Source organism: Stieleria sedimenti (genome assembly GCF_025060895.1).
Taxonomy (GTDB): Bacteria; Planctomycetota; Planctomycetia; order Pirellulales; family Pirellulaceae; genus Stieleria; species Stieleria sedimenti.
Window position 1 is genome coordinate 1 of record NZ_JANZKV010000057.1, and the last position, 57,671, is coordinate 57,671.

The following is a 57,671-nucleotide window of genomic DNA, read 5'->3' on the forward strand; positions in this document are numbered from 1 at the left end:
CGCAAGGGCGGACGCTGGAAATGATCACCGATCAAATGGGAACCAAGATTGGTACGGAGAAGCTTCGCAAAGTCGTCGGCACGATCGCTGACGGCATGGAACCGCATCGTGAGAAAGCTCAAGTTGAGGAACTGATGAAACTGATTGGCAAGGCTCGTGACAAGAAACAAACGCCGGTATTGTCGGTCAGTCGTGACGGCGTCGCACTGGGTCTTGCGCCATGGAGCTTTTTCGAGATGGCCAGTGTCGCGTGCGTGAGCGTGTTGGCCGCCGGCAAGAAACTCGGCACGGTGTACTTGGGCTGCGTTCCCGAGACCAATCAGGCCACTCTTTCGAATCAACTTACCAATCTGCTCAAAGCAACCATCCGTGGCTGCGGCGATCGCGTCCCTGAGATTGTGTACGTCAGCGACGCGGGCAAGATCGAAACGGCTTACTGGAAAAACACGTTGCGGGCATTCTTCGTCGATGGGCGGCGGATCAAGATTACTCGTGTGGTCGACTACTACCATGCCGCTGAACGTCTGACTGTGATCGCCGACGCATTGAAGTTTGGCGGGGACTCTGCAAAACGGGCCAAGTGGCTTGAACATGCGAGGTGGTTGCTCCTACAGCCCGGTGGCCACGGACGCATGCTGCGCAGTATCGCGAAGATGCGTCAGCTCTATCGCTACACGGCATCAGCAACCGAGGAGGCGGAGAAGGCCGAACGGTACCTTCGTCGTTATCATCGTTTCATGGACTACGCGTCCATGAAATCACGAGGTTGCCCAATTGGCAGCGGCGTGGTGGAATCAGCTTGCAAGCAGATCGTCAGTGAACGGATGAAACTGTCGGGAATGCGTTGGAGCAAGGAAGGCGGTCAGCGAACGATGACGCTACGCTGCATCTTGCTGAGCGGAATCTGGGACACCGTGTATAAGAAATGGCTTGTAGGAAAACCGACCGTCAGGGACCTTATCAAAACCGAAGACGCGTGATTGGCGAATCGAGCCGCGCATCACGCGGATCGCACCCGTGTGATGTGAATTAGAGTGAATCGTTTGGTATTATCCGAGCGCGGCGCTGTTTCGTTCGTTAGATTCAAGTGCCAAACGAAGATTATTTACAAGTTCGAGATTGCTTCGGGGATCGGATTTCAGGCAATTCTTGAGTGTACGTCCTGCATCCACAAGCGGAATCGGTGTAGGGCTCTGGTAATGTTGACGTTCGGGCTCACGAATCCACAGAATTCCAGTTTCATCGTGTTGTCCCGTCTTCACTGACAAGAGCGTGAAGAGTTCAAAGAAAGGAACTTCAACGCCGCGTCCGTTGTCGATCACTTTTCCCAACTCTACCGTCGTGTGTATACCGCACTTGACGAGCATTGATGTTCCCGAAGAAGTTGTTTGGAAGAGCATTGCTGTACCAACATGGCACTCGTCAAGTTCAGCCTGACACTCAAGCAAGGCTTCCTGGCTTTCGAACTCAAAGCGAAACTGCTCTGCCATTAGCTTATTGAGGCGAAGCGGAACCGGAATTTTTAGAACACGAATCACTTCATCGATTGATTTCGGAACATACGCAACCTTCGCATTCAGATGGGGGACCTGACCTAACGCCGACACCAAGACGATCGTTGCGTCCGGCATGCGGCGTTCGAGTTCGCTGATTTCCCCATCGAGTTCAAGGTATCCAGTCAAGATCGCTGGCGGCGCAGAGCGCCGCTTCGTCAATGAATTGTCGAACAGCTCAGGTTGCAGGAAATGCCAGTATCGGTGTTGCAGATAAGCGATTGTATTCGAAAAGTAGACGCCTAACTGAACGTCATGCGATGAACACATCGCAGAGAAAACTCGCCATGACATTTTCTCGAACAGACATACTCGATTCCACACGACGGGGCGAACTCTCTCCAGCAAGACTTGTCGGAGCGCAAGTGCAAAAAATTTGGGGCCCAACGAGCATGATGTCAGAAACGGCAGAATTGACAGTCCTTGCGAAAGGGTCTTCCATTTTGAATCAGTCGGTTGACTATGAACTGCGCTTCGTGAGAATTCGTAGAATCGCTTAAGCTTTTCCGGGAAGACAATCGGCGATTCCGACCAAAGATCGGAGACAAACACTTCGACATGCTTGGAGTATCGGCCATTCATTGGAAATTGAACAACACTTGTGCGGCCTTTGCCTCCGATGTCCCAAAAGGGGGTTCCTTCCACAGTGCTGTCGTCGCCGAGGAATTTTGCGCAATGTTGCGTAGCGGAAATCCCATGGTTAAATGACACCCACTGAACCCATGGGTTGAGAGCACCTGTGGAATCGGTGGTTGTGCTGAAGATTCCCGATTCGCGTTTCATTCGTTCAAGTGCTGGAAGCTTACCTTCAGCCATAAATCGATCCATGATAGGACCCGCGATTTCGTTGACTTCCAGGATGATGATCTGATTGTTCATTGTTTTTCATCCACGACTTGCAAGTTCGTTGGCAATATTACTTGCTTTCAACGCGGTGTCGGACGAAGAGATGTAGTCGAATTCACCTTGACGTCCGACGAGTCGAATACCGTTTTCTTCAACGAAAAGTTTTTGTTTTTGGATCTCGTCAAAAGTCGTTCGCCTGTATATTGGATACGCATTTCTTGTAAGGGCGGAGCCTTCGAAAGATAGGTTGTTTGTGATTCCGAGTTCGTCAAGGTGCTTTTCGAATCTCGCCCGGTAGGCGCCAACGTCGATGTCTTGATTGCTGTCAACCGTAATTTCACAGCCAAAGTAATCACTGCCTTCGTGTGGCCCGTAATAGGCTGAAAAGACCGTGATTCGTTTCCAGTCGCCGGTTTGCGAAAAGTTATGGACTACGGTTGCGTCGCGGGAAAGCGACAAACGCGTTTTGTAAAACAGGCTTAGCAAACTTCTTGATTCGAAGGCTGTCGGTTGCTCCAGCCCCAGAAGCTCGTATAGAGCTGTGATAGGGATTGTCGAGAGCACGGCGTCGTAATGTTCGCTGCCAAGATTGCTCTCGATTTCGAATCGATCTTCTTGCTTCTGTATGGATTTGAGCTGCGTTCCCAGGAAGACCTTCGCACCGTCTTTAGTAATTGCTTCCTGCAAAGCTGCGTACATTGGCGTGAAGCCATCTTTAGGACGCACAAAATCTGTTTTGCCCAAATACGGCGCACCTGTTAGCGGAGACGGTTTGCGTTTGGCAAGCCTGTGCAAGTTCTTTCGAATCGATCCCCAGCGGCTTATCAATTCCAGTCGCTTTCTGGCGAACTCGAGGTCGATCTCTTCATCCGGAATGTCATACAAACGCTCAATGTATTTTCGCAGGCCGCTCCTTTTGTAAATGTCTGAACCGATGTAGTACTTTATAAAGCTGGGGACGTTCGATTTGCGGAAGTGCAACGCCTTGCTCACGAGCACATTGCTCAGGGCATACGAAAAGTTCATAAATCCGTTGTCGCTCACATATCCTCGTAACGATAGTGGGTACGCATCGATCGATCCCTTGTTGGTAAGTGAGACGAATTGGCTCGGCACCGGAACGAGCACTGATTCCAATTCAGGAAACAGACGAATGAGTTGATGTCGTTTCTGGAACACAAACGTACCAATGTCATATGCCACTCCGTTGAATGTTGGGCTGTGATGCAGCCCGCCGAGACGGTCATTGCGTTCCAGAATATGGGCTTCAATTCCATTTCGAGCGAGAACTCTGGCGGCAACAACGCCGGCAACGCCTCCTCCAAGAATTGCAATTTTCATTTCACTTTCCTATAAGCTTCATGGAACAGAAGCCCGCAGTGGGTCAGTTGACTTTGCTGCTTAAGGCCATATCAACTTTATTGCGAGTTGCGGGTTGCGGGTTGCGGGTTGCGGGTTGCGGGTTGCGGGTTGCGGGATCGAGTGACGAAGCGCGATGACAAAAGCTCAGACGTTATTCTCTTCACATTGCATCGCTGTGCGCGCCACACGCATCTCGCTCGATGCGCACGAAGAAGAAGGCATTGGAAATACTCTTCATCGTCAAGCAGAGTTTCTTAAGCCTGAACAGTCGAATTGACTCGCCCCAGGTACCGAAGTACTGATAGTGAGAAGTCTCTAACCCTGCTTCCCTCACGGTCCGCTGCCACTGATACTTCCCAAGGAAACAGACGCCGATTCCACCTGTGTTCGCCCCAGCCGACCTAACGAAGCTTGCCAGCAACCGAGAGGAAGTGATTCTGTTGATAAGGAAAGAACAAAGTGTGTCAGAAATCATACCCTGCGGCATACATTCAAGAAAAACAATGTGCCCATCTGGCTTCAATCGAGATGCGGCTTTACGAAGGATATCGATTTGCCTGCGACGCGTCTCGAGATAACCTCCAACGACAAAGTGGTGTAGCACAAAATTAAAGAAAATGAGGTCAAATGAATGATCAAGGCCATCCACGAATTCCGCGGATCGGAGCTCAAGAGCCTTACGTGCATGTGGTTTATTTCGTTGTAAAAGCAACTCTGAATTGTCGAGTACGGTCCCCGTTGCTTCTGGATACGCAGCAAGCATTTTGTCGGCGAACACTCCGTTCCCACCTCCTACGTCAAGAAAGTCGAAGGAGTTTTTCAGGGACTTCTGATGCTGGATCCATTCGCATAGAGCATTGAACATTCGCGGATTCATGTACTCGCGGTCGAAGTCACCCAACTGTTCGTCGGTCAGTTTGCGAATTGAATCCGATTTGGCTGTGTCAGTGACCATTTGATTTTGTTTCTTTAGCAAACAGGAACTATTGGCAAATATGTTTCCTTACTCACCCATCCTCTGACTTCACAATTCGGAATGTATTATGGGGCTGAGCCCGTCGACCGCAGGCCAGTCGGGAAGGAAGCCCATCATACTCAAAAGGCACCTTGAGGGTTCAGAATTGACGAAGAGCAAGCATCTCAGATTTACAGGTGTTTGTCGTCTTTCCACGCGGAAACTGGCAGAAATGAAACTGTGAGTGGAGTCCGATCTCATTCTCCCAGAGTTTCCAGCATCTGCACGACACGTTCGGCGTTCCGATTCCAGTTAAGTTCGGTTAGCACCCTGCGACGCCCAGCCGCACCCAGAGAATCGCGAAGGGCTTTGTTCAGAATCATACGTGAGAGCGCAGATAGGAACGCCTGATCGTCTTCGTGGCGAAACAAAAATGCTTCTTGGTTGTGCCTCGCCAGGTCACGGATGTTAGGCATGTCGGGCGCGACGACGGGAATTCCCATCCCCATGTATTCTAAAATCTTCATGGGACTTGCGTAGAAGGTTGCGCGCGGGCTGACCGCGATGTCCATAGCCGCAACGTAATCCCGAACGAGCTTATGTGCGACACGCCCCGTCAGTGTCACGCGATCAGTGATGCCAAGCTGGCCAATTTGCTTGCGGATTGCTGATTCGCTCGGACCGTCTCCGACGAGCAATAGATGGAGCGACGGGTGCTGTGGTGACAGACGATGAAACGCCGAGCACAATGATTCGACACCATGCCAGGGGCGTAAGATTCCGGTGAACCCAATCACCGTCGAATCAGCCGGTATACCGAGGCTCTTCCGGAATAGATCTCGATCCTTTGCTGACCTTCCAACCGAAAAAGTCATCGGATTCGCTCCATTGGGTAAGACCGACACCCGCTCATCCAGCAACTGATGCTCCGAGATTAAGAACTCTCGCAGCGGCGTCGAGACCGCGAAGACGTGGTCAGCCAGTCGGCAAATTGAAGATTCGTATTGCCTCGCCAGTCGTGGAAAGAACAGCCCGCGATCGTGGGCAACCCGCTCGTAGGCGAGGGGCGAGTTAACTTCCAGAAACACAGGAATACCCGCGGAGCGCCCTGCATTCACTGCCGCGTTGCAGAACGTGTTGTACCGATCGTAAATCAGATCCGGCTGAAACTCCTTGATCACTTGACCTAGGCGGTGCTTACCGACGAAGTTGTAGCCGAGTTCTGCAAATTCATAGGCGACGCGCGGCAGCCATCGTTTCATGTGATGCACCAAGCCCGATGGCGCCGCTGATGATACGGACGGAAATTCCGCTTGTTCGTCCACCAGCGAGACAACCCGAACTTGATGACCGAGTCCACGAAACGCCGATACCATTTCGCGAATATGAATGCCTTCGGCGCCGTCGGCGAGGGTTCGATGGTGATATAGAATTCGCATTGAGATTGCCCGAGCGACAGAGCCTATCGCTCGGGGCCTATTCAAGCGGAATTAGACCGCATATCCAAATCGAAGACATCGCCCATGCCAGTGGGACACGCAAGCGACCGGTTTGGAGACAGGGCAAAGACGGCCACTAGATTGCGTTACTACGCTGTGAATCAGCTAGAATCGTTGGTCGCTCTGCGATCACTACGTCCCGCAACGGATAATTGCGGAGCAATCAACGACTGATATTTTCAACATAAGTTGGTCGTAATACTGCGTAACGTTTCGACCAGCACCTGAACGTCTGCCATCGTATTGTAAACTCCGAAACTCGCGCGAACGGTCGGACGCCAACCTTGTGACTCGTGTGCCAACTGAGCGCAGTGAAATCCACTACGAACGCATAGGTTCGCTCGATTCGATAACATCCGCGCCGCGCTGTGGGCCTCCAATCCGTCAATATGGAATGCAACGATGCTGCCACGTCCCTCAGCATTTTTGGGTCCAACCACCGAAATACGCGGAATCGTCGCAAGTTGATTAACGAGTTCGGTAGTCAGAGCGTGCTCGTGTTCACCAATCGCGTCGAGTCCGAGGTGCTCCAGATAATCGCAAGCCGCGGCCAGCCCGATGGCGGCTTCATACGCGGGCGTACCCGCTTCGAGTCGCATCGGAGTGTCCGCGAGTTCGTATCCTGTTTCGCTTACTGAATTGACCATCCCACCGCCCCAAAGATTTGGGCTGAGGTCTCGAAGCAGGTCTCCCTTGGCGTACAGCACACCGATCCCAGTCGGGCCACCCAACTTATGCCCCGAAAAACAGAGGTAGTCACAGTTTAGACTTCGCACATCAATTTTTTGATGAGCGATTGATTGATTCGCGTCCAGCATGACCAAGCTACCAGCCGCATGAGCGGTTTCTATCAGTGCTTCGACCGGGTGAATGGTGCCGTACGCATTGGCGATCGTGCTGAAAGTCGTCAAAACGGGGCGTTTCTCGGTCAACAATCGCTCGAACTCATCATCATTGAGATGTCCATTTGCGGTGAGGGAGACACCGTGAAACTTTAGGCGATCTCGCCAAGGAAGCAGATTGCTGTGATGTTCACCCACCGAACCGAGAACGGTGGTGTTGGAATCTAAGCTGGAAGCCACTAGGTTGATTGCCTCGGTCGCGTTGCGGACGAATACAATTTCGTCAGCGTCCGCATTGATGAAGCTACCGATTGTTTCGCGAGCGTCTTCATATTTTGCTGAAGCTTCCTCGGCCAAAAAATGGACACCACGACCGATTGTACCAGCCATGTTCCTATAGCAGTCGCTCACCGCGTCAATAACACAATACGGTTTAAGATACGTGGCAGCAGAATCAAGATAGATGACCGGACGTCCCGCAACTTCTCGAAGCAAAGCAGGGAATTGGTCACGAATAGTGGCATGATCGATCATCAAACTGGTTGCATCGCGGAATCAATTAAGTTTGAGGACTGGCTCTTGCAGTGGCGAAACTTCCCAGATTCTTCGGGCCGAATCAGATAAGCTGTGCGCACCGAAAGATGTCGATGCTCTCCTGCCCATGCAAGAAAACGGTCTGCGAGCGACGATTCATCGATAGACCTATTCGCTTGAGGAACAACACGTAGCGTCCACTTGCCGCTTTGGCTTTCCGTCAACTGAAAATCGTTGACCTCTGGTTCATTCGCAAAAAAGTTCGCAACCGCCTCTGCAGTAAGCACCTGTCCGGATTTCGTGACAAACGCATCGTCAACACGACCTTCCAGATAGATCCTCGGAGAATTACGCCCACATCGGCAAGGGGCATCATCTAGTCGCGCGAGGTCGCCGATGTCGTATCGAATAATTGGCATTGCCAAGTTATTCAGATCGGTCACCAAAACCCTTCCGACCTGACCCGGCAAGACTGGTTCTCCGTTCCGAACGACTTCAATAAGATGTTGGCTGGTCAGTAGATGCATTCCGTTCGTGAACCGGCAATCAAACGCCATCGGCCCCATCTCGCGACTGCCATAGTGCTCCCGCAGCGTGCCACGAAAGGCAGTCTCGATTTCTTCTTTCCAAGTCGTCGGAAAGTTTGCTCCCATCGGGCGAATGACGGGAATCGGTTGCGGCTGATCACCAGTGCGATGGATATATTGCGCGAGAGCTCGAAGATACTCCGGTAGCGCCGTTAACTGCAGGGGCCTTTGTTTGCGAAGTGTTTCAACGCAATGATGCAGCGCCGCTTCGTCACCGTCCAGTGGTAAAGGAGGCAAGGTCGTTCTTGCGCAGATCCACGTGTCCATGACTAATCCGCGGAGATCACTTACGGCCTCCTTGTTCCACTTAACTCTACGCGACGCCATCGCAAATAACTGGCCGGAAACGGAGTCCTCGCGATCGCTCTCGATGCCACAATGCACGCTGCACGCGTCAGGCGGGATTGACACCTCGCGTGTTCCGTAGCGATATGGGCTGTCCTCGGTCAGCGCAACCATGATTGCGGCCCGACCGATATCACGCCGCTCAAAATCGTGAATCACCATGACGCGGCGAGTGGTTCCACGGGTACCGATATATTGCCAATCTGGATTTCGGCGGGACTGTACAGAGAGTCCGTCGGGGAAATTCGTCTCCAGATCAGCCTTTGTCGTGATGGGGAATCGTTGGATATCCTCCAATGTCTTAAGACTGTCCGCGCTGATTCCGTGTTCTGACCATCGCTCGCGGTAAAAGGATGATTCTTCCTGCGCCAACAACACCAACTGCCGCAGTTGTTCGAACTGCTGCTGGCGAACTTTTTTGAGCGGCCACCGCTGCTGCCGTCGAATCTCGCGGGCGAGTGGCGTAGCACGGCTACGTGTTGGCGCGAGGAGCGCAGGGAGGGCGACCGCCTGAAAGACTTGGCCATAAATCCACGAAAAACGCATATTGAGCTTTTTGCTTCTGCAGGTTGCTTATTCTAACCGACTGCGTCAGTCACAAAGTTTCGTCAAAACACAGTCCACGACGCTGGTCAAGAATTCCCGCGTCACGTGACAGTGAAGTCTTCTTAATGCCCGTATCGGACGTGTGACCATGTGTTCAATTTCAAGCGAACTCTGTTTGGCGATTTCCTCAAATTTGGCAATAGTCATTTGATTCAGGCCACCATCAACTTCGCAAAATCGCATTGCCCCATCGTCACGGAAGTCACGTCGCCACCGACAAAGCGCGGATTCGGAGAACATCAGGTGGGCCCAGGGGAAAGGCGAAAAAAGATGGCCGCCCCGAGGATGATACCACGTCGGCCCGAAGGACAGAATTGCTGCTCCACCGGGGACCAATAAGTCTGACATAGATTTGAGGACCAATCTAGGATCCTTAAAATGTTCGAACGCATCGATTGAAACGACTACATCGGCTGACGCCCTGGATAGCGTGCTAACGAATCGGCATCGGTTTGCAACGCCTGCCTCGACGGCACGTAGGCGGGCGTGTTCGAGTACACTTTCGCGAATATCAATGCCAATCACGGAAACGGCGCCGTCGAGCGCAAGCTCAATGCTCCCCTCACCATGGCCACATCCGAAGTCAACAATCGTCTTCGTCTTCAGTAACTCCCAATGTTGGTTTCCAACAACATCAACCAATCTCGCTTTGTAATTCAACAGGTGCGATGACCGCGCATCTGATTGGCCGATTTCACCCGGGAACCAACGACGCAGAATATGGTATCCCAAATTTCCTCCGATCCTAATCATCACGATCCCGTACTGTCATTGCTTAATCGCTGGACCTTTTCCCATTGTGGCGGCTGACGATTCAAAAGTCCTCGTAGTATCCCGATCGCAATGGCGATTTGACTCATGCCAAAGTAAAAGAGTATGCTACCGAGCGACGTTCGACGTAGCAGGGGGATCAATAGTGTCAGAAGAATTGCAAGGTAGAACGCGACTTGAATCCACATCGCGATGGTAATGATTCCGCCCTGCGAAGCCAGTGTGACACTACTGACAAGGCATGCAACCAGAAGGATCGGGGAAAACCAACGCAGTAGCTTGTGGGAGATGAATTGAAGCCAAATACATGGCTCGTTCCATCGCGGGACATTTCCACGCCTGATTAACTGGATGGCTCCCGCAGCGATTCGCGTCCGACGATTAAACTCTTGTCGCGCTGAAAGTGTTCCGGTCTCACTGGCCCTAGCTAGTGATTCGTAAACGACGCGGTGTCCCGACCTAATCACGTTCATTGAAATCAAAAAGTCATCGAGGATCGTATCGATCGGAAGCGTTTTGAAAAGTGAACGGCGGATGACATACATTCCGCCGTCCACACCCATCACGCTTCCCACTCGAGATTCTGCACGTTGGATTCGTCGTTCCAGCTGATAATAGAGGGATTCACCGGATTGAAACTCACGATCGCTGCCGATCAACCGTACCTCGCCGGTGACCGCGCCGACATCATTGTCAGCGAAGTGATGTACCATTTGCATAACTGCGTCACGATGAAGTGAGACGTTCGCATCCGTAAACAGAAGCAAAGGATGCGAAGCGTTGTCCACCAATCGATTGACCGCTGCGGCCTTCCCCATTCGCGGACTTTCCGCGTAAACATGAATCCGTTCACTGCTTCGCGAGTTGGCCACGTCAGAAGTGTTGTCAGTGCTTCCGTCGTCAAAGATCACGAGTTCGAGTTTCTCGGCCGGATAGTCTAGAGCATGGAAGTTGTCAATCTTGGTGTCAATGACGTCCGCTTCGTTATGCGCAGGAACCAGTATGCTAACGGACGGCATGTCATTCATCGGTTCCGTAACGCAACCACGTCGAATGAGCACTGAAAGGAGCGGGTAAAGGGCATATGTGTGGGTAAGCAAGATTAACGCCGCCCAGAAAATCAGTTCGGTCATCGTTCCGGTTTCCATACCCCGATGGCGCGTCCCGAGATCAACAACCCCAGTCCCATCGCAGAAGCTATGTTGACCATTAGAAAGTAATAAGCAACGTAAACAAGACGGATGCGACGAAACAACGGAATGAAATGAAGCAACGCAATCACGTACCCGACTAATTGAAGTGAGAGAAGTACGGTATAGGTATTTCCTGTTGCTATGCCGGTTTGCTCACAAATACAAAGGACAGTCGAAGTGACCAGCATGGTCACCAAGAAGATTGGGCAAAGCCAACGCAGAACCTTGTGTGCAAAAAGCTGCAACGCAAACCAGCCGACGCGGAAAGGATTTAGGGTCGCAGGAACTTTTATGACGGCGCGAAAACTGCGATTGACGATCCGGCGTTTGCGTCGGAACTCGCCTTGAAAATCCGGTGCCGCGTCCTCAAAGCAGACGGCCTCTGGATCAAACACGCCGCGGTGTCCAGCGGCAACGACTTTTAATGGAAGCAGAAAGTCATTGATGTCCTCCGCTTCCAGCGATTCAAAAAACTCTTTGCGAAGAGCGTAGATCGCTCCGTCCGCACCGACGACGCTGCTGAGTCGGCTCTCCCAGGCCTTTAGCATCAACTCGATCGACCAATAGATGTTTTCCGAATCAGACGAGGTGGATTGGTCTGTATTCGCGTAGCTTTGACGACCAACCGAGTATCCGATGTCGGGATCATCAAAGTGCCGTAGCAACTTGTTCAGTGCATCGGCTTGGAAGATTGAATTCGCGTCGGTAAAAACGAGGACGTCGCCGTTCGCTTCGGGGCAAAAACGCGACAATCCGGCAGACTTCCCACCGCGAGGTTGCAGACGACACAATCGAATGCGTGGATCACCGTAACCCGCAACGATTTCGTCAGTTCGGTCGTCCGATCCATCGGAGATCACCATGATCTCAAATTGGCCGGAAGGGTACTCCAAAGCAAGCGCATTCTGTAGTTTCTCGCCAATGACGCCCTCCTCATTGAAAGCGCTGATCACCAGCGTTGCAGTCGGAACCGCGTTGCCGACCGCGAGTTTTGGCCGCAATCTTGAGAGGAGATACAAGCCAACGGGGTACAGCAAAAACGGAGTCGCAAATCCCAGGCACGCGACCCAAAAAAGAATTTGAATCACAGTCACGTCGCAAATCGAAGATTTTGGCGGCCGGATAAATCAATCATTGGGATTGGCCTGAATCACCACACGGACTTTGTATTCCGATCGATACTCAATTGGCGTGTAGCCAATATTCTCAGCGACACGTTTTGGGCCACCTTTGGTTTCATGCCAATCAAGTGGCAAGGTGTAGCCATCGTGCTTCCATTCTTTCCGCCGCTTGACTTGCAATTGTGTTCCATCCAGCCCTTCAATGTGGACGACGATTTCATCTGTTCCGTCACCAAAACGAAATCCGCGCTTTTCAAGTTCGACCATATGCGTTGGTGAAAAGTGCCAGCCGACATAGATGCCTTGATCTGCACGAATCGTATCAACGATTTCTATTTTGCGTTCTTGTGGCAAAATTTGATAAGACGTCCGAGCGTGCGATACCTTGCCAAAAATCGGCGAGTCCAAAACACGCGTCATCATTCGGCTGTAATCGCAATCCCACGTCCAATCTCCCTGGTTTTTAGTGGGACCGTCGTCGCCGACCGAAAATGCGGGATTGTTCAATACCGACGAGTCGTCAACCGCACGATCTGGGGACCAATAAGGATGGTGTGACGCGAAGGATGCCCAGAAGTTCGTGTCGGCCACAACTGGCTCGCCTTGAGTAGTCATGCCTGAAATGTGAATGCCATTGGCTAGTGATCCGATAACTGCGGTACGATTGGCGTGACCATCGACAAGACCCACATTTCCAATACAGAACGACATGCATCGTTCATCGGGGCCGTAGCGGAAATTTTCGAGGTCACGATTGACGATCCACATGCGGAAGCATTTGTCGGGTGAACGCGGATCGTCTCGATAGTGCCAGCGTGACCCAATACGCTCAATCAATGGTTCGCGTGAGGGAGGCTCGGGTGAAGGAGCGGGCCCTGCGAGTGCCTGAAACTCTTGAAAGCTAGTAAGTGTCGGTGACTGTCCTAAGCACCACTGATATCTCCCGCCTATTTCAGGTTCTTCACGAAAGAAACGCGACAAGATACTTAAACAGGAATCAGCAGCGGGCGAATTCTTCGTCTTCGCAACCGTTCGATCGATCTCAGTTATCAAGCCGAGTTGACGAGTTTTGAAGTAAAGATTTCGTTCTCTCAAGTTCCATTTGCGATTGGTTGCAGTGTCCAACGCCTCAATCTGAATGACGCCGCTCGCCAGGAAGCATTGTTCGTATCCTCCTACTCCGGGGCCTCCCTCCTGCTGCCCATACTCGCGTCCGCCGCCACGACGTGAAAGCAGCGAGAGGACATTGCAAAATCGAAATGTTGAGTACAGAGGTTTGTCATTGTCCAATGAGTCGATTTGAGCAATCCTCAGTCGCGCCCACCTGTTAGATTCAGCGTCGTCTGTGATGCCACAAACACAGTACGCAAGCAACTGCTCTAAGTAGTATGCTGATTCAACCGTATTCGTTGCATTCCAATACCCTGTCTTTCGAAAGTGCTTCCCCCGAGAAGTGCTTGCCTCTACCTCGGTCAATATCGAAGATTTGACAATTTTGTATGCACGCCCGAATTCTTCATGGTTACTCCACTCGATCCAATCGAGGGCCAATAAGTCAGCCAATAAACGCCGCGTCCTGAAGGAACAATAGACGCGTCTGTCCCGGTCTTGGTCCCAGAACCACGTTTTCGCTTCAGTCATCAGTTCCCTTGCACGATCATGATCACCATGGGAATTGTGAAAATGCGAACACATCGCCAATTGATGCGGTCCGGTAGGACGCTTTTCGATCATCGATACAAGCAATTTGTCAACGCCTTCCCATTCATCATCCCGCGGTAGCCATAGTCGGCCAACGCACAATCCTCCTGTAGATTTTAGTGGATCCACCAAAGAATCGATTAAATCGCTTGGCGACGGTTGATCGATCCACCAGTCTCGGAGATCAGGAATCGGGTGTCCGTTGCGACGCATTACCTCGACGTTACTTGTACCATCAGTTCGGACATTACTGTCGTCACCGAAAGACAAGAAAAATATACACGAGGCTAACGCTATGGTGAACATCGCTATGCCGATTAAGAAGCGGATCACTTGTCGGATCCATCAGTATCGAGGGTCGAAACGAAGTCCCGGAATTTCCTTCCACTGGAACGTATGTCAGCGCCGTCGACGATCGTAACCTCGAGATTATCAGCAAAGTACTTTTTAAGTTCAGCCGTCAGTAATGGGAGTGTCGATTCATTCAAGGACTGTTCGATTCTAAGAACTACCTCCCCGACAGATTCTTGGCGAGCTGCATAGTTGAGCACGATTGACTTTTCAGCCAGGTTCTTAAACACGTAGTAGAGTGTAAGACTTGGGAAATCTTGCTTATGCCCCCGAATCACCTTGCCAATCCGCCCAGTTATTTCGCGGATCACTGGGTGCTTCATCCCACACGCGCAAGATACTTCTGGGCCAAGTGTTATCGCATCGCCAAGGCGGTAACGGATGATCGGGAATGAATCGGACACCAAATTTGTGACCAAAATTTCGCCGTTTTCGATCTCAACGATACATGATTCCAAGGTGATGTGCATTGAGCCGAATGCGCATTCAAATGCAATGATGCCAGACTCTGCCGCTCCGTATTCACTGATGATTTTTTTGCCGAATGCCTTCGTTGCCTCAACTTGATATGCAGGAAAGATCTTTTCAGATGTGCCCTTTACCATCTTTAAGTTGTTGAGTGGCTCAAGATTTGGATTTGCGTTGATCGCTTTGGCAACTCGATACAACATTGATGAATATCCACCAACATAGGTTGCGTGCCTCAGTCGACTCGCAAATTGCTCAATTTCCTTGTCATCATAGGAGAACATCCGAAAGCGATTTTGTAATCGATCCAAAAACGCCGTTTTTATTCTTTTTTGACGGCTCAAGTTGAATCCCCACAGGTACCCGTTTCGCTCCCACGGTTCAACTCCGTGCCATGAGTAGCCCCTCAAGACTGCAGCATTGTGCCAAGCGTCCCACTGAAGGCTGCGGTAGAATACCAGCGGTGTTCCAGTGCTACCAGAAGTTTCGGAATAGACGAGTTTTCCAAAACCTTGCCGAATTTGAATCTCGTCTCGACAGGCAAGCAAATCTGGCTTATCCAACGTTGGAATCTTTGCTAAGTCATCGAGATGGCGAATCGAATCTGGCGACACTCCAGCTTCATCGAATATTCGGCGATAGTAGGAACTATGGTGAAACGAGTGGTCAACAAGCGTACGCAGTGATTTTAGTTGATGCTCGCGCAGACGCTCCACGCTCCAATGCTGGCTCTTCATCAAGAAATCGAGATTCGGAAGAATCTGTCGATTTCGTACTCGAACTCCTGCCTTGTAAATGTTCTTCCATAAGACGTTCATCGAACGCCCTCCTGACCACGATCTTGTTCAATTTGAATGAATAGATCGACAATGTCCTGAGCATTTTTATTCCAAGTCCTCGTTTTCAATACGAATTTACGTGCATCTTCGCCGATCTGATCACGAAGAATATCGTCATTGCACAACTCAATAATTGCTTGGACAAACGAAGACTCGCTTCTTCTATCGAATAGTTTTCCCGTTACTCCATCTTCGATGATCTCCTCGATCGGACCGAGACGCGGACCAACGGGTACGCATCCCATCGCCATGTACTCGAGTATTTTCATTGGGGATCCAAATTCGTTGGAATCGGGCATCACGCCAATGTCCATCGCGGCGACCCATGGATACACATCACTATGCGGGATGGCGCCCAAAAAGTGAACTTTGTCTTCGATTCCCGCTTCCATCACCTGCCTTCGGAGTTCTGGCTCGTGTTCCCCCCGGCCAACAAAGATGAATCTGGCGCGATCAAATTGCGCTGCGATCTTTGCCATTGCACCCGCAAAGAAATCGATCCCATGCCATTTTCGCAGGGATCCAACAAACCCGATCACCACAGCATCTTCAATTGCAAGCTTCCTTCGCTTCTGATCCCTAACCTTGTCGCGATTGATTTCCGCGACGCGATTTGAATTGATGGCGTTTGGTGAAACAGTCACCCTATTGCAATCGACTTTTGCATTGCAAACACATGACTCTAGAGCTTTTGAAACAACGACCAGTCCATTTGCGTTCTCCAGTACAAACCGCTCAGATTTGTGGAGCAGATTGGGGAAACATACGGGGAACCGACTGCCAAACTTCCCTGCGAATGTTGCATTGACCTCTACAATAATCGGGACGGCAAGCCGGTTGGCGGCTAGGACACCCGCGAAGTTGTACGAAGAGTATCGCTCATAGACAAAATCAGGTTGATACTCGGAAATTCCGCGTTGGACTCGAAAATATGAAACAACGTTGTACACAACTTCTGCGGATTGCTTCAGGAAACTTTGCAATTTGCGCGGCTTCCTAGCGACATTTGGATCTTTGGAATCCAAACCAGGCGATCGCTTTGCGCTCTTAGGGCAAACTATTTGAACTTCATGTCCCAAGTCGCGTAACGCCGCGACTATCTCAGCGATATGTACGCCTTCAGCGCCGTCGCCACGCGTACGATGGTGGTAGAGTATTTTCATTGAGTAACTAAGAGAAATTTTTCAGCCGATCCTCAGTGCGGTCGGAACCGCTCTTGATTCAAATGTGCGGACCACACTTTCCGCCACTCTGGACCAACTACAGTCTCTAACCGATTCGGTGATAGAACAAAGATCAAAATTGGATTCCAGGCATTCATCCACTGCAACGCCCATTGCCTTCCAATCCTCAACTGGTACGACTCGTCCGCAGCACGGGGTTTTAACAAAAAACGCATTGTCGCCAGCATCAGTTGCGACAACCTGCACACCTGTGGCAAGCGCTTCCAGCACCGCGTTGCAACATCCCTCTCGACGACTCGCCAATGCAAAAAGATCTGCGGCGCGTAGCCAATCGGCAACCACAGCGGGGGATTGGGGGCCGATGAATTGGACACGATTACCGATCCCTAGTGAATCAGCCTGCTTTCTCAATTCAATGCCCCACGGCGACGTAACCCCGCCCCCAATGCATACGAGTTGTACTCTAGTTCGATTCTCTAATGAGGCAAAGGCACGAATCAGCGTGTCGTGCCCTTTCACCGGCTTCAAATTTCCGACTGAGACGATCAGTTTGTTTGTATTCCGATAACCCACCGCGGTGCGAGCAGACTCCTTGTTTCCAGGGTGAAAGCAAGCGGTGTCAACACCGTTGGGAATGACTGATATTTTCCCCTTGGGAACACCCGCAAGGATTGCTGCATTTCGCAATGAATGACTGACGGCAATGACGCCGGTTGCTTCACTGAGTGCTTTGACTAATTGCCGCCCACGTGATCGCGTGCTAAAGAGCTCAACTTCCAATCCGCGGATCGTGATGAAGACTGGTATCCCACGTCGTTTTGCAACGCGCCAGCACCCCACACCTTCAGGATATCCAAAATGGGCGTCGAGAACGGCATCATCCAATATGGACTGTTCAAGCCCACAAAGCCACGTCTCGACGCATCGCTCCATCCATAGACTATCATAGGATTTCGCAATGCCTGGCAGATAGAACATGTTAGCTAAGTCCATGTTCAACGTCCTGTCCGGAAGTACCGAGTCTTTCACTCGCGGACGAACTAGTGGGAACCACGGTTGTGGAACGAGGGCGCGGACGGAGGTCAACTCAGACATCTTTTCCAGGCGGCGTCGCACGAATAGTCCCAGCAACGGATTCCGCTCTGTTGGCAGATTCGTGCAGACACTTAGCACATTCACTACTGGATTATCCTTGTACTAGGAATTGGCTGTGTAGAAGTCGATAGGTAACCGCTGGTGTTACTTTCAGATTTTGGCCGCGCAGACTCATATGCCCTTCGCTGGTCTCGGATCTGTTCCAACCAGGAAGGCATAGTTTCTGGCGAGACGACTTTTCCTATCGACCGTTTTTTTTGCGTGCTATCGAAGAGTGTTTCAAGCAACTCATCGCCTAAAGTCGATCGGTAGTGACCAGATTCCCAGTACCACCGCATCACTGTTTCCCTGTCGCTTGGTACAGGCACCGCTTCGGTCGTCGAATCGTTATACCACGAGAAATCCCACAGCCGTGTATCGTAATCTTGGCACAGCTGAGATACTTTCAACTTCCAGTTTTCAAACTCCACCCAACGATCGGTCGCATTTAAGATTCTAAGAATGTCAGCGTGGTAGGGATGCGTATACACTTCGATGCGTATTTCTCTCCGTTTGCACAGCCGCAGTAACGACTCGATTGCGCGAATTTCTTGCGACTCTTCGAGAGGTGGAAAGATTCTCTCTCGGCATTTGTCGTCGTATTCCGCGTTTTTTTGCTCAAACAACGATGCCTGTCCTTCCGATCGGATCAAGTTTCGAAACGCCTCTCCAGAATTGAAACCGGCGTCAGTCATGTTCGCCACGTACGGATTGCTTTGCAACAATACGGTTAGAATTGAATCGGAAAGTGCAGACAGTGACAGTGTGGAGGCAGTCGCGTCAGTTAGACGCTGCGGAAATCCAGGTGCGAACTTTTTCGTTTCATCGAGCGAGCGTAATCTCGCCCACATAGGCGATTCGTCAGTCGATTTGATTGCGACAGTTCCAGATCGCTGACCGGAATCCCCGGGTTTGCGAAGTACGTTCAGGAAGTCGACCCCGAGCACGACGGTTGACGGTTTGTGGTGAACAATTACATGTTCCAAATACGCTAGTGCGATTTCCGTGCCGCCACCTGGTTGCCCCAGGTTGTAGGCTGGTTTGAAGGCGTCGGGTAATCCTTCGCTGTCGGGATCCAGCCCGATGTCGACGCGAGAATTCCCCAAAAAGATTGTTTTGTATTCGTTTCGAACAACGCCGTAAGCCTTTGCCATCCGAACTTGGCGGATGGCCTTGGGCTTGAAGAAACTAAAACCAGTGTATCTGGGGATACCGAATCGCAGGTAGGGATCAATTGCAACGTTGAACCCCGCAACAAGCAGGGAGAGCAGCGTTAGCATCATGGCAACGCGATATAGATATCCCCGGCAGTCTGAGTCGCTGATCGAAAATTCAATTCTGCGAGCCATCGCCTCTTCTAAATCGGCATCCTTTTTAAGTTCCCCGTAAGCAGTCATTGTGCCGTTCAAAACTGAAAATACAGGAATTCGGATACTTCAGCCAAACTCAAAATCCCGACTAATGCAACCAAACTTATCAACAAAGACCAAGCCAAAGACGGCGTCCAAGTTAACGGAATCACTGGACCAAAACCTGCATCGGGCAAACGACTTATGGTGGACTGACTGGTGTATTCCCATGCGGGCTGAAACCGGCGCATGAACGATTGGGTTGTCGGCAATAGCCAAACAATGAGCGACAATCCCCCAATCCAGCCCAAAGCCATCACAAAGTTTGTTCCACTTGCAGAATCGCCATTTATCCCAAAAATCGCAAGTTGTCTGCTGATGCCGCCAAGCCGGTTGAGCAGAGCGTGGGGAAGCGAGATCCCGTTGCTACCGATCATCCCACCCACAATCTGATTCGCCGTCTCCAACGATGTTGCGCGAAAATAGACCCAAGCAAATTGTACCGCTATAAATGTGGTGGCGCAAGCGAACAATCGGTAGACCCACGTCTGCTTGACTCGCGAAAGCTGTTTGGTTTGGTGGCTCCATCCATGCTGAATGACCAAGTATCCGCCGTGCAATGCGCCCCATAAAACGAATGTCCATCCCGCGCCGTGCCACAGTCCGCCCAGCAGCATCGTGATCATCAGATTACGATACCTCCGCGCGTTTCCGCGTCGATTTCCGCCCAAGGGAATGTAGAGGTAATCACGCAAGAACCTGGAGAGAGTCATGTGCCAGCGTCGCCAAAACTCACTGATCGACTCAGACCGATAAGGCGCGAAGAAATTCAACGGTAACTTGATTCCAAACATTCGCGCCGCTCCGATTGCCATGTCTGAGTAACCGGAGAAGTCGAAATAGATTTGAAATCCATAAGCGAGTACTCCGATCCAAGCATGTACGAGGGTCGCCGATTGGCACGCTTGTGGATCATCAAATAGACCATTCGCATAAGGGGCAATACCGTCGGCAAGGACCGCTTTCTTGAACAGCCCCAATGCAAAAATCGTCAGACCGACTGACTTGTCGACTGCTGTCGACCGTCGAATCGATTTGATCTGCGGCATCATTTCGGCATGATGCACGATCGGCCCGGCGATCAACTGCGGAAAAAAACTAACAAAAAGCCCGTATTCCGTCGGCCTGTAGCGTTGGGGAAGGCCCGAGTAGCAATCGGCCAGATATGCAATCTGTTGAAAGGTGAAAAATGAAATCGCCAGTGGCAGCGCGATGTCGCCAAAGTGAGTCTCCGATCCCGTCAAACTTGCAATGTTATCTGCGATGAATCCTGCGTACTTGAAGTATCCAATTAGTGCGAGATTCGTCGCGACACCAGCGACAAGAACCAGCTTTGTCGGTTTCGCTCGCAAGTGAGCACCGACGAAATAATTGAACGCGATCGTCGAAAGCAATAGTGGCAGGTAGACGGGGTTCCACCACGCATAGAAGAACAATGAGCACGAGAGTAGCCAAACAATACGAGCCGAATAATTTTCTGAGAGAATCCGATTGCCGATCAGGGCAATTGGAAGCAGTAAGAAAATAAACTCGTATGAATTAAACAGCATGATCGCAATAATTGCGTCGCGTCAGAAACGACGTCAAGAAGTGCCCAGTTGTGGGATAGACCACAAGCCTGTCAGTACCGGAGAATCACAGGCTGGCAGCCTATTCCACTGCACCGTGTCCACTGCACCGTGGCTCAAATGAAGGAGAGCTGTGACTAAAACATCACGTAGACGGATTCAGAGATCTCTGCCGATTGCTCTTGATCAATCGGATGCTTCAACGCGACGCGTAGAATCTTATTGAGCATTGGTTCGAGGAGCTTTGCGCTTTGCTGGTCGCGCCAACGGGAGGCGATCGCCGACGCGATTTCGCCCGCCGGTGTGTCGTCGTTGCTAAACGCGGATGCGAATTCAAATTCCGCCGGCGAAGCGTTGCTGCCGGAGACATCTTCCCAAGTGCTGTCTCGCTGTTGAGCATTGGTCGGATCAATCAGTCCAAGCCCCTTTTTTCTTGCCTCCACAACACTCGGCCAAAACGCGGAATCGAATAGCTTTCGAATTTGTTGATGGTACTCGTCGTCAGGCTCCGCCTGTTTGACCGCATAGACATCCTCGTTCTCTAGGCCCTCGCCCTTGCCTTCAGGCCATTCTGGCTGCTCCATTTTGACAAGAATGCAATTGCCAAGTGCAAGAACATCCATTTCCGTTCGCATGAAGCAGCGATAGGCATCATACGGCGTGCAGACGATCGGCTCGCCACGAACGTTGAATGAAGTGTTCACCAAAACGCCGTAACCCGTGTCTTGATCGAATTGTTTGATTAAGTCGTAGAACTGGGCGTGATGTTCCCTTCGAACAGTTTGTATCCGAGCGGAATAGTCAACGTGGGTGACCGCAGGGATATCGGACCGCAACTGGCGGACGATTGGCAACAAGTCTTCTTCGTCCACTTCTTGGTCGCCCTGTGGAGCGATTCGTCGTTCTTCTTTCACCGGTGCGACGAGCAACATGTAGGGGCTTTCGCCTTCGATATCAAAATAGTCCGAAACACGCTCCCGTAGTACAGCCGGAGCAAAGGGGCGAAACGATTCACGGTACTTGATTCGTAGGTTCAGAGTCGTTTGCATTTCGGTGTTTCGAACGTCTCCGAGGATGGAGCGGGCGCCCAGAGAACGCGGCCCGAATTCCAGGCGTCCGGAAAAGTGCCCGACCACTTTTCCATCGGCCAACTGTTTCGAAAGAAAGGCGTTTCTTTCTTTCTCTGGCAGTTCACTGAACGGATAACCGTGTGTGTTCAAATACCCTTTGATTTCGTCGGCGGAAAACTCTGGCCCCAGATAGGAGCCACCTTGGTCCGACAACTCAGTGCGTTCCTTGCGTTCATGGCCTCCGTAGGTGTGCCAAGCATCCAACGCAACTCCGAGTGCACAACCCGAGTCGCCGGCGGCTGGCTGGATCCAAAGGTCGTCGAAAACGCCCTCACGGAGCAGTTTCCCGTTTGCCACGCAGTTAAGGGCAACTCCACCTGCCAGACAGAGATTCGATTCACCGGTAATCTCGCGTGCGTGCCGCGCCATTCGAATCATCGCAAGCTCGGTGACCTCCTGGATAGACCGCGCAATGTCCATTTCGCGACGGGTGATTCGGCTTTCGGGATCTCGTCGCGGCCCATCGAATAGATCGTCAAATTTGTCTGACGTTGTGCTGACTTCGCGTAGAAACGCAAAATAGTCCATGTTCAGTTCGATCGAACCATCCTCTTTCACGTCGACGATGTTGTCCAAAATCTGTTGCGTGTAGATCGGTCTGCCATAAGGAGCAAGTCCCATCATCTTGTACTCGCCCGAATTCACCTTGAATCCGGTGAAGTGCGTGAAAGCGGAATACAACAGCCCAAGTGAATTTGGGAAAGACATCTCACGAAGGAGTTTGATTGAGTTGTCTTTGCCATGTCCGATGGAAGCGGTCGCCCACTCGCCAACCCCGTCGATGGTAATGATTGCTGCACTTTCAAACGGCGATGGATAGTAACAGCTCGCAGCGTGCGAGCGGTGGTGGTTCCCCTGAAGGATCGGACCCTCGTAGCAAAGCGATTTCCTGACCAGCTGCGGGAAATTCAACTTCGTTCTGGCCCAATCCGGGACGATCGTTCCCCACATTTCTCGAGCAGAATCGACATCAATGGCCATCAGGCTGTGCATGATGCGTTCAAACGTCAGTGCGGAATCGTCATAGAATGCGACGGCCGAAAGCTGATCCTGATTGATGCTTCCCTGTTCCAAGCAGAAGTTGATCGCGTGATTCGGGAATCGACGGTCATTCTTGACCCGGCTGAATCGTTCTTCTTCGGCCGCTGCAACAATTTCCCCGTTGCGGATTAGGGCCGCAGCGGAATTGTGATAGAAGGACGAGATGCCAAGAATGTAGCTATCGGCTGCGGAACTCACATGCACGGCAGACGCATTGGCGGCGTTTAGCTTGTCGGTGTCTGGGACGTTTGCTTTCGCAATGATTTTGCGGGATGAGAGAAACTGGTCCATTTGTTCGGCGACCAGACGATTTGCGTAGGGCGTGAAGTGGCCACCTTGCTCGAAACTAAGCTTCAACCTGTCTTGGTAGGGCAGCTTGCTGAGCACAGTCGATACATCGCCGACGTGAACGTTGTTTTGCGGGTCGTCCAGTTTTTCAAACAGCGTCTGATAAACGGGTTCCATTCCCACAAGATAAAAATCTCGCGTCGGGATCGGAAAGATGATGATGGGTAATGGGCTGGCCTCGGCAATAAACTGATGAAGAATTGCCTCCATTAGAAGCCAACCGTCGGTTTGGTCGGACAAGATGTCCGGGTACGGATGGTGCCCACGGATACGTTTGAATTCGGTGATCAATCGCGATCCCGCATCCGAGAGCAATGATGAATTCCGCAATTCCTTCAGACCAGGCACGAGCGAATAAAGGTCATGAACCTTACTCAATAAGTCGTCATCACGCTTCGCAGGTGATGCTTGATTGTTTCCATCACTTTCCGGGCGATCTGTTGGCACCGGTACTTGACGCAGTCGGAGCGTGCCGCCAATCAGGTTGAAGTAAGGCTTCGGTACCTGAACCTGCCGACCGGTAACGCGATCAATCGAAGGTCGAAATGCGGTTTGGATGCGATGGAAACTGTCGATCTGAACGCAGATCACAATGGCGTCGGCTTCGATGTCCTTGGCGAACTTTCGGTAGGCCAGCAAATGCTGATCCGTACCGCTACCGGAAATACCAAAGTTGTAGACCTCGCATCTGCATAGGGAGGCGAGTTGGTCGGAATAGCGGTCACAGTTCGAAACGTTGTCGCCAGCGGTGTACGAGTCTCCAAACATCAAGATTCGCGGTCGATTCCCTTTTTGTTTAATGAACTCGGTGTCGGATCGGAATCCAGATGAATTGGTTCTGACAAAGAATCCTCCCGCTTCGTTCGTCAGTCGAGCGTTTTGGTTGGGGACAAAACGATGCCCGATGTCTGAATCGTGTTGAATCAGCATTCGGTGGGTCGCCTGTTTCAGCAAAAACATTGTCTATCCAATCCTGTTTTCAATCCTAGTAATGATGGTGCGTCGCTCGAATAGCAACGGTAAACGCACCCTGCCGTTAGCCATCAAAATGATGCTTCCACGCTTTGCCAGAGCTCTGCGTATTCTCGATACATCCGATCGATCGGGTACTCTTTACAGACACGACTTCGATTTAGACGTCCAAGTTCACTGCGAAGGAACGAATCAGAAGCCATGGCGTGTAACCCGGAAGCGTAGCCTTCCAAGTTCTCATGTGAGTAGACGAATTCACGGTTTTTTTCACACAGCATTCGGGCGTTATCGGCGATGTCGGTTGAAATGACTGGCAGGCCGGTCGCCATCGCTTCGAGCAGCGAATTCGAAGCGGCCTCGGAACGCGATGTGGTGACGTTGACGTCGATTGCCGCAAAGGCGTCCTCCGGCTTGTCGATGTAACCGTGGAAATAGACAGAATCCGCAATTCCGAGCTCAACTGCCAACTGCCCCAGTCGTTCACGTTCAGGGCCATCCCCAAAGATTGCCAGTTGACTGTTTGGTGGTTTCGCTTTTGCAAAGGCCTGAAATAACATCGGCAGGTTCTTGCTTGGTCGCAGCGTTCCCACGTAGCCGAAGACGACACGATCTAGATTGCTCGCTAGAATCTGATTTCGGAGCGTATGATTTTCCCTTGGCGAGAATCGTTCGGTATCAACACCCGTCTTGATGAATGTGATTTTTTCCTTGGGAACTCCATAGTGCTCGATCGACATGTCGAACAGCGTGTGGGACGTGACGACGACCTGATGACATCCCGGTAGGAGTACTCGTCTCATCAATCGTCGTCTCCAGCCCTTGCCGTCGACGTCGGCAGATAGCCCACATTCATTATGGACCACTGGCCGAAACCGAGCGAATTTCGCGGCCAGTACAGCATCTGTCGCCCCCCAGTTGTAAGTCAAAATGACAGAGGGATTCAAGTCGCGAATGTAGCGCCAAAGATCGACTGGAAAGCGAACCCGCCCTTTTTTAGGCGGCCCTTTGTAAACCCGAACGTCACACGATGGATCTAGAAGCGACGCGGCACCTGTTCTGCCGTTGAGCGACAAGATTGCATGGCCTCCCCCAGGGCCCATCGCATTGATCGTACGAGTTACTCGCAACTCTGCCCCGCCACGATTGTATTCTGGGAAGATGTGCAGAAAGCGGATCGACTCTTCCGTGCAGTTCTTCGTCACCGATCCCACCCGTTCTAAAGCTTGAGCGCTCATGGACATCGCTTGCACGCGTTGGCGTGAGTAGCGATTGCTGTGTTAAAGACGTCGGCCAATTGCTTGGTAAGGGAGCGACCGTCAAAGTCTGCCGCGACAGAATCCCACATCGCCGATGTTGTAGAGTTTGTCCATAGTTTCGCCATAGCACTCGCAATACTGTCGGCATCATCTGCTTGCGCAATCGTACCTATCTGATAGCGGTTGACGATGTTGGCGACCGCGCCAGGGACACAGAGTGTTAAAATTGGTTTTTTAAATAGAATCATCTCAAACAGTTTCCCTGGCACTTGGAGCGATGTCCCAGGTTGTAACAACAGGAATGCATCGACCTCAGCCATTCGCCGCAACATTTGGTCATGTGGGATCGCTGGTTTGATTTCAATTTGTGACTCCACTCCACGATCGGCGGCATAGCGAAGCAGATCGAAATTGGGATCACAATACCCAACTTGTTCGAGAACAATGGTTTTGCCATTCGCTTTCAATTTTGCGACCGCGTCGACAACTGGACGGGGATCTCGATTTCGATACAGGCTTCCAGGATGCAGGAGACGAAGTGGTTTATCGTCTTTGGATGCGACTACCTGAGCGTCCAGATAGCTCTGGATTGATGGTCGGATCTCAGGATCAAATCCGTTCGTGATCGACACAAACTTTTCACAAGGCAATTTCGAGTAATAATTGGCGAAATCATCTCGCAATTCGGGCGTGTTCAGAATCACAACGGATGCATCGTACACGCATGACCGTTCGAGCCTTGCTACCCAGCGATTCGCAATCCAAGACTTGTTTCGCGGTCCCCAAGGAACACGAGTCCAAGGATCGCGAAAATCGAGGACCAACGGCAAGTTCGCTTCTCTTGCAATCGCTTGCCCGACCAGTAGCGATGAAAACGGAGGAGCTGTTGCATAAATCAGCGAAGGTCTTCGCTCGCTGACAATCTCCATGCCCTTGGTGACAGCATTCCGTTTCCAACCAATTCGGTCGTCTGGAATTGCGAAAGCCAACTCAGTGGCTTGCCGTCGCAGTTTCTGCAGAGTGGTGTCAGGGCGAGCCTCATCTGCCGAGCCTGGCACCACCGAACCGGAGGAACCAGACAAGCGATCTGAAGTTACTGAGCTTGTTGGCTGTTTTGCATTTGTTCGTCTTAGCGTTCGGCGAAGACGGAGCTTGATGGCGTCTTCTGGACGGACGAGTTTGACACCATCAACTTGAATGTCTGGAGGCACTAGTGATGCCAAATGATTGTCGAGTCGCGAATGATCTTCTGGCGATGACGTAAGCACGGACGGCAGCCAACCGTTCTCACAGAGAAAACGGCAGAATCGTAGAGTTCGATGAACCCCTGCACTCGCGACGGGCGGGAAGTTGTATGCGACAATTATCGCGACTGCATTTCCGCTATTCACTGAAAACTCCGTTTTTGAACAACGGCAATAACGATGGTAGAAACTCGCTGAGCCATTTGTCGGCATTCTGCGATCGATTCAGGCACTTTCCAATTCAGTCCAACAGGTCCGTCCCAAGAAGTCGTAAACGTTTCTAATCGCAAATACATTTGTGTGATGGGTTGTCAATTGATAGTCGCATCCAATTCTTGAAATCTGTGAATCGGTGTTCTTGATAAAGAGTCCAAATCCCGCTGATTCAAATTCGGCCAACAGATCTTTTACTGTGTATCCAAATTCATTGAAGTGCTCCTCCGAAATTTCGAAATAGACGCAGCTGGCCCTTTCTACTGTTTTCCGCCCACCCTTAAGAACAAATTTTTCATAACCCTCAACGTCGATTTTCAACAGATCAATCTTTGAGAATTCTGTTGTGTAATCGTCCAATCGATGCACAGGAACACACAGGCCGTCTCGACTACGGATAACGTGATTTGTGTCGTCATTGGTACCGGAGCTAAAGGAAATCTCCCCATTTGATTCGCCCAGAGCGCAATTGAAGAGCCTTACACGCCCCTCTAGATCGTTTAGTTTCACATTCTCCTCCAGAAAACCAAAAATACGCGGATGGGGCTCAAAGGCTACGACGTGGCCGTGAGGCATGACCAACGCGGCGGGGATAGCCGTTGTTCCGATATTCGCACCAACGTCGATGTAAACGTTTCCGCTTCTTAAATAGCTGGTGATGAAATCAGCATCTGACTTTCTCGCATTGGGGTCGTAGAGCGTCGCTAGAGATAGAGAACTCTTGCGAAGATGGATTCGAAACCCATTCGAAGGAAGTTTTAGTCGGAAGAGTGCTCCTGCATCAAACGGAAGCCAAGCGAGAAACTTGCACGACAATCGCCGAAATGGCTTCGGATCGTTGTTAAGAACACGTACAATAGTTTTTAGTTTATCTATCAACCTAGATTCACTCAGTGAAGTTAATCGGCAGATCCGCGGTGGAATGTCCGACCATCAGACTGGACCTCGTCTACGGACGTCATTCCAAGAGCATAGGAATCATTTTTGGCAAGTTGTGCATACGCAGTACAGCACACCGCGAGCCAGAGAAACCATTCGCCATCAAGCACACTTGTGAAAAAAGAGCACACAAATTCACATGCGATGACTGCCAGCAATACTGCGCCCAAAAATGATCGATGTGAGTCGTATGGACGAATATAGGATCTCGAAGCACGATACGCGAGAATAGCTCCGCTTCCAATTACCGCTAGCCAAAGAAAAAGTCCTTGAATGCCCCAGCCAGCAGCGATATCTAACGGCCCGTTGTGAACAGAACGGAATTCGTCACGGAAGTGTTGAATGTAGCCACGCCCCCGTGGGCTCGTGAATGCGGCCTCTCCGCCAGAGCCAAGCGGATAATCGGAAATCATCTTTACAGCTGCCTTCCAATAATCGAGGCGTTCTGAGGCGGAATCGTCACGCTCCTCAGCGGATGCAAATATCGAGTCGAATCGCTCCCAAATTGCTTCGCTTTTTGCCATCACCAGCACCGCGCAAATGCCAAGAACGCAAAGCCATATAGACCGTTTCCTGCTAACACCACGTGAAAAGAGTACAATTGTGATTCCAGCGGCAAGCAGTCCGAGATAAGCACCACGACTATTGCACCGCAAAATCGTTTCCAAGACCAGTGGAGCAGCAACGAGGGACACCGCCGCATAGACCTTATTTCGCATCGAAATTACGAAGTATCCGGCAAGCGGAAGCCCCAACGCCATTACCGCAGAGCCGCCATTGGCCCCTTGCGCCCCAGGGAAGCTGAAACCTTCTAGCCGCCCGCCTTCGATCGAGCCTTGGCCGCCGATAACGATTTGGTAACCGACAAATCCGCAGCCAACGACTATTGCGAACAGAAACAGCTCCAAATCAGCTTGAGTCCGGATGCTAAAATAGATGAAAGCGGATGCGAGGCATCCCTTCCACAATATGTCGAAAACTTTGCTACTTTCGGGCGGGTAATTAGCTAATAAAGCGTTCACCAAGAAAGCATTGAACGATATCGCGGCTAGCATCCAAAGAAGTCGAGTTCCCTGTCGCGATGAAGCTGCCCGGGTTTTCCAGTGAACCAGATTTGCCACGATCAATATTACCGCAGCTAGCAAGCTCCACCGCATCGTCAAAGATCTCAGCAAACCGCCTCCGAACCACCAAAACACCGGACTCGCAAAAAAAACCATCGAGTTCGCAAGTGCTGCGTAGATCGGACGTTTGAGGGACGCAAGCGAAAGGAGGACGAATGCGGCTAACCATGCTAACGCGGTTAGACTCATCGGTGCGCCGTGACCTTTGGATTCGTGTGTTGCCCGCCACTTTGAAGCATCTTGGACGCGTGGCCTAAAGAAAAATCAATCAGTCCTCTTGCCGAAAAAAGTTCTCGAAGTTCAGCTTGCCCCGCGTCAACGATCGCGAGCCTGCGTTTATCATCGTTTAGCAAATCGCGAATCGTTTGTGCGAGGTCAGCTAGGTCCCAGCGTACGGAAACATACGTTTCCTCCGCGCGGAATATATCAGGCCACGTCTTAATATGATCCACCGTTGGTTTGACAAGACAGGCACCATTCAACACAGCTTCGAAATCTCGATAGCAGAGCTCACCCCATCCAAAGGGGCTGACTACGATTTTTGATCGACGAATTTCATCCAAAAACTGAGCTCGCGGGACAATCGATTCACCTGACGTTACCAGATCCATTTTTTCAATTATCCGCTTGAAGTGGATTCGGTGACGCGAATACACGGGCTCTGTGCCGATACCAAAACGGCAATGTATGTCAATCTCACGAGGAATGCCTGCGTCAATGAAAGCTGGTGTTGGCGCGCATTTCAACAAATAAATTTGAATGGTCTCGCGAAGACTCCCCCATTCGAGAAAATTGCCAAAACCAAAGTTCCAACTTAGTTTAAGTTTCTCTCGCTCATCTTCAAAAGCCCGAAGTTCTTTATCCTGTTCGTAAATTTGTTCGCCCAAATCGTAGTGCCGAACGAAAAAATCTGAATGCATCCTGTTATGAATGAAAGACTTGTCGTAATTACTGAGATCCTTGTAGTACTGGCCTTTCCAATAGGCATCAATATGCGGAAGCACCTCAAACTGTGTATTCCCTGCACTGTCCCGATTGTCAAACCAATGAATCCCCTGATATTCGCTTCTTAGTCTCGCTAAGAAACGAATGGTTTCCTCAATCGGTTTGCGGTAAAAGAGCTTCCCTTCCACTGCTGCAATATCCGCCTTAGGCATCCGTGTGGTGTCGTACGAGTAACTAACGGACAGACCTGCGTTCTCTAATGCCCTTGAACAAAGAACATAGGGGAAAAAGACTCGAGATGGTACGGGACGTCGAAGCAACGACGACCTTCGAGTGAAAACGATCAGTTTTTTCATTTAATGAGTTCGTGCCGATACGACGATTTGCGGAACAGTGCCCCCAAGCAATCCATTATCACGCGGCCGTGCGTAACCGTTAGCGGCAGGCAGCGCTTCGATTGTTGTATTTTTCTAACTGCGAGAGACATTTGCGAGCTGTCTATACAGTTGTGCGTAGCCTTCTAACATCCTCGCCAAAGTATACGTCCCGCGCTGGCGGGCCAAAGCGGCGAGGCCATATGAATCGCGAAGCTCCAGATCGTTCATTTTAATCATCGCATCGACCAACTCTCGCTGATTGTTAGGAGCAATCACGATGCCACACGGATCTGGCGGTGCCAACATGATACTGGCGTCGCCCACATCGGTCGCAATCACCGCTAATTCAGAAGCCATTGCTTCTAGCATCGATTGACTCATTCCTTCGCTATCGCTGCAATTGACGTAAACGTCCATTGCTGCCAGATATCGCCATGTGTGCCATTGATGTCCGACAAAATGAACGCAGTCGGACAAGCCTTTTGAATCGGCTAACTGTTCTAGTTCGTCTCGGCAGGGACCATCTCCAACGAACAATAGATGGCCTTTTCGTTCAAGCGACGCCTGGGCGTCGGCAAGGGATCGAATCGCCAGTCCCAGATTCTTGATCCTGGATAGACGCGCGACGGTACCAATCACGTAATCGTCGTTCGCAAACCCGAGTTCTTGACGAACCAAGGTTCGAAATTCGCGGCGCTGCGCTGGGCTATGCTTTGAATCTAATCCATTGGGGACCACATGGATCTGTGACGCGTCAATTTTCGTAATCGCTTCGATTTTCGCAGCTACGCAGTGCGAATTCGTTGTTACAGCAATCCGTCGGCAAATCCAACGCATCACAAGTGCTCGGAGTCGAAGTTTCAACGGCCCGCAGGCATTCGTGCCAAGGACAGTTCCTCGTTCTCCATGCAAATGCACACAAGATCCGTATCGACGTACTGCAAGATAGGACTCAACTAGGGTCGCCCAGTTGTGGGAATGCACGATGTCGGGCTTGAGGTGCTCTAAGGCATTCGCGATCACTCGGATGGACCGCAGACTGTTTCCTTTGAGGATGCGCAGCTCAATCACGTCGACATTGCTTGTATCAAACCATGCCCTTGCGGTCCCCATCTGGTCAAGGCATATAATGCTAATCTTGAAGTTGTCCCTCGGAAGTCCGTTTGCAACATTTGCGATGTAACGCTCCATCCCACCCGCGTCCAAACGCAGGACAACAACTGCGACATGAACAATCGTTTTTTTGATAATTTTAGCTAAGGTACTTGGGACCGGATTCGGTAATCCCATTGGAACAGCCCGCCTAGACGCGATCGTTCAAGCGAGTGGCGAGCAATTTGACATCAGTTGTCGAACGCGCAAGAAGTAGTTGTGGAGAGTCCGCGAGTAGTGGCAGAAGTGTATCTCGAAATCGTTGCGCTTCGATTAGGATCGAACTGCCGCGTCCAAGCCGTTTCTGACGCAAACACCCAGTATGCGAAAGGAATTCAGTGAATTCTTCAAAACGGCTTGGCACCGCACGATTATGGCATCTGACCTTGACTCGAATTGGGGAGAGTTCATTTTCAGTAATACTAAACTCATCTTTATGGGGCTTTAGCAGATAAGGGACTCCTGCCATTGCTTCGACGGTGTGAAAACACGTGTTCCGTTTTAGCCCCACACCTAGAAGCAATATCTGGCCATTCTGATCCATCAATTTCGCATAAGGTGTTCCATGTCCGCACGGCGAGTCCGCAAACAGATGCCCATCTATTAGCTCCTTTGCCATTGGCCCGACTACTGACACCGAATGAGATGGGTGAGTGCTTCGGATAACGCCTGGTCGCTGGCGAAACACCTCGGTGATTTTCCCTGCTTGCGAGGCGTCTTTCCTGCTGTTAAAGGTTCTCTCCCCACGATTGACAGCTGAAAACGTATGAGCAGGCATCAACAGCGTTCCTTCACTGCCAATAAACTCCAACAATCCGCCTATAACGCAATCTGCGCCTCCGACGAAATATCCAAGCGAAGACAATGAAGAGTGAACGAGTACCACTCCGCCCTTCTTGACGCCAAGCTCAGAGAGGTGCGTCTGAAACAATCCTCGATCGATATGTGGTTGGGTCACGAATCTAGCAATAGATTTCAACCTTTTCCTGAGTCGAACGATTGGTGCTGCCACGTGAAAAACCGGGATGCTTCAACGCGTAAAAAATGGAGTTGCGGAAGTCGCCATCTGCACAAGGAATTGCTTCCGAGTGATAAATGGCTTCAATTCTCAGAGGGGATTAGTCGGAATCTGATTGTTGATGGATGATCTCTGAACCAGACTCTCGCTTTCCTATCACTTTAGCCGGAGTTCCAGCAATGATGGCATTTGGTTCAGATGATTTCGTGACAACGGAACCAGCTGCAACGACTGTTCCCCTTGCCAATCGAACACCAGGGAGAATCACACTACGAGCAGCAATCCAAACATCATCTTCGATCGCGACTGGTGAAAGCTCGTAACCTTGTTCACGAATGTTGATTTTGGCGTCGCGCATCTTGTGGTTTTGAGACCAGATGTAGGAACCCGGGCCAATTAAAACGTTGTTTCCGATTTCGATTCCTGCACGCGCATTTAACTGGCAATAAGCTGCGATGCCCGTATTGCAGCCAATCGTGAGATTTTCGGGGTAATAGATAAGCACATGTGGCAAGACGCGTACGCCTGCCTCTGCAGTGAATCCATACCATCGCCATCTCGCTTTCTCTCCTAGTCGTCCAGGCACTGCACAAAGGAATCCTCGCCACCATTCAACAATCTCTCGATTTGGCATATTTTCCCACCTTGCTTGCTAATGAGACTGCGCTGCGTCGGACACGTTCGAGGACCTTTTGAATCGCTTGCGAATCGAGTCACATCTTTTTTGTAACGTTCTACGCAAATCTGAAATTTGTCCCGCAGTCAGGAGGACAGGAGCCAAGATGCAAACAATCGTTCCGGAAGTACCTCCGGCAAGCATCAATTGGCTCCAAGTCATAGGTTGACCAATTAAGTTGGCCAGTCCGTAGATCGAAGCGGCCAAGATGCACCCGAATATCATCGGACGGAATGAAATCTGGAAAATGAGCCACAGACACTGCTGGTGCAGAATTTTGGCGTGTGCGGGCACATGGAAAAGCAGCCCCATCGTTGACGCCGCAATCAAGGTTCCAATGGCGATCCCGACTGGTCCAATTAGGTTCCCAAAAATGATACTTCCAACAAGGTTTATGATCGCCTCCAGAAACATGAGTGTTGCGACTAACTTTAGTTTATTTTCCGCGAGGAGCAGTTGGATTCCTGCGCGTTGAAATCCAACGAACAGAAAAGCAAGACTGAGTACAGCGAAAATCAAAGGGGCTTCCGACGTCAGGTAGTTTGCATCAGCGGAGTCGCCTAACCAAAGTGCTAGGAACGGTCTAATCCAAACCGAGCCGACAATAAGGATCGATAAGGACAAGCCGATGACCAACCGAGTCGCCGTAACATAAAGCATGGTTAGCGATTCTTTGTTCTCCTGTTTGCTCAGGTAGGCCATGGTTGGAAACAAGACTTTCGTTGATGCAATCACGATCTTTGTCCCGTAATCAACAAGCGATGCTGCAATGCCGTATGGTGCGACGGCCCGAGCACTGAACAATATTGCAACGACAATCGTGTCAGAAAAGTAGATGAATTGGCGACTGATTCCGATCAGGAAATTCCAAATGCCGACACTCGTGATTTCTCTGATTTCAGTGCGATCAAGCGTGATACCGCATCCGCGGATGCCTGGTAAACAACGCCTAGCGACAACGACTCTGATGAGCCCGTCAAGGCAGTTGGTTGACATCAACACGATCGAAAGTGCAATCAGTCCACCACCTCGACTGAGCGCTAGCCAAGTCACCACCGCAAAGATGATTCTTGTGAAGATGGTGACAGCATTTGCGATGTCATATCGCTGTAGTCCCACCAGCACGGAACCATACGGAGTGACTGGCATTTTGATTGCCGCACCAAATGCCTGAATGAGCACGACGGTCCAAATACTGGCAGCAAGTTCGCCACTCATCTCAACAAACGACGGCAACACGATTGCAAGAACCGTTGCCGCAAGCATGATCACCGCAGCGAGTCCGCTGAGAAGAGGAATTGCAGCCGCGATGTGTCGTCGAACACTAACGACATCGTCGGCTGCAATACGGCGAGTGATCGATTGAGTGAGCCCGGCTCGCAAGCCCATGTCAACCATCCCGTAGTATCCGACCAAACCCTGGAGCAGGAGCCAGACCCCATAAGCTTCCGTGCCCAGTTCGCGGATGACGAACGGAGTCAGGAAGAACGTGACGACCACCTGACTGACTAAGCCAACCCAACTCGCAGCGACATTTCGCAGGACTACTTTTGCGACGTTCATTTACTGAAAGCCGAGACTTGTGAGCGTCGGGAAATGGTAAGATTTATCGTTTTGCATGTTTTTATGATGCGAAAAGCTAGACGCCGCAGCAAGCGACTGTGACATCATTCCAAACGCAACATTTGCCGCGTTCATGCTCGGCAACCTCAAACGCGTCGAAATTGCGTTCCAACATAACTCGCGCTCATATTGGGAAGCGAAGCTGCTAATCCGGAATTCGCTTTCGTCTAGTCTGCCTAACACTCAGCGCAACTCATTATCGCGATGATTAACGACTTGCCAATGGAAACGATTTCAGCATAGCTAACGTAATGATGCGGCGGAAACCTGCCAGATGAAAATGATCTGAAAGTCAGTCGCCATTAAAGATGGTTATCGCGACGCAGACAGGATTTCATTGCAAAAGACTTCGGTAATTCTCGCAGCCGCTTTCCCGTCCCAAAGTTCTGGACATATGCCAACGTCGTAGTCGTCCGCCAGCACGGCTTCCAACTGTGCACGCAAAAGAGTGGCGTTACTTCCGACTAGCGTGCTACTACCCTGCCCGACCGTGATGGGCCGCTCCGTGTTGGATCGCATGGTCAAGCAGGGAATCCCCAGGGCCGTCGATTCTTCCTGCAGTCCGCCAGAGTCAGTCACGATGACTTTTGATGAGCTCGACAATGCCAAGAATTCCATGTAACCCTGTGGAGGAATCGATTTGATTCCTTCGGCGGCTTCCAACAGGCCTGAAAGACCGAACTCTTTTAGACGGCTTGCCGTCCTTGGGTGGATGGCAAACACCAAGGGCAGTTCGGTACTGACACCGATCAATACTTCCAAAATTGATTTCAGGGTGTCTTGTTCATCAACGTTCGATGGCCGGTGCAGTGTCACAAGTCCAAATCCGTGTTTGGTTAGCCCATGGTCCGAAAGCACCTGCGAATGGTTCACTCTTGCGAGCGAGTGCATCAGCGTGTCGATCATCAGGTTGCCGACCAGATGGATGTTCTCTTCCGGATGACCTTCGCGACGCAGATGTTCGACGCCGATGGGGTCGGATACCAGCAGCATGTCTGAAATCGAATCGGTCAAGATGCGATTGATCTCTTCGGGCATCGATCGGTCGAAGCTGCGCAGGCCCGCTTCGACGTGGGCCACCGGAATGCCGAGTTTGGCTGCCGCAATGGCTGCCGCCATCGTGGAGTTGACATCGCCGACGACGACCAGGCGGTCGAAGGGTTTGCCGGACGGGCCGCCGCTTTGCAATACGGGTTCGATGCGTTCGAGGATGCGTGCGGTTTGGATGGCTTGGGTACCCGAACCGACGTCAAGTGACACATCAGGACGACGGATGTCGAGTTGCTCGAAGAAGATGTCCGAGAGCGCCGCATCGTAGTGCTGGCCGGTGTGGATGAGCGTGGCTTCGAGGTCGGGGTGCTTGTCGATCTCGCGCAGCAGTGGAGCCATCTTCATGAAGTTCGGACGGGCACCGACGACGCAGGCGAGATGAGTCATTGATCGAAGTTGGCAGGGGAGTGGCAAGACAATGGGGGCAAAACGGTGTTGGCAGGGATGGCAGAACGATACGGGGCAGAATGATGACGTGATGCCAGTTCTTCATCTCAGCACTTGCGAATTTTTTCGCGATTGCTGATGCTCGCCGTGGCGTTGCGGGTGTCGATGACCAGAGGGGCATGCTTGACGATTGCTTCGTAGTCGAAGGCGGTGTGGTCGGTGGCGATCAGGACGGCGTCTTGGGACTGTAGGAACTCGGGGGTGAGGTCTTGGCTTTCCATCGCCGGCAGGTCGTAGTGACGCATTTCTGGTAGGCTCGCGACGTGTGGGTCGCTGTAGGTCAGGTCGGCGCCGAGTTCTAAGAGCAGTTCCATCAGTTCGAACGATGGGCTTTCACGCGGGTCGTCGACGTCTTTCTTGTAGGCGACTCCTAACAGGCAAATCTTGCTGCCGCGGATCGGCTTCTGGACTTCGTTGAGGAATTTGGCGGACTGCGAAACCACGTAGTTGGGCATCGCGCGGTTGACTTCGCCGGCCAACTCGATGAAACGGGCGTTTAAACCCTGCTTGCGAGCGAGCCATGAGAGATAAAACGGATCAATCGGAATGCAGTGACCGCCGAGCCCCGGTCCGGGATAGAACGCTTGAAAGCCGAACGGTTTGGTCTTCGCCGCGTTGATCACTTCCCAGACGTCAATGTCCATTCCATCGAAAATGGTCTTGAGTTCGTTGACCAATGCGATGTTGACGGCCCGGTAGATGTTCTCCAAAACCTTCGCCGCTTCGGCGACTTCGCAGCTGCTGACCGGGATGACTCCGGCGACGGCCGACTCGTACAATGCTTTGGCGATTTGGAGACTGGTTTCGTCGATGGCGCCGACCACTTTGGGGATCCCGGCGGCTGAGAAATCGGGGTTGCCGGGGTCTTCCCGCTCGGGGCTGTAGGCGACGAAGAAGTCGACACCTGCTTTCAGGCCGGACTTTTCCAGAATCGGGACCATGACGTCGCGTGTCGTCGTCGGGTAGGTCGTACTTTCAAGCACGACGAGCTGTCCTGGACGCAGTGCTTTGGCGATCGCTTCACAGGTGCCGACGACGTATTTCAAGTCGGGGTCGCGGGCGTCGTCCAGCGGCGTCGGCACGCAGATCAGCAAGACGTCGGGCTCGCCGAGACGAGCCATGTCGGCGGTGGCGTCGAAGGCTTTCTTGTTTAGCCACGCGGCGATCTTTTCGTCGCCGATGTGTTTGATGTAACTCTTGCCCGCCAGTAGCGAATCGACCTTGGTTGCGTCGACGTCAAACCCGGTGCAAGAGAACCCGGCGTCAGTGAATGCGTCGATCAGCGGGAGACCGACGTAGCCGAGCCCGATGATGCCGACGTTGCACTTTCGTGTGGAGATGGATTCGAGAAGGGCTTGGCCGGACGCAGGAGAACTCGTGGGGTGGTTGGCGATGGACATTTTAGATTAGCTGGAAGTGGGGGTGGCAAAACGATGGGGGCAAAACGATTAAGTCAGGGTGTCAGGAAGGCAGAATGATACGGGGCAGAATGATGGGTGGGGCAAGTGGGATAGGCTTCCAGCCTGTCGTCTTGGAATTGACAGGCTGGAAGCCTCTCCCACTTTTTTAGTGGCTACTCGCTAGTAGTTGGTGCTTGGGTTGCCGGGGCGTTGAGCTTGCGGCGAGGACGTCTCCGACGGTTCCGAAGCTGTGGGCGTTCAGCATGCCGCGGAGGCGTTGTTCGGTTTTGGCTAGGCCGACGTAGTGGCGGAACTTGATGGACCGCTTGAGGCTTTCCATCTTGGGTTGCTCCGGGTCGAATTCCCAGGGATGGGTGTAGAACATCGCGGGGCGTCCGTGCTCGCGGACTTTGTCGATGGCTTTGAGCGTCAGCTTCAGCGGAAACAGCCGGAAGTAGCCCCCGCCGATGGGGATATGGATGCGACCGCGACTCCAGGCGCTCGGCGGAAATTCTTGAATCGTGCCGTGCTCGGTGTCGATGTCGTGGATTTCTTTGGGTGCGTCGGCCAGACCGTAGCGGTCATGGCCGCCGATGGGGAAGATGCTGCTATCGATTCTAAAATCGTGTTCGGCCAGGATGTCGAGGGCCCACAGGGAGTCTTCGACGATCGAGAAACTTGGTGCGCGGTAGGCGACGACTTTGATGCCGCTGGCGTCGGCGATGGCTTCTTTGCTGTCGGCGATGTCTTTGGCGAATTCTTCCGGCGTCAGGTCATAGACGAGTTGGTGCCAATAGCCGTGCGAGGCGAGTTCGTGACCGGCGTGGGCGATACGGCGGACAAGATCCGGGTACCGCTCGGCGACCCAGCCGAGGATGAAGAACGTGCCGCGGACGTCGTGCTCGTCGAAAATTGAGAGCAACTTGTCGGTGTTGTCTTCCACACGGCAGTCGTATTTGTCCCAGTCCTTGCGCGTGACGCGATCGGCGAACGCAGAGACTTGGAAGTAGTCTTCGACGTCGACGGTTAAGGCGTTAGGAGTGTTGGGGGAGAGCACGGGGGAAGGGGGAGTGGCAGAATGATGCGTGGGATGCTAGCGGGACGCGTGAGCGAGCGGCGCGTGGGGCTCAGGTTGTCACGCGCCACTGGCTGGCGCGGCGTGCTGGGGTAGGTGGTGATGAAGGAATGGCAGAACGATACGGGGCAGAATGATGGTGGGACGGTAGCGGGAAGCGTGAGCGAGCGGCGTGTGGGGCCAAGTCATCACGCGCCACTGGCTGACGCCACGTGCTGGGATGGGGCGTGCTGGGGTGCAGTCCAATTCGTGACGCACAGCATCACCTGACTTTGCTAACAGCTAACCAGCTAACGGCTAATAGCTAAGTCTGGAAGACGTCGTTGACGTTGAGGGTCCATGCGGGGACGGCGGGGCTGCAGTCCAGGGTTTCGCCGAGTTGGTAGACTTCGATTTGCTTGCGGGACGGGTAGCGGTGGATCGTTTGGGTTTCGGGATCGACCAGCAGGACCAGTTTGGTGCCGGCGTCGAGCCACTGGAAGGCTTTGGATTCGACGCGCGAAAATCGGTCACTCGGGGAGAGGACTTCGACGGCCAGGTCGGGGGCGAGCGGCAAATAGGCGACTTCGTCTTTGATGGTTGCGTGACGTGCTTGGCTGACGAACGCGACGTCGGGTGCGAGGACGGTGTCGGGATCGGTTTCAATCCGGAAGCCTGTCTCAGCTGCATAAACAACGCCCAAACCGTTCGCGTCGACGTGCTGCATCAGCAGATGAGCCACGCGGACAGCGATGCGGCCGTGACGGCCTCCGGCGGGCGACATCATCCGTAATTCTCCTGCGACGAGCTCGTAGCGGTACCCGTCAGTGACCATGCCGAAGAGTTGCTCGGCAGTGGTTAGCGTGGGTGTCGTGCGGACAGGCATGGGGAGAGTGGCAAAACGATGGGGGCAAAACGATGAAGACAGGAAGGCAGAATGATACGGGGCAGAATGATGGGTGGGATGCCAGCGGGACGCGTGAGCGAGCGGCGCGTGGGGGTCAGTGCATCACGCGCCACTGGCTAACGCCACGTGCTGGTGTGGGTGGTGAAGACAGGATGGCAGAATGATACGGGGCAGAATGATGGGTGGGGATGCCGGCGGGACGCGTGAGCGAGCGGCGTGTGGGGGTCAGGTCGTCACGCGCCACTGGCTAACGCGGCGTGCTGGGGTGGGTGGTGAAGACAGGATGGCAGAATGATACGGGGCAGAATGATGGGTGGGATGCCAGCGGGACGCGTGAGCGAGCGGCGCGTGGGGACCAGTGCATCACGCGCCACTGGCTAACGCCACGTGCTGGTGTGGGTGAGCGCTATCGAAAGAGTTTTTGCTGGTCGATGGTGATGGTGCAACCGTCTGTCAGGTTCACGGTCAGGCTTGCGGTTTCAATGGTTTGGGATATGTAGTGGCCGTGTTGGAGTGTCAATGGTGTCACAACACTTGTCTCGGTTTCGATGATCAAGTAGTGGGGAATTCTTTCGCGCTGGTAAAGTTCGCGTTTGTAGCCGAGGTCGTTGGTCCGGGTGGATGGCGAGAGGACTTCGATGACCATCGCAGGTAGCGATTGGAGATGCCGGTCGGGGATCTCTCCGCAGACGACCATCAGGTCAGGGCGAACAACGGTGTCATCGCTGACGACCCAATCCAGTTCCACGATGGCTTGGCAGTCACAGCTGTTGGCTTCGATCTCGGATTGAATCAGCCAGGCGAGTCGCGTGACCAGCAATTGGTGCCGACCGAAGGGCGACGGCGTCATCGCAATCGGTATCCCCTGATGCAATTCCCAGTCCCCCTGCCATTGGCAGTAGTCGCCGTAGGTGTAGTGGGGAAGGAAACTGGGTTGTGACATCGGGACGGTGAACGGCTAGTGGCTAGTGGCTAGTGGTGGCAAAACGATGGGGGCAAAACGATGAAGACAGGCGTAGGTTACGCTGTGCGTGACAATAAGGACGTCATGCACAGCATGACCTACCCGAAAACCAAGGTGACACGGAATACTAGTGGTGGCAAAACGATGCGGGCAAAACGATGAAAGAATGATACGGGGCAGAATGATGGTGGGGATGTCAGCGGGACGCGTGAGCGAGCGGTGCGTGGGGGGAAAGACAGGAAAATGGGTGACAAGAAAATGATTTGGGGACGCAACATTTTTCTGCCCCTGATTTTTCTGCCATTGCTCCGTCAGTCGATTTGTGATGCACAGCATCACCTACGCTGCCCACCCTCTCCGTCCGGGCGGACTTCGTCCGCTTGGGTGACAGCATGTTTGCTTGCCCCCCGGGATGGATCGGTAAGTTAGTACGAATCCGGCGATTGGTGTAGCGGATTTCGGTTTCAAATCCCCAACCAAATCACCGTGTGTGGGTTTGGTTGGGATCGTGTGGTCGCACCAGTTGTGCAAGCCGGTTCAGCGATGGATCACATCGCGTGTGATCGATGTGATGTTGTTAGTGGAGTTTGGGTCGGGGTTAGGCTGTTGGGGGGATGGTGTTTGGCGGGTTTGCATTCACCGCGTTTGTGGCAGTGTGGGATAGGCTTCGAGTGCTTTGTCAACGCAAGTTTTAGGGTCAGCAAGAAAGTGGCGAAAGCTTCCAGCTTGCGTTTCACGAGTGAAACGAGACGGCAAGCTGGAAGCTTACCCCACTTTTCACCCGTAACAGAGCACTAGTCTTTCATTGCGGTCGATGGGGGATGCTTTGAAGTTTGATTGGCGGGGGATCGAAGTTGCACGGGAACGGTTCGAACTCCTCTCGCTGCGCTCGCCACTCCTGCCAGGAGGGTGACTTGCGGGAACACGGGTGGCGGAGGCGTGGGATGGACTTCCAGCCTGTCATCGTCGTAGATGCTTGATGCGTATCGAAGCTGAAGAAGAGATTGACAGGCTGGGAGCCTATCCCGCGAATGGCAAGCTGGAAGCTTACCCCACTTTGGCAGGCTGGAAGCCTGGTCCACGTTGGCAAGCTGGAAGCTTACCCCACTTTGGCAAGCTGGAAGCTTGCTATGGCGGTGATCACTTGGGTCTGGATTTTCGGTCGATGCGGAGGCGGCGGGTGTCGCTCGATTCGGGTTTGAAGCTTGCTGTCGGGACGGCAACCATCGATTCGAATTCTTTCGTTGATGCAGACGACTTACAGGTCGACAGGGAGTCGATGGTTCGTGAGGTATGGCGACCGGATTCCGTCAGCCCGGCGGCCTCGATCACATCCTTGCGGCACAGCCCCATCCAGCGTGTCACCACGCTGCCTCGAATGCCGATCATCCGCAGCACAGTCGCAAAAATCATTCGCAGGTCCAACCAGGCGTTGGCGTGCTCGATGTAGTGCAGGTCCAAGCACTGCTTTCGGCGGACATCGTCGATCGTGCAATCCGGTTCGAGGTTGATCTGAGCGACTCCAGTGATGCCTGGCTTCACGTTCGTGCGGGCGTAGTAGCCGCGAATGTGCGACGCCAGTTTTTCACAGATGCAGGGACGCTCCGGCCGCGGGCCGGTCAGCGACATGTCGCCGACGACGACGTTCCACAATTGCGGCAACTCGTCCAGGTGGGTTTTACGCAAGAACCGTCCCAAAGGCGTGATCCGCGGGTCGCCTTTTTGACTCCATTTGGCTTGCCCATCCGCTTCGGCGTTTTGGTACATCGTCCGCAGTTTGAACACATCGAAGGTGGTGCGATTCAGACCGACACGTTCTTGGCGGTAGATGCCAGGCCCCTTGGATGTCAGCCGCACCAACGCGACCAACGCGAGGATTAATGGCGACACCAGCACCAACAAACATCCGGCAAACACGCGTTCACAACAGTGCTTGATGGGGAAATAGATCGGATGGGCCGAGCTGGATGCGACGCTTCGGGGCAAACGCGATGCATGTCCGCTTGCGCTGGATTCCCGGTCAACCGCTGTGGCGGAACGGCCCCTCGGCGAAACACGCACGGAGGGTTCGATCGCGATGGAGCTGTCAGAATCGGAGTCGTTGTAATCAAACACGTTAGCGTCCTTCACTTGATGTGTTGCTCAAGATGGGGCAATAAAGCAGCCAAAAATGACTGGCAAGGATTAAAGGATGATTCGATTGACGGCCCCGACAACTGAATTTTGTACAAGTCGTCTGTCAACCAGAATCGGGGATGTTCGGCGGCCACCCATTCGTCACCGCTGCTCCATCCGTACCAAACTTCGAACTTAGAACTCGGGTCGTTGTTGCGGGTGAACTCAACCGACCAGAACTGGTTTCGTTGATTCGGGGTTTCAACCGTCTCAACCAATCGATCTCGCGTCTGCTTGGTGCCTTCGGAGGAGTAGCAGACTTCGGGCGTATGGACCGCGATCGGGCCGCGAGGGCCGTACATCACGGCCACGTGCACGAGCGTCTTGGTCAGCTCGTGCCGATAAACGTTCCTGAAGGAACCGTAACAGCGAAGCATCTGCAGCGATTTCTCATCCAGGTCGCCATCTTCAACCAACGTCCACTCACCAAGTTTCTTGGGCAATTCTTTCAGTGCCGCTCCGGTGGCTTCCTTGTCTTGCTCGATCGCCCAGCGACCATCAAGCACACCGTGGACGACACCGGACAGCAGCGTCAGCACCAGAAGTGCGGCGATGGCGTGGCGGCGGGAGGAAATCGCGGGGTTGGGCATGACGTGGCGTAAGCTTCTCGCTTGCGATTCTGGGTTGGAGTGATTGGATGGGTTGGTTGGTATTGACAGGCAGGATGCCTATCCCACTTTGGCAAGCTGGAAGCTTACCCCACTTTGGAAAGCTGGAAGCTTAACTCAATTTAGATCTGATTGGTGGTGAAGGTTTCGAAGTCGGATTTCATTTGCTCGAGCTGTTGCTGCTCTTCTTTGGTCAGACCCGTCGGGTCCAGATTGTCCAGGTCGAGTGTATCCCACTGCTTGCGGGCTTCGTCTTGCTGCTTCACTGCAATCAACGCAAGGATCTTGTGAAACAGGAATCGCGGCTCGTTTTTCGCGGCCAGGGCTTCATCGAAAATCACCAGAGCTTCTCGCGGCCGCTTGGCCTTCAGGAGCACGGCGCCCTTGGTGTCCAGTAGTTCTGGATTTCGCTTGGTCAGTTTGATGGCCCGGTCGATGGGCACCAACCCTTCGGCCGCCAGGCCAGGGACCTGGGCATAGGCCATGGCCAAGTTGTTCAACGCGCGGATGCGTAGCGCATCAAAGGACAGGACTTTTTGGTACAGCTTGATGGCTTCTTGTGGCGTGCCCCGCTGCATCGCGAGTGTTGCGACGCTTTCGAGCAGTTCGGCGTTCTTGCCATGTTTGTCGGTGGCGTCGCTCAGGATTCCGGAGTATTTCGAGATGTCGCGTGCCGGATCTAGAGCGAGCAAATTCTCGACCAGCAACGTCGCTGAGACAGCGTCACCCACCTTTTCGTAATGGGCGGCGGCGACGTCTGCAGCTTTTTGGTATTGCTGGGCCTTGGACAAGGCGAGAATGTAGCTGGCGAAGGCGTCTTCGTTCGACTGGTACGCCTTCTCGTACCACTTCAGTCCTTCATCGATCAAACCCAAGTTCATCAATGAACGGCCGGCCGCCGATTCGACGCCGCCGAGGAGACGTCTATCTTGGTCGGGTTTGGCATCTTTGACCCAATCCTCGACCACGTCCGCGGCTTGTTTCTCGGATCCGACCCGTTGGTTGTAAATGATACCGAGCTCCAACGACTGCAGCATTCCGCTGGGCATGACCCGCAGTTGATCGGAGAGCGACTTGACCGTCTTCAGATCCTCGTCGTCGCCGTACTTAAGCAACAGTGCCCCGTAGCGATACAAATCGACCGCACTGGCCGCACGCGCGTTGGCCAAGCGTTGGCAGACATTGCGTGCTTCGTCCAGGTATCGTTGGCGGCGTTCGGGGTCACTGGACGCTTCGTCCGCATCGAGCCGATCGACCAACTTGACCAAGATCGTGACCTGCAGCACGGACGCTTCGTAGCTGGCAGAGTTTTGCTCGCGCACCAGTTCCCGTGCCAAGCCGAGTGCTTGAAGCAATTGTTCCCCGTTCCCCTTGGCAGCCAACAACGTTGCATAGATGAATTTATCATCCGGCGAGATACCGTCCCCGCCACTTAGCAACTGCTCCACTTCGTCCCAATCCGCCTGGTCGCCCTCATGGATCACAATGGCTTTGGCAAGTTCCGATCGCAGGCCTTGGTTTTCCGGCTGCATCTTGACGGCGTCACGGAGCGCTTGCACCACGTCGATCGATCGTCCCTGGGCTTGGTACAAGGTGGCCAGCTGAACCTGGGTCGCCAGCGAGGGAAGCAGTCGATTGGACTGGCGAAGCTTTTCGATCGCCAAATCGATGTCTCCCTTGGACAGGGAGACACGTGCGGACAACAGCAGTCGCTGATTCTCCGGCAGATCGGATGCGTCGATTTGTTCGAAAACTGCATCGACAGACTCGGGCGTGCCATGGCGAAATTCGATATCCAAAGCCGCGGCGGCCAATGCCAATTCGTTTTCCGTCGCCAGCGACTTTGCCTTGGCGATTGCTTCGCGGGCCTCTTGCACCAATTCCTCGCGTTGCTGTTCGGTCAGGCCTGACTTGCCTCTGCCCGTCGCGGCCTTGTCGCGATCCATCTGGACTGCCGTCGATGCAACGCGTGAGAAAACAACCAAAGGTGTTGCGTCAGCAGGATTGTCTTGCATGCTCTGCCGTGCGGCATCAACGGCTGCCAACAATTCGCCCCGATTGAATGCCGAACGGATGTCTTGCTTGGCATACGGATCGACGACAAAGTCAACGGACATGGCCATCCGTTTCATCTCTTCATCGGCTTCGCTATCGCGGCCGAGCGTAATCAGCTGCTCAAGCAACAATTGACGCGTGCGAAGCGATCGATCGCCGGCAGCGATCCCGGAGCGAAGTTGCTCGACGGCCTCTTCGTGATGTTCAAGGACCGCCGACAAGTAGCCTCGCATCGAAATGGCACGTCCCCAGCGAGGACGTTGACCCAGAATTGTGTCCAGCAAACCGCGGGTGCGGATCATTTCTTTGTCAGTGCGGCTGATATTTCCGGCTTTGGCTCGCAACCGGGCCAGGTTGTTTTCGACTTCGATCATTCGCCAGAACGTGCCGACGGGTTTCTTCAAATTGACGTCGTCGTCATCGCCCGCGGGCGGTTCTTCCAGAAGCTTTAATTGGGCAAACCATTCGTCTGCTTCGGCATTAAACTTCTCGGCCGACGTTTGGTCTTCGGTGCCACCGGCGATCTGCTTGGCCTGTCGGTAAAGTTGATATAAATCGCTAGGAAGTCGGCGATCACTGGGAACCTCTTTGAGCGCGTCATAGGCCAGGTTCAAATCCCGCGATGCGAGCGCGTAATTCGCGGCAAGCCGGGCGAGTTGATCGCTATCTTGAGGGCTTGACTTGAGCTGCTCGATCAGGCTTTTGGCGGCTGCCAGCGATTTCCCGTTGGACGCGTCGATTCTCGCTTTGACGATAGCGAGCGGCGTCGATTCCTTGCCCAGGATTTCTTCCAGCCGATCGATGCGTTCGGCTGCTTTTTCATTCATCCCGACGGCGGACAATCGTTCGGCCGCGTAGGCTTGGATCGAAGCGTTGTCCTGTTTTTCGGCGGCCAGTTCATCGGCAAAAACCGCCATCTGTCGCGATGCCAAATGCTGCTCGGCCAGGATCCCCAACGGAGGCAACGACATTTTGAGAATACGCAGCGATGAATCGACTTCTTCCAATTCGCTGGCACTCAGTGGTGTCTCGATCTCACCGCCCGCGATCTTGCTGAACTCTTTTTCCAGCTGCTCGACCGTCGTTCGCAGGCCACTGAAATCGCGGATGGCGGGCGGCATCCGGAGCTGGAAATTGAACTCGGCTTGGGCGGCCCGCACCCGAACGTCAATCTCGGCAGCCTTGCCGGCCAGGCGCCAGTGTTCGGCGGCGCGGCTTCGATTGCCGGCTTTGGTCCAGGCTTCACCGGCCAATACGTGTCGGGCGGTGTCGTTGGGGAACAGATCGCACGCGGTGCTCAACGCGTCGGCCGCCAAATCCCAGACTTCGTGTTGGGCATACAGTGAGGCCAGGTTGGTTGCCAGCTGGGCCTTTTCTTGTGGTCGGACGTTTGCCGTGCTGGCAAGTGCCGTCTTCAGTTTGGCGATGGCTTGAGAGGTCAGTTCCGTCCCGCCATCACGACGAATCTGAAGCTGTGCACTGGCAACGTTGTACCGCCAGCGCGCCATTTCGATGATGTTGGCGATCGCGTTCCGCTGGACGTCGGTCATTTCGAGGGTGGTCGATAGCAGCAGGCGGGCCGATTCCGCCTGAATCGCCTTGCCAAACGCCTCCACTGCGTTTTCAGCCGTCTTCAGCGCTTCTTCAATGACCCTATCCGCTTCCTCTGAATCCTCCAATCCCAACTCAGATTGCGTGGGCACCGACGTTGCCAGCTGGGTTGCGATCGCCCCGCTAAGCTCCAGATTATCTAGACTGACCGCCTCCAGACCACGTTTCCAGATTTCAATCGCTCGATCGGAATCACCCTGCAGCTGGGCGTACATGCCTGCATACAGGAACGTATTCTCTCGCATCTTGGCAGTGACATCAACAACGGACACTGACATCAACGTGTTGTACCACTGTTCGGCAAGTCTCGCAAAATTCGCATTCCCATCTTTGTCCTGCGATGTCGATAGGTCCGACGATGAGAGTTGCCCCGATGCCTTCGCGGCCGCTAAGCGAGCCGCCTCCAGCAAGCATTGGTAATCCCAGTAGGCCGGCGACATGCGTCGGATCAGCACCAGTTTTTCGCTTTCGGAGGGATCGCTCGAAACGTCCTCTTCGTCGCCATCGGACGCTTCCTCCAGCGTCTGCAGCCGCGCAGCGATCTCGGGCGCGGAATCGATCAACGCGTCTTGAGCGTCTGCTGGAGCGTCGCCACCGAGATCATAAAAATAGCGAATCAACCGTGCCCGCCCTGTCTCTGTGTTGTCCAAATGCTCCAACGACTGGTCGACCAGCAACGTCCGGTCACCGATCAATTTCGCCCACTGCACTTCCTGATCCGAAAGTTCTTCGGCGCCTTGCTGGGCGCTCGCCTCTGTCTTGTATATCTCGCTCTCGGACCGCACCGCGGACAGAAATGCCGCGATCGCATCGAGATCGTCGGGGGCGACTTGAACGGCACGCTGCAAAATGATGGAGGGGTTCTGCCGAGACAACCACTGCCAGTAGTCGCCGGCCGGTTCCGAACTCAGCTGGTTGCTGTCATACAGGTTGGCTTGAACTTGCCCATAGATCGCCAAAGCGAGCGCTTTGTTGGCAAACACGTCATCCGGTTTGGCGTTCAACGACTTGATTTGGTTTTCCGCTTCACGCAGCCAGTAGCCACCGGATTGCAACAATCGACCGATCAGCATTCGTCGCAACATCTCTCGGTCGCTTTGGCGATCTTCTGGCAGTCTTGCGAGTGCATCGGACAGCCGTCGTCGAGCACCAGCGAGGGCGCGGGAAAGCTCTTCGGATTCCGCTTGCTCGGCCACGCGATCAGCCGCCAATGCCGATTCGATCAGCGCGTCGGCATCATTGGGCACCATCATCAGATAACGTGACCACCAACGGGCTTCTTCTTCGGCGTCACCGATCCCGGCTGCTTCTTCCGCCCGCAATCGGAACGTTTGCGCGGCCGCGTTCGAGTTGTAGAAGTAAGAGGCCGTGCCGAGGATCAGAACAACGGCAACGACGACAGCCGAGATCGCTGCCAGTCGCGGATTGATCTGCCACACTTCACGCCGCTCTCTCAGTTTCTGTTTATGAAATTCAGAGATCGACGGATCGGACTCCGCCGCCGCCCCAACAAGTCCCTCGGAATCATCTCGCACGATGTCCGAACGATCGGCGGAATCCGAAAGGTCTTCGCCGGAGGGGTCGGTGTGACGAGTGGTTGGACGCATGGGATGACAGAAGGAGGTAGGGGCAAACTTGGAACCAAAACATCAGCAATCGTGACACAAAAAAGTGACAACTCATTCACTAATTCGGTGCACCTGGTAAGTTGGGGAAATTGCTGTAGTTGTAGTCGCCATATCGATACGCGTACTGACGCGGGGTCACACCACTAAAGATGGTTCCGGCAACGTTGGCCCCGGCGGATTCCAATCGGTGAGTCGTCCGAACGACGCTGTCCATGCGAGTCACGTCACGCATGGCACACACGAGCGTCGTGTCGACCGCGGCGGCAACGGCCAACGTTTCGCCGGCCGAAAGCACCGGGGCGGTGTCGAAGATCACGTACTCGTACCGCTCTAACGCATCGTGCACCAACGTCTTCATGGAATCCGGCGACATCAATCGGTGAGGGCTCGCTTTCAGCCGTCCCGCAGGCAAGATGTGGATCAAGTCACCCAGATCGGTTTGAATCGCTTCGTCGAGCGTCGCTTGTTCGGTCAGCACGCCACTCAGCCCCGGCTCCAGACTCAATCCGAAGTGGTCGTGTTGGTCGGGGCATCGCATGTCAGCGTCGATCAACAGGACGGTCTTGCCACTCGACTTGGCCAACGAAATCGCCAATTGGGACGCCGCCGTGCTTTTGCCTTCGCCGGACATAGAGCTAACGATGGCGATCGAGCGAGAGTCCTTGGTGGCCTTGGACAGAAAGATGTTCGCCCGCATCGTGTCGACGCTTTCCTGGAACACTCTGCGACCCTTGGACCCACGCCCGGCGGCCGTGCTGGGCGATCGAGCGAGTTCCCCAATCACCGGTGCAATACCATGCGAGGAGTCGAGCACCATACTGTCGGTCACTCGATTGGTCCGCATTTCCCACAGCAGTCCCAGCAACAACGGGATCACGAAGGCCACACCGGACGCACCGAGCAGCTTTTTGTAGGGGATGTCTTCGACCGGATCCTTCGGGGGCGTGGCAACCGACACGGTGCGCACCGCGTTGGCTTGCCGGCGCTCCGTTCGAATCGCGGCCTTGCGGTCTTCCAGTTTGTTCAACAACTCCGTCGCACGTCGCAGGTCGTCTTGGGCAAACTGCAACTTCGCCGAGTCATCCAACAGCGTGGTGAATTTTGCCGATTCGGTATCGAGTTGTGACTGGATGATATTGATTTTGTCTTTCTTCTCCGCGATCAGTCGCAGAAGTTCCCTGGCCGTCTCCGTTCTTTGTTGAGCCTCCTCCAAGGCACGGTTCTGGCGTTCGATCCGTTGTGTTTCCTCATGGGACGCTCTCAGGCTGGCGATTTTTTCTTCACGTTGCTTGAGTTGGTGTTGGTAATCGGCTTCAGCGATCTCCTCCAACGCGGCGACGGCTTTGGTTTCGGCGGCCGTTTTCGCATCGGTGAGTTTTGATTTCCAGTCGTCACGGCTCTGTTTGGCTTCAGCGTATTCCGCTTGGTACAAACGCCACGTCCCCAAGTCTTCCATCTTCATCACTTGGGATTCAAACCGTTGAACCTGCTGGTTAGCCTTGACGACTTCGGGATCCGCATTGACAAACGCGGCGATATCCGCGGGTCCGATCACCTTTCGGGTCACTTCAATGGCAGGCGGGACGAACGCCGCAATTGCAGTCGGCCTGGGGTTCTCGCTCGCCGCTTTTTCACGATCCATCTCTTCCAATTTCAACTTGCCTTCCAACTCGAAGATATCGACCCGCAGATCATTGATCTGACTCTCGTAGGAATTCAGCAACGCGATCCGGCTTTCATTGCGGGTGTAACCGAGTGGACTGCTGGGGTCGTAGCCCTTCATCGACATTGTCAGTTCACGATACCTGGCCTTGTGCTCTTCGACCTTCGTTTTCCAGTGGTCGATTTCTGGGTCGAGCAATTCCTCAAGAATCGCGACCCGTTTTTGATCCAGAACCGAACGCTGGTTCATGTAGGCGTCGACGACCGCATTGCAGACCTTAGCGGCGTATTCACGGTTCGAATCCTCGTACGAGACCATCATCCGTGCCGACGATCCGGCCGCGGCGATGGAAAGATTGTCACGCAGATTTCGTTCGGCGAATTCGGGATCGCTCAAGCTGGGTGCCGCACGCAAACTGGGGTCGCTCAACACCGGGCGAAGAACAATCTCGTTGTAGAAAATCGTCTTCTCGGTTCTGGCCAAGTCATCGACGGTCTTCAGGACTTCGCGATACAAGATGTAGTCCTCGTTGGCCTCAATCAGGTGCTGGGCGCGAAACCGTGGTTCGAACGTCGCCAGAACACCGAACGCGGCTAGGCAAGCGAGGACGAGCCCAACCGGAACGGCCCAGTACCAGCACCTCCGCAGCGTCACCCACAACAACCATGGGTCGAACGACTTTGCATCACCATTGGGATGCTGACGGACAACAGGCTCAGAAACAATGACAGATTGGTTCATTGACGTAATCTATGAGGCGTAGCGAAAGCGTTTCGAATGCGATGACAAGCTGCGAAAATAGCTCGAAACTGAAGAATTCCCAGAGAATGTCCTCCAGGATTCAGGGAACCGATCTTGGTTCCTGTCAATTTGCTGACAATCCGTATAAGCAGGGCAAAACGCCCCCAACGTGGGAACGGGATTCACTTGAGGAAAAGTCTCAAAATTCCCTCCGGAAAGTGAAAGAACGATCAGTTTAACTAGCTTCGACGGGGGATTCCAAGGCTCCGTCTGCGGATTGAGCGTAATTGAACCCAGATTCCCGCAGAATCTCCTTTGCCGTCAGTTTTTTGACCGGTGCATAAAGCTTTTGCCAGTAGACACTAACCAGCCACATGATCCCGAACGAGGCAAAGATCATGGCGATTCCTGAGAGATCGTGAATCCAGCGTCGCGCCGAGGCGTCGTCGAACAACTGGTAACCGAAGCCGATCAAGACGATCCGCGCGGAGTTGACAAAGATTGCCGCCGGGATCGCGGCGACCAAAATCACGATTTTGTCCGACCAGGCGCGGGTATTGGCCGAGGCCCAAAATACGGCGAAGGCCCCCATGCCGACAAAAATCCGCAGCCCGGAACAGGCCTGCTCAATCGACAACCGTTCATTGCCGACCCAGACGACGTGTCCTTCAGCCACCGCGGGTTGCCCAAAGATCCTTAGAAAAACGGTACTCAGATCGGTTGCCACCCCCTGAAGCTGCCAGCTGAGCATGGACTCAGCCTGGTACGGCATCGGGATCGCAAAAAACAGGAAACCGATCGCCGGCAATGCCCAACGCATCGCCGCAAAACCGAGCAAGCACCAGACCGCGCCGGCGACCATTGGCAAGATGGACCAACCGTCCAGAAAATCAGTGTAGGTAAATCGACTGACCAACCGCATAAAGATGGCCACCATGATCAACGACAATCCCGCCCAAGACGAGCGTTTGCTAGCCCCAGGGAACGATTCGGCGCGATAGTAGCAAATCATTCCGGCCAGGACGGGTACGGCCCATCCGTGGGAATAATCGGGCTCGTTGATCCAAGAATCGGCCATCCAGCGGATCGTCGGCCAATAGCTGTACAGAAACACGAGCGACAGCCCGGCGACGACATGCCAATACGCGCCGGGCCAGCTTGACGGACCCGGAAATGCGACCAATTCCGATGCAGTGCGGGCGCGTGCGTAAGGCTTGTCACCTAGAGCGGCTCGCCCGATCGCCCCACGATCGCCCGACTTGCCTGCAGCCGATCCTCCCGTGCCCCGTCCGCTACGCGCCTTGGCTTTCTTGGAGCGAGCCCGGCCGGGTTCAGCGGCATTTTGCCCTCCGGTCGCGCCGGGGGCCTTTCGTTTCTTGGTGCGAGCCATCGTGTGTCTTGTCTCGTTTAAAACGAGGAATTGCTGTGTCGCGATGCTGAACGGGTAACAGGAACATCTGCCGGGCCCCAACTCCCAGTGAGACGCCGCAGCCCAACACCCAGCACGCTGACGGCCTCCCTGCTGCGGGAGGGGCGACCCGCGACAATCGAGTGCCCCCCGGGTGGACTCCAATCCCGCCCGTTGTAACAGCCGCAAGGATAGACGCCCTCATGTGGCCGTCAATTGCCAAACCCAAAAACCTGTGCCCATTGCCCGACCCCAGTCCTCCCAAATCACCCATTCGCCCAGATTGGCGGCCAGTTGAGGCGATGCAGGGCGACAGCCTGTCGACACAGCATTGACAGGCTGGAAGTCAATCGCATTGAAAAGATTCGACACTTATTCTCCGCTCGATCGTAACGGACAATTCGACTCTGGTTGCGAAACGCCACTATTTCTAGAAGAAACGCCCCCGCGGGCGATTGATTCGTCGCATTGACTGGGTGTCGGTCCGTGGAATTGCTATGAAGGTGACGTCCTGACAGGGATAAGCGTCAGATTCCGATAGCGGACGTCGGATTTCGTTTCCGGGATCCGCTATGCCAGTGCATTGCAGAAATACCAATTTACACTGGCGGGCTTCGCGTCGGAAATGCGCCAGTTCAATGGACTGGGCTCTTCAATGGACTGGGCTCCACGAGTTGTCCTGGCCGAAGCCAGGCCGAACGAAGACAGACCGGTGACGTAGAGGATAATGGAAACGTGCACAGTATGATGCCAGACACTGCCCACTCGCCAATTGAACTATCCGCCACACCAACTCTCACAACGAGTTTCGACAGCATGACCCTCTGGAGCGCCAAACGCTGGGGCGCGAGAATCCGAAAAAAGGGCGAAGAGACATGGATTGACCTCAATCGCCCGTTCGCACTTGTCGGTTCCGACCCCCGCTGTGACGTCCAGATCGGAGACTCAAAGCTTCCAGGGGTCGTCTATTTGGTCGTCGCATGTGGCGACCGGATTGAGGTTTGGCCGACGTGCCCACTGGCGTTTCCGATCTGGGGGCGGGTCAGCAAGAACCACGTCCTGATGGTCGGAAAGTCACGAATTCAGTTTTATTTCAAGGACGACGGTGATGAGACGGAGTTCACCCATCATATTGCAGATGACGACGATAGCGCCGACATCACACAAGACGTCGCGGGAAGCACTCGGCCTGCCGAAAACCGCCGCTCCGCTGGAAAAGACGGTTCGGCGGAGGTTTCAGCGGACGTTCTCCCGACTGCCACGTTGATTTTGGATTGGGGAAGCGGGCCACGCCACAAATCGCTTAATCGAAATGTTTCGATCCTGGGCGAAGATCACCCCAGTTTGATCCGACTGCACCATGCAGATCTTGAGCGATGTGATCATGGCGTGGTTTGTTTCGGCGACGACGTGTGGCTGATCGAACTGCATCCCGATCGACTCGGGAAGAGTGATTCGTTGATTCGCCAAATTCGGCCCGGCGACAAATCGGTGCTGGTCGGCGGGATCCATCTTTGGGTGGAAGGCTCGGAGCCATTGGATGTCAAGAAATTGGTGAAATCACGTAAAAAGGTGGGACGCGAGAGGAGCGTGCCGCAGCCCGCACCGTCCCGAGGCGAAGTGTCGACTGCGGTCGTTCCAGCCGCACCAACAACGAGTTCCGAAGCGGTACGCCCGTCTTCCGCGGCCACCATCGCTTCGCGTCGAGTCGCGGTGGTTGAGTCGACGTCGCATGACGAAGCTGAAAGCATCACGATGGAACTGACCGACCGACTGCTGGAAACCAACGCCCGCAAATCGTTCCGCCGCCGGTTGCTGAAAATCTCCGCGATTTCGGGACTCGTGACCCTGGCCGTCGCGGTCGTCTTGGCGATCCTGATCTGGGGTGTGTTGCCGATGGTGCGGGCGATTTACGGGCCGTGAGTCCGTTTTCGGGAACATCGATTCAACCCACAGGCCGATCAGGACTTTCGGTTTTGCCGGAGCCACGCGTAACGATTCTCAATAAGCACAAGTCGAGCTGCGATGGGTCGACCGCTACTGAATGCCATCAAATTGATTGCAACTCATTGCACTGCAATGAGTTGCAGGAAAAACCTGAGGAAGAGTTGCGAATTTCCGTCAAGGAACGGAGTACCATTCCGACCGACGGGTAGTTAAGCTGGTGTACGTCTAGGCAGGTGATGCGGATTTTTGGATTCCACTACGCCTGGACAAGTGCGAACCACTCACGCATGCTGAGTGCTCGGGCCGAAGTGTGAACAAACATTGCTTGCGGCGGGTGGTGGTTCGATTACATTCTGGTCAATCGACTGCTGGTCGGTTTCAGGTTTCGATCAATTTTGAGTTTAGATTCATGGATAGCAACGCCGGCTTTTTCCGCTCAACAAGGCAGCGATCGGCCTCATGGGCGACCGTCGGGCTGATGTTTCTTTTGCTGGCATTGGTGTCGCAGTCCGCTCATGCCGGGCTGATGGCGAAGTACGAGCGGCCTGATATCTATGTGCAGCAAATTATTGGCGACACTCAAACAGGTGCGACGGCTCCGAAATGGGGAATGGATTTCACCGCATATGACGCCGTCACCGACGTCTTGAAATTGAAAGGCTCCGCCACGCTACTAAAGCTGCCTTCCGGCACCGATGTAAACCTAAAGCTAGGCAGCGGATCTTCAGGACCCGCGGCGTTTACACTAGAAGCGACGATCGACGAGAATGGCATTCTTGGCGCGGGAATGTTCTCTATAAATGGGGTCCAGGAAGACGATTCGTTGGTGACGGTGCCATTACTTACCGGAACTCTGACCAAGGTCGAATACGACTTCAACGGCCCGGGAAGAATTGAATTTCTTGCAAATTCGCTGAACGGCGAACTGCAACCGGTCTTCGGCAGTGAAGTCGTGATTGCGATGAACAAATTCACGGACGCGGTCAGCTTTGCCACTTCGTTTTTTGCAATGGGAGCCGAGGCAGATATCGGAAGACCAGTTCCAGAGCCAACATCTGCCATCGCATGGCTGTGTGGGCTAGCTGCACTTGGGATGCGACGTCCGTCGCGTCATCGCCACTAAGGCGAGTTTGCTACTGCAGCGATAAGACGCCCTGAGTCTCTATTGCAGAAGCAATCGACCACGTGAACTTGAGCCGGATGTACCGCACGATTACTTCGCAAGGGTTGCTGAACCACATTCCACTGCACCTGAGATCGGGAAACACACCAACCTCTCAGTCACGGCGTCGACAATTGCTACAGCCCCGGCTTTACTGGCAAGGCCGGTGTCGGTGACAAGAATGCCACTTCTTCACCTGATGCGGACGGCTCCAAATTCGGATCCGACATCTAGGGTTTCTCGATAGCAACAAGGCGGCCCGCGACGGTCTGCTGCAATCGATGCCATCTCACGACTGCTGTTCCTAGATGCAGCACCGACCTGCCATCAGGTCTGCAGATCAAGCCCGGCGACGATGTGATGCAATCTTCATCACAACAAATCGAGACGTAATCAACCAGACTGTCGGTGACATCGCCGTCAGCGATAAAGCAGTTGCGCAGGATGAACTCGGCGATTGATTCCCCCGAGCGTTTTAATGGCGACAGTGGCTGTTCAACAGACAACAAAGAGTGGCGGGCTACCACCATCCCTCGCGATGGCGACTCACGTTCTGCATGGCTCACTCTCGACCGACACCGCAAATGCATGTTGCAGATCAGATACACCACCTATTTTTTCTACTTTTTGCAGATTTGGGGAGATCCCTCAGCGGAACAATTGTCACCCACTCGCGTTCTTTCTGCGTGTTTTGCCGCGTAATCTCCTCAATCTCTGGATTGCGATTATGCTCGATCGAAATCACGATTCTTGATCGCATTGAGTCCTCCCCGCTAAGCAGTTGCTCCAATGATCTCAAACCCATTTGCATTCCGATCTCAAAAACGGCACGAGAATTCGAAACAAGAACGCGGGAAGCGAGCTTCGAAACGCAGACTACTGGTTCAATCACTCGAGGATCGACGTGTCTTAGCGCTGCTCGGGATCACAACGTCAAATCTTCCGGTCATCGCGTCTGACAGCACTGGCAGCGTCGACTATGACTCAACAAGCGGGATCTTTGCCGTTGATGCCAAGCCTTCGTCCCTCTTCGACGGCACCTTCAACTTTATCAACGCTCCGACCGGCGGCTCTGCCACAATGGACTTGAGTTTCGCCGTTGATTCCGTCGGAAACGTGGTTGGTGGAGTCCCAGGAGACGATTTCGTGTTAACGGGTTCAGTAAACACCGTTGCGGGACCATTCGACGGTGTCTTGCTGACCGGCGAGATCTCAGACTTTGGATTTCAAAGCACCAGCGGATCAACAAGTGATGACTATGACTTTCGCATCACAGTCACAGGCGGCCAATTGGCATCGACGTTCTTTTCCGGCTTTGACATTGGGATGATCGTCAACAGTGAGTTTTCAGACTTCGACGGCACATTCGTCAATGATTTTGGCGGAAACGAAAAGACCACAGTGACACCTATCGACCCACTTCTGGTGAACTTGGGCGACTATGTCTGGTACGACAACAATCTCAACGGCATTCAGGACGGCGGCGAGTTGGGCGTTGAGGGTGTTACCGTCAATCTCTACCGTGACGGGGACGGTGACGGGATTCCGGAGACTGATGGGTCGGACGGCCCGGTGATCGCGACGGACGTGACGGACATCAACGGGTTGTACTTGTTCGAAAATCTTCAGCCGGGCAACTACTTCGTCGAGTTCGTGACTTCCACGCTGCCTGCCGGTTATGTCCTGACCGCTCAAGACCAGGGAACCAACGATGAGATCGACAGCGATGCCGATCAATCGACGGGATTAACCGAGGTGATCAATCTCGGCACGGTGGACGACCTGACCTGGGACGCCGGGATCTTCCTGCCTCCGCCGCCTTTGAATCCTGCGATCGACATTGAAAAATTTGTCAAGGTCGTGGAAGACCAGACCGGCGGCGGTGAGGGACTGACGCCCGGGTTCTGGAAGACGCACTCTGAGTT

Annotated in this window: 39 protein-coding genes and 1 pseudogene (1 of these 40 running past the window's edge); 4 read left to right on the forward strand and 36 right to left on the reverse strand. The window is 53.4% G+C overall.

Annotated elements, in window-relative coordinates; genetic code table 11:
• Positions 1-980: pseudogene (locus NZK35_RS08830) on the forward strand (hypothetical protein); the annotation flags it as partial.
• 69 nt (positions 981-1,049) lie between these two features.
• On the opposite strand, the gene NZK35_RS08835 reads toward NZK35_RS08830, so the two are convergent.
• From NZK35_RS08835 to NZK35_RS09010, 35 genes are all read right to left on the reverse strand, one after another.
• The gene (locus NZK35_RS08835; RefSeq protein WP_259632169.1) at positions 1,050-2,432 is read right to left on the reverse strand and encodes a hypothetical protein; all 1,383 of its coding nucleotides are present in this window, start codon (positions 2,430-2,432) and stop codon (positions 1,050-1,052) included.
• Between the two features lie 6 nt (positions 2,433-2,438).
• Complete coding sequence (locus NZK35_RS08840) at positions 2,439-3,740, reverse strand: FAD-dependent oxidoreductase (RefSeq protein WP_259632170.1); 1,302 nt, start codon at positions 3,738-3,740, stop codon at positions 2,439-2,441.
• Positions 3,741-3,921: 181 nt separating this feature from the next.
• Entirely contained in the window at positions 3,922-4,716 is a 795-nt protein-coding gene (locus tag NZK35_RS08845; protein ID WP_259632171.1) for a class I SAM-dependent methyltransferase, read from the reverse strand.
• 257 nt (positions 4,717-4,973) lie between these two features.
• Positions 4,974-6,155 carry a glycosyltransferase family 4 protein gene (locus NZK35_RS08850; RefSeq protein ID WP_259632172.1) on the reverse strand — a complete coding sequence of 394 codons (1,182 nt, stop codon included), beginning with the start codon at positions 6,153-6,155 and terminating at the stop codon, positions 4,974-4,976.
• 239 nt (positions 6,156-6,394) lie between these two features.
• Positions 6,395-7,591: an aminotransferase class V-fold PLP-dependent enzyme gene (locus tag NZK35_RS08855; RefSeq protein WP_259632173.1), complete on the reverse strand. Its 1,197-nt coding sequence runs from the start codon at positions 7,589-7,591 to the stop codon at positions 6,395-6,397.
• Positions 7,591-9,069, reverse strand: a complete 1,479-nt coding sequence (locus tag NZK35_RS08860) for a phenylacetate--CoA ligase family protein (RefSeq protein ID WP_259632174.1) — start codon at positions 9,067-9,069, stop codon at positions 7,591-7,593. The genes NZK35_RS08855 and NZK35_RS08860 overlap by 1 nt, the downstream gene beginning before the upstream one ends.
• Before the next feature lie 45 nt (positions 9,070-9,114).
• Complete coding sequence (locus tag NZK35_RS08865) at positions 9,115-9,882, reverse strand: class I SAM-dependent methyltransferase (protein WP_259632209.1); 768 nt, start codon at positions 9,880-9,882, stop codon at positions 9,115-9,117.
• On the reverse strand, positions 9,882-11,033 hold the full coding sequence (locus tag NZK35_RS08870) for a glycosyltransferase family 2 protein (RefSeq protein WP_259632175.1): 1,152 nt from the start codon (positions 11,031-11,033) through the stop codon (positions 9,882-9,884). Before NZK35_RS08870 ends, NZK35_RS08865 begins: the two co-directional genes overlap by 1 nt.
• Complete coding sequence (locus NZK35_RS08875) at positions 11,030-12,181, reverse strand: glycosyltransferase family 2 protein (RefSeq protein ID WP_259632176.1); 1,152 nt, start codon at positions 12,179-12,181, stop codon at positions 11,030-11,032. The genes NZK35_RS08870 and NZK35_RS08875 overlap by 4 nt, the downstream gene beginning before the upstream one ends.
• 39 nt (positions 12,182-12,220) lie before the next feature.
• Entirely contained in the window at positions 12,221-14,248 is a 2,028-nt protein-coding gene (locus tag NZK35_RS08880) for a hypothetical protein (protein WP_259632177.1), read from the reverse strand.
• On the reverse strand, positions 14,245-15,552 hold the full coding sequence (locus tag NZK35_RS08885) for a phenylacetate--CoA ligase family protein (protein WP_259632178.1): 1,308 nt from the start codon (positions 15,550-15,552) through the stop codon (positions 14,245-14,247). Before NZK35_RS08885 ends, NZK35_RS08880 begins: the two co-directional genes overlap by 4 nt.
• Positions 15,549-16,736: a glycosyltransferase family 4 protein gene (locus tag NZK35_RS08890; protein ID WP_259632179.1), complete on the reverse strand. Its 1,188-nt coding sequence runs from the start codon at positions 16,734-16,736 to the stop codon at positions 15,549-15,551. Before NZK35_RS08890 ends, NZK35_RS08885 begins: the two co-directional genes overlap by 4 nt.
• Before the next feature lie 21 nt (positions 16,737-16,757).
• Entirely contained in the window at positions 16,758-17,750 is a 993-nt protein-coding gene (locus tag NZK35_RS08895) for a glycosyltransferase (RefSeq protein ID WP_259632180.1), read from the reverse strand.
• A gap of 185 nt (positions 17,751-17,935) precedes the next feature.
• Positions 17,936-19,288 carry a hypothetical protein gene (locus tag NZK35_RS08900; protein ID WP_259632181.1) on the reverse strand — a complete coding sequence of 451 codons (1,353 nt, stop codon included), beginning with the start codon at positions 19,286-19,288 and terminating at the stop codon, positions 17,936-17,938.
• 8 nt (positions 19,289-19,296) lie between these two features.
• Positions 19,297-20,850, reverse strand: coding sequence for an MBOAT family O-acyltransferase (locus tag NZK35_RS08905; protein WP_259632182.1), 1,554 nt, complete (start codon positions 20,848-20,850; stop codon positions 19,297-19,299).
• A gap of 155 nt (positions 20,851-21,005) precedes the next feature.
• Entirely contained in the window at positions 21,006-24,347 is a 3,342-nt protein-coding gene (locus NZK35_RS08910; RefSeq protein WP_259632183.1) for a carbamoyltransferase N-terminal domain-containing protein, read from the reverse strand.
• Between the two features lie 83 nt (positions 24,348-24,430).
• Positions 24,431-25,594 carry a glycosyltransferase gene (locus NZK35_RS08915; RefSeq protein ID WP_259632184.1) on the reverse strand — a complete coding sequence of 388 codons (1,164 nt, stop codon included), beginning with the start codon at positions 25,592-25,594 and terminating at the stop codon, positions 24,431-24,433.
• On the reverse strand, positions 25,591-26,883 hold the full coding sequence (locus NZK35_RS08920) for a glycosyltransferase (RefSeq protein WP_323379624.1): 1,293 nt from the start codon (positions 26,881-26,883) through the stop codon (positions 25,591-25,593). The genes NZK35_RS08915 and NZK35_RS08920 overlap by 4 nt, the downstream gene beginning before the upstream one ends.
• 201 nt (positions 26,884-27,084) lie before the next feature.
• A complete protein-coding gene (locus NZK35_RS08925) occupies positions 27,085-27,951 on the reverse strand; it encodes an FkbM family methyltransferase (protein WP_259632186.1) in 867 nt (288 codons plus the stop codon).
• A 20-nt stretch (positions 27,952-27,971) separates the two neighbouring features.
• The gene (locus NZK35_RS08930; RefSeq protein ID WP_259632187.1) at positions 27,972-29,324 is read right to left on the reverse strand and encodes an O-antigen ligase family protein; all 1,353 of its coding nucleotides are present in this window, start codon (positions 29,322-29,324) and stop codon (positions 27,972-27,974) included.
• Complete coding sequence (locus NZK35_RS08935; RefSeq protein ID WP_259632188.1) at positions 29,321-30,292, reverse strand: glycosyltransferase; 972 nt, start codon at positions 30,290-30,292, stop codon at positions 29,321-29,323. Before NZK35_RS08935 ends, NZK35_RS08930 begins: the two co-directional genes overlap by 4 nt.
• A 258-nt stretch (positions 30,293-30,550) precedes the next feature.
• Entirely contained in the window at positions 30,551-31,747 is a 1,197-nt protein-coding gene (locus NZK35_RS08940; protein ID WP_259632189.1) for a glycosyltransferase, read from the reverse strand.
• 13 nt (positions 31,748-31,760) lie between these two features.
• The gene (locus NZK35_RS08945) at positions 31,761-32,567 is read right to left on the reverse strand and encodes an AAC(3) family N-acetyltransferase (RefSeq protein ID WP_259632190.1); all 807 of its coding nucleotides are present in this window, start codon (positions 32,565-32,567) and stop codon (positions 31,761-31,763) included.
• Between the two features lie 160 nt (positions 32,568-32,727).
• The gene (locus NZK35_RS34655; protein ID WP_323379625.1) at positions 32,728-33,132 is read right to left on the reverse strand and encodes an acyltransferase; all 405 of its coding nucleotides are present in this window, start codon (positions 33,130-33,132) and stop codon (positions 32,728-32,730) included.
• A gap of 147 nt (positions 33,133-33,279) precedes the next feature.
• Positions 33,280-34,866, reverse strand: coding sequence for an MATE family efflux transporter (locus NZK35_RS08960; protein WP_259632191.1), 1,587 nt, complete (start codon positions 34,864-34,866; stop codon positions 33,280-33,282).
• 372 nt (positions 34,867-35,238) lie between these two features.
• On the reverse strand, positions 35,239-36,363 hold the full coding sequence (wecB, locus tag NZK35_RS08965; RefSeq protein WP_259632192.1) for a non-hydrolyzing UDP-N-acetylglucosamine 2-epimerase: 1,125 nt from the start codon (positions 36,361-36,363) through the stop codon (positions 35,239-35,241).
• A gap of 107 nt (positions 36,364-36,470) precedes the next feature.
• On the reverse strand, positions 36,471-37,823 hold the full coding sequence (locus NZK35_RS08970; RefSeq protein ID WP_259632193.1) for a nucleotide sugar dehydrogenase: 1,353 nt from the start codon (positions 37,821-37,823) through the stop codon (positions 36,471-36,473).
• Between the two features lie 166 nt (positions 37,824-37,989).
• Positions 37,990-38,880 carry an XrtA system polysaccharide deacetylase gene (locus NZK35_RS08975; protein WP_259632194.1) on the reverse strand — a complete coding sequence of 297 codons (891 nt, stop codon included), beginning with the start codon at positions 38,878-38,880 and terminating at the stop codon, positions 37,990-37,992.
• A 322-nt stretch (positions 38,881-39,202) separates the two neighbouring features.
• Positions 39,203-39,763: a Uma2 family endonuclease gene (locus NZK35_RS08980; RefSeq protein ID WP_259632195.1), complete on the reverse strand. Its 561-nt coding sequence runs from the start codon at positions 39,761-39,763 to the stop codon at positions 39,203-39,205.
• Positions 39,764-40,190: 427 nt separating this feature from the next.
• Entirely contained in the window at positions 40,191-40,727 is a 537-nt protein-coding gene (locus NZK35_RS08985) for a Uma2 family endonuclease (protein ID WP_259632196.1), read from the reverse strand.
• A gap of 1,161 nt (positions 40,728-41,888) precedes the next feature.
• A complete protein-coding gene (locus NZK35_RS08990) occupies positions 41,889-42,878 on the reverse strand; it encodes a sugar transferase (protein WP_259632197.1) in 990 nt (329 codons plus the stop codon).
• Positions 42,875-43,513 carry an EpsI family protein gene (locus NZK35_RS08995; RefSeq protein WP_259632198.1) on the reverse strand — a complete coding sequence of 213 codons (639 nt, stop codon included), beginning with the start codon at positions 43,511-43,513 and terminating at the stop codon, positions 42,875-42,877. The genes NZK35_RS08990 and NZK35_RS08995 overlap by 4 nt, the downstream gene beginning before the upstream one ends.
• Positions 43,514-43,653: 140 nt before the next feature.
• A complete protein-coding gene (locus NZK35_RS09000; protein ID WP_259632199.1) occupies positions 43,654-48,804 on the reverse strand; it encodes a tetratricopeptide repeat protein in 5,151 nt (1,716 codons plus the stop codon).
• A 79-nt stretch (positions 48,805-48,883) separates the two neighbouring features.
• Entirely contained in the window at positions 48,884-51,229 is a 2,346-nt protein-coding gene (locus NZK35_RS09005; RefSeq protein WP_259632200.1) for a polysaccharide biosynthesis tyrosine autokinase, read from the reverse strand.
• A 235-nt stretch (positions 51,230-51,464) separates the two neighbouring features.
• Positions 51,465-52,619 carry an exosortase/archaeosortase family protein gene (locus NZK35_RS09010; protein WP_259632201.1) on the reverse strand — a complete coding sequence of 385 codons (1,155 nt, stop codon included), beginning with the start codon at positions 52,617-52,619 and terminating at the stop codon, positions 51,465-51,467.
• Positions 52,620-53,453: 834 nt separating this feature from the next.
• Between NZK35_RS09010 and NZK35_RS09015 the strand changes: the two genes are divergently transcribed.
• Together NZK35_RS09015 and NZK35_RS09020 are read left to right on the forward strand one after the other, a co-directional pair.
• Positions 53,454-54,560 (forward strand): hypothetical protein, encoded by a 1,107-nt coding sequence (locus tag NZK35_RS09015; protein ID WP_259632202.1) that lies wholly within the window; start codon positions 53,454-53,456, stop codon positions 54,558-54,560.
• A 433-nt stretch (positions 54,561-54,993) separates the two neighbouring features.
• Positions 54,994-55,707: a hypothetical protein gene (locus NZK35_RS09020; protein WP_259632203.1), complete on the forward strand. Its 714-nt coding sequence runs from the start codon at positions 54,994-54,996 to the stop codon at positions 55,705-55,707.
• 269 nt (positions 55,708-55,976) lie between these two features.
• On the opposite strand, the gene NZK35_RS09025 is transcribed toward NZK35_RS09020, so the two are convergent.
• Positions 55,977-56,252: a hypothetical protein gene (locus NZK35_RS09025; protein ID WP_259632204.1), complete on the reverse strand. Its 276-nt coding sequence runs from the start codon at positions 56,250-56,252 to the stop codon at positions 55,977-55,979.
• Between the two features lie 283 nt (positions 56,253-56,535).
• Between NZK35_RS09025 and NZK35_RS09030 the strand changes: the two genes are divergently transcribed.
• Positions 56,536-57,671, forward strand: the 5' end (the start) of a protein-coding gene (locus NZK35_RS09030) for an SdrD B-like domain-containing protein (protein WP_259632205.1). Its footprint extends 4,834 nt past the window's final position; the window shows 1,136 of its 5,970 coding nt (coding positions 1-1,136); the start codon lies at positions 56,536-56,538; the stop codon falls past the right edge of the window.

Bases quoted from the DNA above. Each gene is read 5' to 3' on its own strand.
- NZK35_RS08995 (WP_259632198.1), bottom strand. From the start codon at position 43,513: ATGCCCAACCCCGCGATTTCCTCCCGCCGCCACGCCATCGCCGCACTT.
- NZK35_RS08835 (WP_259632169.1), bottom strand. From the start codon at position 2,432: ATGAACAATCAGATCATCATCCTGGAAGTCAACGAAATCGCGGGTCCT.
- NZK35_RS09020 (WP_259632203.1), top strand. From the start codon at position 54,994: ATGGATAGCAACGCCGGCTTTTTCCGCTCAACAAGGCAGCGATCGGCC.
- NZK35_RS08980 (WP_259632195.1), bottom strand. From the start codon at position 39,763: ATGCCTGTCCGCACGACACCCACGCTAACCACTGCCGAGCAACTCTTC.
- NZK35_RS08845 (WP_259632171.1), bottom strand. From the start codon at position 4,716: ATGGTCACTGACACAGCCAAATCGGATTCAATTCGCAAACTGACCGAC.
- NZK35_RS08910 (WP_259632183.1), bottom strand. From the start codon at position 24,347: ATGTTTTTGCTGAAACAGGCGACCCACCGAATGCTGATTCAACACGAT.
- NZK35_RS09015 (WP_259632202.1), top strand. From the start codon at position 53,454: ATGACCCTCTGGAGCGCCAAACGCTGGGGCGCGAGAATCCGAAAAAAG.
- NZK35_RS08900 (WP_259632181.1), bottom strand. From the start codon at position 19,288: ATGACTGCTTACGGGGAACTTAAAAAGGATGCCGATTTAGAAGAGGCG.
- NZK35_RS08870 (WP_259632175.1), bottom strand. From the start codon at position 11,033: ATGACCGAACTGATTTTCTGGGCGGCGTTAATCTTGCTTACCCACACA.
- NZK35_RS08970 (WP_259632193.1), bottom strand. From the start codon at position 37,823: ATGTCCATCGCCAACCACCCCACGAGTTCTCCTGCGTCCGGCCAAGCC.
- NZK35_RS08895 (WP_259632180.1), bottom strand. From the start codon at position 17,750: ATGGACTTAGCTAACATGTTCTATCTGCCAGGCATTGCGAAATCCTAT.
- NZK35_RS08885 (WP_259632178.1), bottom strand. From the start codon at position 15,552: ATGAACGTCTTATGGAAGAACATTTACAAGGCAGGAGTTCGAGTACGA.
- NZK35_RS08840 (WP_259632170.1), bottom strand. From the start codon at position 3,740: ATGAAAATTGCAATTCTTGGAGGAGGCGTTGCCGGCGTTGTTGCCGCC.
- NZK35_RS08890 (WP_259632179.1), bottom strand. From the start codon at position 16,736: ATGAAAATACTCTACCACCATCGTACGCGTGGCGACGGCGCTGAAGGC.
- NZK35_RS08960 (WP_259632191.1), bottom strand. From the start codon at position 34,866: ATGAACGTCGCAAAAGTAGTCCTGCGAAATGTCGCTGCGAGTTGGGTT.
- NZK35_RS09010 (WP_259632201.1), bottom strand. From the start codon at position 52,619: ATGGCTCGCACCAAGAAACGAAAGGCCCCCGGCGCGACCGGAGGGCAA.
- NZK35_RS08850 (WP_259632172.1), bottom strand. From the start codon at position 6,155: ATGCGAATTCTATATCACCATCGAACCCTCGCCGACGGCGCCGAAGGC.
- NZK35_RS08930 (WP_259632187.1), bottom strand. From the start codon at position 29,324: ATGAGTCTAACCGCGTTAGCATGGTTAGCCGCATTCGTCCTCCTTTCG.
- NZK35_RS08865 (WP_259632209.1), bottom strand. From the start codon at position 9,882: ATGATTAGGATCGGAGGAAATTTGGGATACCATATTCTGCGTCGTTGG.
- NZK35_RS09000 (WP_259632199.1), bottom strand. From the start codon at position 48,804: ATGCGTCCAACCACTCGTCACACCGACCCCTCCGGCGAAGACCTTTCG.
- wecB (WP_259632192.1), bottom strand. From the start codon at position 36,363: ATGACTCATCTCGCCTGCGTCGTCGGTGCCCGTCCGAACTTCATGAAG.
- NZK35_RS08915 (WP_259632184.1), bottom strand. From the start codon at position 25,594: ATGAGCGCTCAAGCTTTAGAACGGGTGGGATCGGTGACGAAGAACTGC.
- NZK35_RS08985 (WP_259632196.1), bottom strand. From the start codon at position 40,727: ATGTCACAACCCAGTTTCCTTCCCCACTACACCTACGGCGACTACTGC.
- NZK35_RS08940 (WP_259632189.1), bottom strand. From the start codon at position 31,747: ATGGGATTACCGAATCCGGTCCCAAGTACCTTAGCTAAAATTATCAAA.
- NZK35_RS08855 (WP_259632173.1), bottom strand. From the start codon at position 7,591: ATGATCGATCATGCCACTATTCGTGACCAATTCCCTGCTTTGCTTCGA.
- NZK35_RS08905 (WP_259632182.1), bottom strand. From the start codon at position 20,850: ATGCTGTTTAATTCATACGAGTTTATTTTCTTACTGCTTCCAATTGCC.
- NZK35_RS08935 (WP_259632188.1), bottom strand. From the start codon at position 30,292: ATGCCTAAGGCGGATATTGCAGCAGTGGAAGGGAAGCTCTTTTACCGC.
- NZK35_RS09005 (WP_259632200.1), bottom strand. From the start codon at position 51,229: ATGAACCAATCTGTCATTGTTTCTGAGCCTGTTGTCCGTCAGCATCCC.
- NZK35_RS08860 (WP_259632174.1), bottom strand. From the start codon at position 9,069: ATGCGTTTTTCGTGGATTTATGGCCAAGTCTTTCAGGCGGTCGCCCTC.